The sequence below is a fragment of the Cupriavidus sp. 05T313 genome (assembly GCF_056396665.1).
This window is the reverse complement of the sequence record NZ_JBFTLX010000025.1, coordinates 1-44,414: the sequence shown is the minus strand read 5'-3', so window position 1 is coordinate 44,414 and position 44,414 is coordinate 1. Positions and strand designations below refer to the sequence as shown.

General features: G+C 66.0%; 37 protein-coding genes and 1 pseudogene. 16 read left to right on the top strand and 22 right to left on the bottom strand.

All coding sequences use genetic code 11. The annotated features are described in order from the left end of the window. Positions 1 to 353: 353 nt before the first annotated feature. Both AC1DKD_RS08805 and AC1DKD_RS08800 read right to left on the bottom strand, forming a co-directional pair. Positions 354 to 608: a hypothetical protein gene (locus AC1DKD_RS08805; RefSeq protein ID WP_477111415.1), complete on the bottom strand. Its 255-nt coding sequence runs from the start codon at positions 606 to 608 to the stop codon at positions 354 to 356. After that, complete coding sequence (locus AC1DKD_RS08800; RefSeq protein WP_441626244.1) at positions 605 to 1,456, bottom strand: inositol monophosphatase family protein; 852 nt, start codon at positions 1,454 to 1,456, stop codon at positions 605 to 607. The genes AC1DKD_RS08805 and AC1DKD_RS08800 overlap by 4 nt, the downstream gene beginning before the upstream one ends. Before the next feature lie 101 nt (positions 1,457 to 1,557). Between AC1DKD_RS08800 and AC1DKD_RS08795 the strand changes: the two genes are divergently transcribed. From AC1DKD_RS08795 to AC1DKD_RS08780, 4 genes are all read left to right on the top strand, one after another. Continuing rightward, complete coding sequence (locus AC1DKD_RS08795) at positions 1,558 to 2,295, top strand: helix-turn-helix domain-containing protein (protein ID WP_477143185.1); 738 nt, start codon at positions 1,558 to 1,560, stop codon at positions 2,293 to 2,295. A gap of 100 nt (positions 2,296 to 2,395) precedes the next feature. Continuing rightward, positions 2,396 to 2,674 (top strand): hypothetical protein, encoded by a 279-nt coding sequence (locus AC1DKD_RS08790; RefSeq protein ID WP_035875236.1) that lies wholly within the window; start codon positions 2,396 to 2,398, stop codon positions 2,672 to 2,674. 159 nt (positions 2,675 to 2,833) lie between these two features. After that, on the top strand, positions 2,834 to 3,538 hold the full coding sequence (locus AC1DKD_RS08785; RefSeq protein ID WP_477102880.1) for a glutathione binding-like protein: 705 nt from the start codon (positions 2,834 to 2,836) through the stop codon (positions 3,536 to 3,538). Positions 3,539 to 3,562: 24 nt separating this feature from the next. Continuing rightward, entirely contained in the window at positions 3,563 to 3,859 is a 297-nt protein-coding gene (locus AC1DKD_RS08780; protein WP_276291498.1) for a cupin domain-containing protein, read from the top strand. 105 nt (positions 3,860 to 3,964) lie between these two features. On the opposite strand, the gene AC1DKD_RS08775 is transcribed toward AC1DKD_RS08780, so the two are convergent. Then, the gene (locus tag AC1DKD_RS08775; RefSeq protein ID WP_441626238.1) at positions 3,965 to 5,104 is read right to left on the bottom strand and encodes an acyl-CoA dehydrogenase family protein; all 1,140 of its coding nucleotides are present in this window, start codon (positions 5,102 to 5,104) and stop codon (positions 3,965 to 3,967) included. Next, positions 5,097 to 6,374, bottom strand: a complete 1,278-nt coding sequence (locus tag AC1DKD_RS08770) for a CaiB/BaiF CoA transferase family protein (RefSeq protein ID WP_441626236.1) — start codon at positions 6,372 to 6,374, stop codon at positions 5,097 to 5,099. Before AC1DKD_RS08770 ends, AC1DKD_RS08775 begins: the two co-directional genes overlap by 8 nt. A gap of 154 nt (positions 6,375 to 6,528) precedes the next feature. On the opposite strand from AC1DKD_RS08770, the gene AC1DKD_RS08765 reads away from it, so the two are divergent. Further along, on the top strand, positions 6,529 to 7,455 hold the full coding sequence (locus tag AC1DKD_RS08765; RefSeq protein ID WP_441626234.1) for a LysR family transcriptional regulator: 927 nt from the start codon (positions 6,529 to 6,531) through the stop codon (positions 7,453 to 7,455). Between the two features lie 50 nt (positions 7,456 to 7,505). Here the strand turns inward: AC1DKD_RS08765 and AC1DKD_RS08760 are convergent, their stop codons facing one another. From AC1DKD_RS08760 to AC1DKD_RS08745, 4 genes are all read right to left on the bottom strand, one after another. After that, a complete protein-coding gene (locus tag AC1DKD_RS08760; RefSeq protein ID WP_441626232.1) occupies positions 7,506 to 9,056 on the bottom strand; it encodes a UxaA family hydrolase in 1,551 nt (516 codons plus the stop codon). Positions 9,057 to 9,100: 44 nt separating this feature from the next. After that, positions 9,101 to 10,297, bottom strand: coding sequence for a fumarylacetoacetate hydrolase family protein (locus AC1DKD_RS08755; RefSeq protein ID WP_477143184.1), 1,197 nt, complete (start codon positions 10,295 to 10,297; stop codon positions 9,101 to 9,103). Between the two features lie 29 nt (positions 10,298 to 10,326). Then, entirely contained in the window at positions 10,327 to 11,631 is a 1,305-nt protein-coding gene (locus AC1DKD_RS08750) for an MFS transporter (protein WP_441626228.1), read from the bottom strand. A gap of 66 nt (positions 11,632 to 11,697) precedes the next feature. Then, positions 11,698 to 13,014, bottom strand: a complete 1,317-nt coding sequence (locus tag AC1DKD_RS08745; RefSeq protein ID WP_441626226.1) for an L-fuconate dehydratase — start codon at positions 13,012 to 13,014, stop codon at positions 11,698 to 11,700. 153 nt (positions 13,015 to 13,167) lie between these two features. On the opposite strand from AC1DKD_RS08745, the gene AC1DKD_RS08740 reads away from it, so the two are divergent. Continuing rightward, positions 13,168 to 14,163 carry a LysR family transcriptional regulator gene (locus AC1DKD_RS08740; protein ID WP_441626224.1) on the top strand — a complete coding sequence of 332 codons (996 nt, stop codon included), beginning with the start codon at positions 13,168 to 13,170 and terminating at the stop codon, positions 14,161 to 14,163. 48 nt (positions 14,164 to 14,211) lie between these two features. Here the strand turns inward: AC1DKD_RS08740 and fusA are convergent, their stop codons facing one another. Continuing rightward, a complete protein-coding gene (gene fusA, locus AC1DKD_RS08735) occupies positions 14,212 to 16,269 on the bottom strand; it encodes an elongation factor G (RefSeq protein WP_441626222.1) in 2,058 nt (685 codons plus the stop codon). A 617-nt stretch (positions 16,270 to 16,886) separates the two neighbouring features. Between fusA and edd the strand changes: the two genes are divergently transcribed. Next, complete coding sequence (gene edd / locus AC1DKD_RS08730) at positions 16,887 to 18,713, top strand: phosphogluconate dehydratase (protein ID WP_477143183.1); 1,827 nt, start codon at positions 16,887 to 16,889, stop codon at positions 18,711 to 18,713. 10 nt (positions 18,714 to 18,723) lie between these two features. Here edd and AC1DKD_RS08725 read toward each other — a convergent pair whose 3' ends face one another. The 7 genes from AC1DKD_RS08725 to AC1DKD_RS08695 all read right to left on the bottom strand — a co-directional run bounded on the left by AC1DKD_RS08725 (position 18,724) and on the right by AC1DKD_RS08695 (position 29,177). Further along, positions 18,724 to 19,914 (bottom strand): porin, encoded by a 1,191-nt coding sequence (locus tag AC1DKD_RS08725; RefSeq protein ID WP_477143182.1) that lies wholly within the window; start codon positions 19,912 to 19,914, stop codon positions 18,724 to 18,726. Positions 19,915 to 20,068: 154 nt separating this feature from the next. Then, a complete protein-coding gene (locus AC1DKD_RS08720) occupies positions 20,069 to 20,953 on the bottom strand; it encodes a mechanosensitive ion channel family protein (RefSeq protein ID WP_441626216.1) in 885 nt (294 codons plus the stop codon). Between the two features lie 35 nt (positions 20,954 to 20,988). Continuing rightward, positions 20,989 to 22,197, bottom strand: coding sequence for an osmoprotectant NAGGN system M42 family peptidase (locus AC1DKD_RS08715; protein WP_441626214.1), 1,209 nt, complete (start codon positions 22,195 to 22,197; stop codon positions 20,989 to 20,991). A 69-nt stretch (positions 22,198 to 22,266) separates the two neighbouring features. Continuing rightward, a complete protein-coding gene (gene ngg / locus AC1DKD_RS08710; RefSeq protein WP_441626212.1) occupies positions 22,267 to 24,066 on the bottom strand; it encodes an N-acetylglutaminylglutamine synthetase in 1,800 nt (599 codons plus the stop codon). A gap of 75 nt (positions 24,067 to 24,141) precedes the next feature. Beyond that, positions 24,142 to 25,923, bottom strand: coding sequence for an N-acetylglutaminylglutamine amidotransferase (locus tag AC1DKD_RS08705; protein WP_441626210.1), 1,782 nt, complete (start codon positions 25,921 to 25,923; stop codon positions 24,142 to 24,144). 500 nt (positions 25,924 to 26,423) lie between these two features. Next, positions 26,424 to 27,677, bottom strand: a complete 1,254-nt coding sequence (locus tag AC1DKD_RS08700) for an MFS transporter (RefSeq protein WP_441626208.1) — start codon at positions 27,675 to 27,677, stop codon at positions 26,424 to 26,426. Between the two features lie 600 nt (positions 27,678 to 28,277). Next, a complete protein-coding gene (locus tag AC1DKD_RS08695; RefSeq protein ID WP_477143181.1) occupies positions 28,278 to 29,177 on the bottom strand; it encodes a LysR substrate-binding domain-containing protein in 900 nt (299 codons plus the stop codon). A gap of 250 nt (positions 29,178 to 29,427) precedes the next feature. Here AC1DKD_RS08695 and AC1DKD_RS08690 point away from each other — a divergent pair, with 250 nt between their 5' ends. Further along, positions 29,428 to 30,201 (top strand): TSUP family transporter, encoded by a 774-nt coding sequence (locus tag AC1DKD_RS08690; RefSeq protein WP_441626204.1) that lies wholly within the window; start codon positions 29,428 to 29,430, stop codon positions 30,199 to 30,201. A gap of 45 nt (positions 30,202 to 30,246) precedes the next feature. Here AC1DKD_RS08690 and AC1DKD_RS08685 read toward each other — a convergent pair whose 3' ends face one another. From AC1DKD_RS08685 to AC1DKD_RS08675, 3 genes are all read right to left on the bottom strand, one after another. Continuing rightward, on the bottom strand, positions 30,247 to 31,821 hold the full coding sequence (locus tag AC1DKD_RS08685; protein ID WP_441626202.1) for a peptide chain release factor 3: 1,575 nt from the start codon (positions 31,819 to 31,821) through the stop codon (positions 30,247 to 30,249). A gap of 136 nt (positions 31,822 to 31,957) precedes the next feature. Beyond that, a complete protein-coding gene (locus tag AC1DKD_RS08680) occupies positions 31,958 to 32,923 on the bottom strand; it encodes a YihY/virulence factor BrkB family protein (protein WP_477102884.1) in 966 nt (321 codons plus the stop codon). Positions 32,924 to 33,032: 109 nt separating this feature from the next. Next, a complete protein-coding gene (locus AC1DKD_RS08675; protein WP_045236439.1) occupies positions 33,033 to 33,200 on the bottom strand; it encodes a DUF1328 domain-containing protein in 168 nt (55 codons plus the stop codon). 253 nt (positions 33,201 to 33,453) lie between these two features. Between AC1DKD_RS08675 and AC1DKD_RS08670 the strand changes: the two genes are divergently transcribed. The 7 genes from AC1DKD_RS08670 to AC1DKD_RS08640 all read left to right on the top strand — a co-directional run bounded on the left by AC1DKD_RS08670 (position 33,454) and on the right by AC1DKD_RS08640 (position 39,011). Further along, on the top strand, positions 33,454 to 33,621 hold the full coding sequence (locus AC1DKD_RS08670; RefSeq protein WP_441626200.1) for a hypothetical protein: 168 nt from the start codon (positions 33,454 to 33,456) through the stop codon (positions 33,619 to 33,621). 482 nt (positions 33,622 to 34,103) lie between these two features. Further along, positions 34,104 to 34,652, top strand: a complete 549-nt coding sequence (locus AC1DKD_RS08665; RefSeq protein WP_441626198.1) for a hypothetical protein — start codon at positions 34,104 to 34,106, stop codon at positions 34,650 to 34,652. Further along, entirely contained in the window at positions 34,649 to 35,239 is a 591-nt protein-coding gene (locus AC1DKD_RS08660) for a hypothetical protein (protein ID WP_441626196.1), read from the top strand. Before AC1DKD_RS08665 ends, AC1DKD_RS08660 begins: the two co-directional genes overlap by 4 nt. Before the next feature lie 18 nt (positions 35,240 to 35,257). Further along, a complete protein-coding gene (locus AC1DKD_RS08655; RefSeq protein ID WP_441626194.1) occupies positions 35,258 to 36,064 on the top strand; it encodes a hypothetical protein in 807 nt (268 codons plus the stop codon). Between the two features lie 73 nt (positions 36,065 to 36,137). After that, a complete protein-coding gene (locus AC1DKD_RS08650) occupies positions 36,138 to 36,830 on the top strand; it encodes a C39 family peptidase (RefSeq protein ID WP_441626192.1) in 693 nt (230 codons plus the stop codon). Between the two features lies 1 nt (position 36,831). Further along, entirely contained in the window at positions 36,832 to 37,611 is a 780-nt protein-coding gene (locus AC1DKD_RS08645) for a hypothetical protein (RefSeq protein WP_441626190.1), read from the top strand. 59 nt (positions 37,612 to 37,670) lie between these two features. Continuing rightward, positions 37,671 to 39,011 carry a transporter gene (locus tag AC1DKD_RS08640; protein WP_441626188.1) on the top strand — a complete coding sequence of 447 codons (1,341 nt, stop codon included), beginning with the start codon at positions 37,671 to 37,673 and terminating at the stop codon, positions 39,009 to 39,011. Between the two features lie 91 nt (positions 39,012 to 39,102). Here the strand turns inward: AC1DKD_RS08640 and AC1DKD_RS08635 are convergent, their stop codons facing one another. From AC1DKD_RS08635 to AC1DKD_RS08625, 3 genes and pseudogenes are all read right to left on the bottom strand, one after another. Beyond that, a complete protein-coding gene (locus AC1DKD_RS08635) occupies positions 39,103 to 40,473 on the bottom strand; it encodes a sigma-54-dependent transcriptional regulator (protein WP_035875198.1) in 1,371 nt (456 codons plus the stop codon). Between the two features lie 125 nt (positions 40,474 to 40,598). Continuing rightward, positions 40,599 to 41,069, bottom strand: coding sequence for a hypothetical protein (locus AC1DKD_RS08630; RefSeq protein ID WP_441626184.1), 471 nt, complete (start codon positions 41,067 to 41,069; stop codon positions 40,599 to 40,601). A 579-nt stretch (positions 41,070 to 41,648) separates the two neighbouring features. Then, positions 41,649 to 42,403 (bottom strand): annotated as a pseudogene (locus tag AC1DKD_RS08625) (solute carrier family 23 protein); the annotation flags it as partial. A 482-nt stretch (positions 42,404 to 42,885) separates the two neighbouring features. Between AC1DKD_RS08625 and AC1DKD_RS08620 the strand changes: the two are divergent. Next, positions 42,886 to 43,089: a cold-shock protein gene (locus tag AC1DKD_RS08620; RefSeq protein ID WP_035875195.1), complete on the top strand. Its 204-nt coding sequence runs from the start codon at positions 42,886 to 42,888 to the stop codon at positions 43,087 to 43,089. Positions 43,090 to 44,414: the final 1,325 nt, after the last annotated feature.

Here is a 44,414-nt window from a genome sequence, read left to right as displayed (position 1 = left end):
GGGGCGATGGTGTTACGGCAAAACGCCCATGCGCACCTTCCTCGACTCGCTGGAACTCGCCAAGGAGAAACTGATCCCGCATTGAGTCGCGCTTCTCGATTCAACAGCCCGACTATCTGTCAGATCGAGTCCCAGCTAATACACCTTAAGGCGATGTGAGTTTGGCCCCCGGCCGCTCTTTTTGCCTGCCGACGAGGAGGGGGTCGMCCCATCCGGCGCGCCTTCTTTGCCTACTTTCTTGGCAAGACAAGAAAGTAGGTCGCCCCCCGCAGGGGGGTGAAACCGCCTTTGACTTTAAGCCTTTGAAGTTGAAGTTAAGCAATTGAAGTTAAGCAGCCACAGTTAGCCAACCGTTAACCAACCCCATCAATCAACGCCGCCAACCCAGGATCCCGCGCAGCAAAAGCATCAAACACCCCCATCGCCCTCAACCCCGGCAACAACCCCACCAAATCCTCCCGCGCCGCCGCCAGCCGACCCGCATCCTCCCCCGGATCATTCATCACCCGCCAGCTAATCAAAAACGCCCCCACGCTACCTTTGCGCACAGTCACGCCATTCACCTCCACCACATCCACCCCATCGGGCAGCAACGCATCCGGCCTCATGCGCCCTCTCCCGACAGCACCGCGTTCAGCACGCCATGCATGGCCGCCCCGGCCGCCACAATCCCCTGGCAACCCCAGGTCAGTGGATTGCCATCGAGCGCCGTCACCGAGCCGCCCGCCTCCTTCACCAGCAGGACACCGGGCAACCAGTCGTAATAGTCCTGCCCGCACTCCCAGTAGCCATCGAGCGCGCCGCGCGCCACCAGTGCCAGCAACAAGGACGTAGGCCCGTACACACGCTGGCCGAACACCTGCGGCAACATCCGGCCAAAACGGTCAAGGAAATCCGCGGTATCGCTGCGCACCTGCCCCGGCCAGTTCGGATGCGCCGTGGCAATCAGCGCCGTCGTCAGCGCCGAGCGCGCATTGGCCCGCAACGGCTGGCCATCGCAATCGGCGCCCTGCCCTGCCACCGCGCGATAAGTGCGGCCAGTGGCCGGATCGTGCACCAGCGAGAGGACCGGATCGCCCCGCACCACCAGGCACAGTGCGATGGTCCAGCCCGGCATGCCGCTCAGGTAGTGCAAGGCCCCGTCGATGGGATCGCAAACCCAGTAGGCGTCGGCAAATTCCGGCGCCTGTTGCTCGCCGCTCTCCAGCTCCTTGTCGGAAAACGGGATCTCTGGCCAGCGCTCCAGGAGAGTCTTTTTCAGCACCGAACCCACGGTGCCGCTGTGGTGATCGAACGCCACGCGCAACGCGTCGAAATCAGCCGGCGCGCTCAGCGGTTGCCCGGTACGCAGCCACCGGCCCTGCCCCGCGAGCAGGGCGGTCAGCATGTCGAGCACGTCGGGCACCGGCTGGCCAAGGCGTTCGGAGAGGGTTGGCGTTTTTACGTTGGCATTCACGATGGATCGCTCCTGGGGTGGTTGGTGCAGCCAGTCTAGGCACTTGCCGCACTGCCAACTAACGATAGAATGCCAACTTATGTTCGAAACGGGCCAAACCGATGCCGCTACGAGAAATCCGCCCGCTCGCGCACGGCGCCTCGCGCGAGCAAGTGCCGCATCAGCATGCGCAGGGGCAGTTGTTTACGGTGAAATCCGGCGTGGTCGTGATCGAAGCCGGCGGCGGCCGCTGGCTGATGCCAACCGGCTGTATCGGCTGGGTGCCGCCGTACGAATCGCACGGCGCGAGCATTCAGGGGGCAATGACCGGCATGAGCCTGTACTTCGACGAGGCCTGGAGCCGTGCCGCGATGCCTGCGGCGCTCAAGGTGGTGCGGTTGTCGCCGCTTCTGGCGGCCTTGCTCGACACGCTGGTGCAGGCCGGCCCGCCAGCCGGGCCGGTGCGCGAGCATTACCTCGCGGTGTTTGCCGATGACTTCACCCGCCAGCCGGCGCAAACCCTGTTCCTGCCCATGCCGCAGGAGCCGCGCCTGCTGCGCATGGCCACCGCCTTGCTGGCAAACCCCGACGACAACACCGGGCTGGATGGCTGGGCGGCGCGCATCGGCATGGCCCGGCGCACGCTGACGCGCCACTTCCAGGCCGACACCGGCTGGAGCCTGGCGCAATGGCGCCAGCAATTGCGCATGCTCGCGGCCATGCAGCGGCTGGTTGCCGGTRAAAGCGTCACCGCCGTGGCGCTCGGGCTGGGCTACACGAGCGTCAGCAGCTTCATCGCCTTGTTCCGGCGCTACACGGGCACCACGCCGCGCGCCTACCTGGCGATGGGCAAGGATTGAATGGCGCCGCGCGCAAACCTTGCGCAACGCACATGCAAGCAGCAACGCACCCTCTCTTGTATGCTACGGCTATTGCCGCCGACGATGCCTGACCCGCGCCATGAGCCACAAATCACGCAGCCTCCTGCAGTCCATCTTCAGCCACCCGCTGAGCAACAATATTCATTGGCGCGAAGTCGAGTCCCTGCTGCAGCAACTGGGGGCGAGCGTGGAGCCGATCCAGGGCGCGCGCTTCCGGGTTGTGCTCAACGAGTATGAGTTTTACCTGCACCACCCGCATCACGGCAATGTGTGCGCCAAGCAGGAAATCAAGCACCTGCGCGATTGCCTCGTGGCCGCCGGCATCACCTCGCCGGACAACGGCGACAAGCCGAAGTGACCCTGCGCCTGCCCGGACAGGCGTCGCGCCGGCGATCTCCCGCCCTACCCCGCGATGATGACCATCGGCATCGAGCCGTCACGGCTTGAGCCAATCGATCCTCCTCACCGCATCAGCCAAACCAGCCCACCCGGCCCAACCCGGCCAGAACGGATTTCCATGACCAATCTTTCCGCATTCCTCGTCACCAACAAATGGCCGGCCCTGCGTCCCGAGCGGATCCAGCTCTATTCGCTGCCCACGCCGAACGGCGTCAAGATCTCGATCATGCTGGAGGAGACCGGGCTGCCCTACGAGCCGCACCTGGTGCGCTTCGACGCCAATGACCAGTACACGCCGGAATTCCTGTCGATCAGCCCGAACAACAAGATTCCCGCCATCCTGGATCCCAACGGCCCTGGCGACAAGCCCCTTGCCCTGTTCGAGTCCGGCGCCATCCTGATCTACCTGGCCGACAAGAGCGGCCAGTTCATCCCGCAGGACGCCGCCGGCCGCTACGAGACCATCCAGTGGCTCATGTTCCAGATGGGCGGCATCGGCCCGATGTTCGGGCAGGTTGGGTTCTTCAACAAGTTCGCGGGCAAGGAGTACGAGGACAAGCGCCCGCGCGACCGCTATGTCGCGGAGGCGAAGCGCCTGCTTGCCGTGCTGGATGGCCGCCTCGCGGACCGGACCTGGATCATGGGCGATACCTATACCATCGCCGATATCGCCACCTTCCCCTGGGTGCGCAACCTGATCGGCTTCTACGAAGCCGGCGAACTGGTCGGCATCAAGGATTTTCCCCACGTCACGCGCGCGCTCGATGCCTTCCTTGCGCGTCCGGCCGTGGTCAGGGGGCTGGATATTCCCAAGCGCGGCTAACCCCCCGCACCTGGAGACACGCTTGTGCCGCTGATTCGGTTTGACGCCCTTGCCTCCGGTCTGCCAGCCGCCTGGAAGTCCTCCGTCGTGGGGCAGGTCGGGACCGCCCGCATCAAAATCCTCAGGATGGATGAGCAGGCGTATGAAGCCGAGACGCACGACTACAACGAAGGCCTGTTTGTCGTGAGCGGACAGCTCATTTTGCAGACGGAGGGCGAAACCGTCGTGGTCCGGCCCGGAGAGATGTATCTCGCCCTGGCTGGCATCGCGCATGCCGTGCTGCCCGGCAGCCATGGGACGCTGGTGATCGTCGACGTCTGAACCGGCGCCATCGGAGAGCGCCAGCACCGTCGACAGCCCGACCATCAGGATGGATAAAGGCAAACCGCCACCGCTCGAGATCGTGCGCTGCCCGCCGGCGATCGCTCAGCGCAGCGCGGACCGCGCAATCACGGTGCGCTGGATTTCCGAGGAACCCTCGTAGATCCGCAGGATGCGCGCGTCGCGCACCAGGCGCTCCAGCGGCATCTCGCGCGTGAATCCGTAGCCGCCATGGATCTGCAACGCGGCATCCGTCACGAAGGCCACCGTTTCCGACGCATAGAGCTTGGCCATCGAGGCGTGGTCGGTAAAGGGCTCGCCGGCCCCGCGCCTGACCGCGGCCTGCAGGGTCAGCAGCCAGGCGGCTTCCACCCGTGTCTTCATGTCCGCGAACATCCATTGCAGGCCCTGCTTGTGCGAAAGCGGCTCGCCGCCCACGTGGCGCTGTTTCGCCCATTCGATCGCGGCTTCGAGCGCGGCTTCTGCAATGCCAAGGCTGGTTGCGGCCACATCCAGGCGGCTGTTGTCCAGCACCTTCATGGCGGTGCGGAAGCCGCTGCCCTCGGCGCCGAGCCGGTTCGCGGCGGGGACGAAGCAATCGAGCGCCACTTCGTGCGCGGGGGCGCCGCGGATGCCCATCAGCTTCTCCGCCGGGGCGACTTCCACGCCCGGCGTCTTCCGGTCGACGACGAAGGCGCTGATGCCGCGGGTCCCGGCCTCGGGATCGGTCTTCGCGTAGACCACGATGAAGTCCGCCGCGTTGGCGTTGGAGATGAAGTGCTTCACCCCGCGCAGGCGGTAGCCTTCGCCCTCCGGGATGGCGCGTGTCGCCATGTCCGCGGGATTCGAGCCGGCGCGCGGCTCGGTCAGCGCAAATGCGCCGAGCTTGATGCCGGCCGCCGCGTCCGGCAGGTAGCGCTCGCGCAGGCTGTCGTCGCCGCCGATCAGGATGGAGTCGGTCGCGAGATAGTGGGCCCCGATCATCGACGAGGTGGAAGCGCAGGCCTTGGCGATCTCGACCAGAGACAGGATCAGCGCGACGGGCGATGTGTCGGTGCCGCCCCAGCGCTCCGGCAGGTTCATGCCCATCACGCCGAGTTCGGCGAGCAGCGGCACATAGCGCGTGGCCGGGATTTCATCGCGGTCGACCTCGGCGGCCTTCGGCGCGAGTTCGCTCTGGGCGAACCGCCCGATGGCGTCGGCGATCTCGAGGTCGCCCGGCTGCACGCCCAATCGTTTATGCATGTTGATTCTCCATGTTGGTATCTTCCGGTGTGGCGCCAGCCGCCGGGCGATGGTGCGGGGCGGGACGGAGCGGCTGCGGTCCCAGCGCGCCGCTGGCACGCACTGCCGGCAAAGCGTCGCCAGCGATGCCGAGCGTTTCCAGGATGACGTCCGTGTGCTCCCCCAGCGCGGGCGCGCCGGTCACGCGATTGGCGCCGTAGCCGGAGAATTTCACGGGCTGCGACGGCAGGCGGACCTTGCCGCCGCGCGCGTCGGCAACCTCGGTGAGCAAGCCGCGATAAGCGGCGTGGTCGCTCTCCATTGCCTGCTTCACATTGCGGATGGGGGCGACCGGAATGCCCGCGGCGCTGAGCAACTGGTTCACTTCCTCCACCGTGCGCATGGCGGACCATCCCTCGATGCATGCCCGCAGGGCGCCCTCCGCGTTGCAGCGCGAGTGGTCGTCGGCGAAACGCGGATCGGCCGCCAGCTCCGGCTGGCCGATCGTGCCGGCAAGCGTCTGGAACAGCTTGTTGTTCAGCACCGCCACCACGTAGAAACCGTCTGCGGCGCGATACGCGCCGAACGGCGCGGAAGAAGGGTGGCGGTTGCCCACGCGGCGCGGGGCCAGGCCGGTCGCGGCGTAGCGGGCGACCAGCGTGGCGCTCAGGCTCAGGGTGGCATCGAACATCGACACATCCACGTGCGTGCCCTTGCCGGTCTTCTCCCGCGAGAGCAGTGCCGCCAGCACGCCCCACGACGCGAAGAGGCCGCTCACCACATCCGATACGGCTTCGCCAAGCAGCGTCGGCGTGCCGTCCGGCGAGCCGGTGGCGTCCATCAGGCCGCACATCGCCTGCAGGATGATGTCGTAAGCAGGCCGGTGCGATTCGGGTCCGGTCTGCCCGAAACCCGATACGCTGGCGTAGACAAGCGAAGGATTCTGCGCGCGAAGGGATTGATAGCCGATGCCCAGCTTGTCGGCTACCCCGGGGCGGAAATTCTCCACCACCACGTCGGCCCGCGCGCAGAGCGAGCGCGCGAGCTCCAGGCCCGACTCAGCCTTCAGGTCGATGACGATGCTCTGCTTGTTGCGGTTCATGGCGGCGAACAGCCCGCTCTCGCCGTCGACGAAAGGGCCGACCGCGCGGTAGTCGTCGCCGCCCGGCGGCTCGATCTTGATCACCTCGGCACCGAGATCGCCGAGCAGGGCCGTACAGTAAGGCCCGGCAAGCACGCGCGAAAAGTCGATCACGCGGATGCCGGCAAGCGGCAGGTCAGGATGGTTCACTTCACACTCCTCCAGATAGCCAGGGCGGCTTCGCCAGCGCGATCGCCGCCAGAGGGGGCGATGCGGCGTGGCTTGCGCGCCGATGACAGGATTCTGGGCAGCCGGAGCTATCAAGTAAAATATTGATATCAACTAGTACCTATACGATTTCCTGATGAGACTCTCCTTGCGCCTGTTGCGCTACTTCGCGGAGGCGGCGGAAGCCGGGAGCACCACGGCGGCGGCACGCTCGCTGAACGTGTCGCAGCCGTCGATCTCCGTTGCCATCCGCGAACTGGAGGCGCTGTTCGGAGAAGCGCTGTTTGCGCGTGACGCGGGGTCGAGGATGACGCTGACCCGCTTCGGCGTGCGCAAGCTGGCCGAGGCGCGACAGATCCTCGCCGCGGCGGCTGCGTTCGAGGCGGACCAGAGCGGCGATGCCGCCTCGGGTGAAGTGCACATCGGCGTGTTCAGCACGCTGGCGCCGGTGTACCTGCCGGTGCTGCTGCGGATCGCGCGCGAGCGCTTTCCCAGGCTCTCGGTGCGTTTCGTCGAGGGCGACCTGGCGCAGATCGAAGACTGGCTGCACGGCGGCCATATCGAATTCGCGCTGACCTACGACGTGGGGCTGCCCAGCGAGATCGAGCGCGAACGCATCGCCGAACTGCATCCCTACGGACTGGTCCCGGCCGGCTCGAAACTGGCCAGGGGAAGAGGGGCGATCTCGCTGCGGGAGCTGGCCGGCGAACCGCTGATCCTGATCGACCTGCCGCACAGCCGCGATTTCCTGATGGCGCCGTTCTGGCAGTATGGCTTGCAGCCGGAAGTGCGCTATCGCGCCACCTCGCTGGAACTCGCGCGGAGCATGGTTGCGAACGGGCTTGGCGTGTGCCTGCTGATCACCCAGGCGCCGTCGGCCGCGCAGACAGCCGGCGTGGTGGAAAGGCCGATCCGCGAGGAGACCATCCGGCAGCCCCTGGTGATTGCCCGCTCGGCTCGCATGTCACGCACGCCGGCGTCGGAACTGCTGGCCGGGTGCGTGCGCGAGGCGGTGCATGAGGCGATGGCGGCGCGCGCCGTCCGGGGCAGGCGCGGCAGGTAGCCCGGCGGATCCGGGCAGCGGGCGCGGGAGACACTGGAACCAGCCGGGCTTCAGGTCACCGCCCCGATCTGCCAGGGCACGAACTCATTCTGCCCGTAGCCATGGATCTCGCTCCTGGTGCGCTCGCCGGAAGCCACCCGCAGTATCAAGGCGAGAATGCGTTCGCCGACCTCGTCAACGGTCTCCTCGCCATCCGCGATCGTCCCGCAGTTCAGGTCGAGATCGTCCTGCTGCTTGCGCCAGACGGCGCTGTTGGTGGCGAGCTTCAGCGATGGCGTGGGCGCGCACCCATAGGCCGAGCCCCGCCCCGTGGTGAAGCAGATCAGGTTCGCGCCGCCGGCAACCTGGCCGGTTGCCGATACCGGGTCGTAGCCCGGCGTATCCATGAAGACAAGCCCCTTGCTCCGGACGGTCTGCGCGTACTCCAGCACATCCATGAGCGGGCTATTGCCGCCCTTGGCGACCGCACCGAGTGACTTCTCCAGGATGGTCGTCAGCCCGCCTGCCTTGTTGCCGGCCGAGGGATTGTTGTTGAGGTTCGCATCGAGCCTGGCRCAATAGGCTTCCCACCAGCGGATGCGCGCGAGCAGCTTCTCGCCCACCGCGCGCGACACGGCCCGCTGGGTGAGCAGGTGCTCGGCGCCGTAGATCTCCGGGGTTTCCGACAGGATGGCCGTGCCGCCCTGGCCGACGAGGCGGTCCACGGCATTGCCAAGCGCGGGGTTGGCGGTGATGCCGGAGTAGCCGTCGGAGCCGCCGCATTGCAAGCCGACCACCAGGTGCGCGGCGCTGACGGGCTCCCGCGCCACGCGATTGGCCTCGGCCAGCATGGCCCTGACCTGTTCGACGCCGAGCGCGACGGTGCGTGCCGTTCCGCCCGCTTCCTGGATCACCGCCGTGCGCAGGCCGGGCTTGCCGGCCAGTCCTTCGGCGGCGAGCAGGTCGCCGATCTGGTTGGTCTCGCAGCCGAGCCCGACAAACAGCACCGCCGCGAAATTCACGTGCCTGGCGTAGCCGGCCAAGGTGCGCCGCAGGATCGCCAGGCCCTCGCCCTGCGAATCGATGGCRCAGCCGCCGCCATGCGTGAGCGCCACCACGCCGTCCACCATCGGGTAGTCCGACAGGGCTTCGGGGTGGATATCCCGGCGGAAGTGGTCGGCGATGGCCCGTGCCACGGTCGCCGAGCAATTGACCGAAGTCAGGATGCCGATGTAGTTGCGCGTGGCAATGCGCCCGTCGGCCCTTCGGATGCCGAGGAAGGTGGCCGGGCCCGCGCTCGCGGCCGGCACGGGGGCGGCGTCGCCAAAGCGATAGTCGCGGGCAAACTCGACCATGCCCAGGTTGTGCGTGTGCACATGTTGTCCCGGCTCGATCCGCTGCGACGCGATGCCGATGATCTGGCCATAGCGGCGCACCGGCTGGCCGCTCTCGATGCGGCGCAGCGCGATCTTGTGCCCTGGCGGGATCATGCCGGCGACGGTCACGCCCTCGTCTCTCAGGAGCGTCCCGGGAATCAGCTGCTGGCGTGCGATCACCACGTCGTCCGCCGGACTCAGTTTGATGGTGGGTGAAAGCCATTCCCTCGCGGCGGGTGACTGCATGGTGGTTCCTCTTGCTCTTGAGACGGTGATACGAAGGATGTCGCTTACAGCGGATTCGACAGCAAGCCTCGCGCGGCGAGATTGCTCACCAGCGCGCGAATGCCGAAGGTCCAGGGCTCTGCCCGGTCCGCCAGGTTGACGCGGTTGCGCAGCGTGCCGAGCCTGGGGCTGCGAATGGTGACCACGTCGCCCAGCTTGTGCGTGAATCCGCAGCCGGGCRCATCGCGGTCCTCGGTCGGCGCGAACAGGGTGCCGAGGTACARCATGAAGCCGTCCGGATACTGATGGCAGCGGGAGGCGGCCTGCGCCACCAGGTCGAGCGGGTCCCGGCTGATCTTGCTCATCGAGTTGGCGCCGCGGAGCACGAAACCGTCACCGCCCTCCACGCGCAACTGGATCTCTTCCGCACGCACATCGTCCATCGAGAAGGTAGCGTCGAACAGGCGCAGGAAGGGGCCGATGGCGCAAGAGGCGTTGTTGTCCTTGGCCTTGCTCAGCAGCAAGGCGCTGCGGCCCTCGAAGTCGCGCAGGTTGACGTCGTTCCCCAACGCGGCACCCTGCACCGTGCCGGCGCTGTTGACCGCGAGCACGACCTCGGGCTCGGGGTTGTTCCAGGTGGACTCCGGATGGATGCCGATATCGGCACCGGTGCCCACCGCGGCCAGCACGGGGGCCTTGGTGAAGATCTCGGCATAGGGGCCGATGCCCACCTCGAGATACTGCGACCAGAGCCCCTGCTTGATGAGCAGTTGCTTCAGCGCATCGGCTTGCGCCGAGCCGGGGCGTACGGCCGCGAGGTTGTCGCCGATCAGGGCCTTCACCTCCTGGCGCACGGCATCGGCGCGCGACGCATCCCCGCCCGCCTGCTCCTCGATGACCCGCTCCAGCATGCTTGCCGCGAACGTGACACCCGCTGCCTTGATGACCTGGAGGTCGCACGGCGCCAGCAGATGGGGCTGGCTCGCATCCCGCGCGGGGCGGCCGGTATTGCGAAGGATCTCCGCAAGGCTGCCGAGCCGCCGGCCGGGCGCGCGCCGGACCCGCTCGGCGGGCGCATCCAGTTCGAGCAGCCCGCTGATGGTGCAGGCCAGCTCCGACAGATCGTAGACACCGTCGTCGCGAATCGCGACGACCGATGGGCCGGAGATCCGCCCGGGCACCCAGGCGCGTCCCACCAGTATGCCGGCGCAGCCGTCGTCGGGCAGTGCATCCGACAAATCGAGAGAGGTCAGTGGCTCCATATGCGATGTAGTCTCCAATGCGTACCGGATCAGGCTTGTTCGTGTCCCTGCCGCAGCCGGGTACTGATCAGCGCGGCAAGCACAAGCAGGCCGGCGATCAGCAACAGTCCGTTGTGGGTGCTGCCGGTGGCTTGCTCGATCAGGCCCATCATCGAAGGGCCGAAGAAGCCGCCGAACAGGCCGCACGTGGTGACGAACGCCAGGCCCCCTGCCAGCGCCGTGCCGCTCAGGCGGCTGGAAGGGAAGATAAAGAGAACAGATTGCACCACAAACAGCATGGACGCCGTCAGCGAGAAGCCGATCAGGCCGATAAACGAATTGGACATCGCGGCCACCACCAGGCCGGCGGACATCGTCAGGAGCCCGATGAACAGCATCCGCCGGCAACGCTGCGGCGTTGTCGCCAGGCGGGGCAGAATCGCGGCGCCGAGGGCAGCCGCCACCCAGGGCACGGAGTTGAGCGCGCCGATCTCCAGCGGTGACAGGCTGGCGTAGGTCGCGATGATGCCCGGCAGGAAGAAGATGACCGTGTAAATGGTGATCTGGTGGCAAAAGTACACGGCAATGGTCAGCCAGATCTGCGGATCGCGCAGCATCTCCGTGAAGCGGTGCTGGGATGCGCCAGAGCCCTGCTCCGCGTCCAACCGCGCCTGCAGCCGCTGGCGTTCTTCCACGGTCAGCCAGGGTGCGCTGCCCGGACCATCCGGCAGGGTCTTCCAGACAACATAGGCGAGCGCCAGGGTCGGCAGCCCTTCGATGATGAACAGCCACTGCCAGCCATGCAGGCCCATCAGGCCGTCCATCTGGAGCAGCGCGCCGCCCAGCGGGCCGCTCAGGATGTTGGCGACGCAGACGCCCAGCAGGAAGTAGCCGGTAGCCCGGGCCCGCTGCTCGCGGTCAAACCAGTACGTCAGGTAGAGCATCACGCCTGGGAACAGGCCCGCCTCGGCAACGCCGAGCAACAGCCGCATGATGTAGAAGCTGGTCTCGCCCTGCACGAATGCCATGCCTGCGGAAAGCAGGCCCCAGGTGATCATGATGCGGGTGATCCAGAACCTGGCGCCCACCTTGTGCATGATCAGGTTGCTCGGGACTTCGAACAGCGCGTAGGTCAGGAAGAACAGTCCGGCGCCCAGGCCATAGGAGGCCGCCGACAACCCCACGTCGATCCCCATGCTGGCCTTGGCCAGGGCGATATTGGTGCGATCGAGGAAACTGATCACGTAGACAATCACAAGCAAAGGCATCAGCTTGCGAATGAGTAGTTTGTTCAGGCGCTGTGCGTCGTCGGCCAAGGGCTCAACGCGCGCCGCGACAGCGTCGGCAGTTAGCATGGGGTCTCCTGATATTGGTGTTTTATTGATGTTCTGCTTGTGCTGGCACGCCAGTGCCGCCGCGGCTCAGGCCGGGCCGAGGCCGGCCCAGACCGGTCCGTCCGGAAAGCGGTAGCGCTCCAGCGTGCCGGCATGCATCTCGATGCTGTAGCCCGGGCGCTGGGGCGGCATATAGCGGCCGTTGCGAATCACTACCGGCTCGACGAAATGCTCGTGCAGATGGTCGACGTATTCGAGCACGCGGTTTTGCAGCGAACCGGATACCGCGATGTAGTCGAACAGCGAGATGTTCTGCACGTACTCGCACAAACCGACGCCGCCGCCATGCGGGCAGACCGGGATGCCGAACTTCGCCGCCAGCAACACGACGATCAGAACCTCGTTGAGGCCGCCGAGGCGCGCGGCGTCAAGCTGGCAAAAATCCAGCGCCTGCGCCTGGAACATCTGCTTGAATATCACGCGATTGTGGCAATGCTCGCCGGTGGCCACGCCGATGGGTGCAATGCGCTTGCGGATTTCGGCGTGCCCGAGAATATCGTCCGGGCTGGTCGGCTCTTCGATCCACCAGGGATCGAAGGCCGCGAGGCGGCGCATGGCGTCGACCGACTGATCCACGCTCCAGACCTGGTTGGCGTCCATCATCAGCGTCCGCTCCCAGCCGATCTCCTCACGCAGGATCGTGGCGCGGCGCATATCCTCCTCCAGATCGGCGCCGACCTTCTGCTTGAAGTGCGTCCATCCCGCCGCGACGGCATCGCGCGCCAGCTGGCGCATCTTCTCCTCCGAGTAGCCCAGCCAGCCCGCGGCGGTGGTGTAGCCCGGGTAGCCTTGCTCAAGCATCTGCGCCTCTCGCCGTGCTTTGCCCGGGGCCTGGCGGCGGAGCAGCGCGATCGCTTCCTCCGGCGTCAGCGCATCCGTCACGTAGCTGAAATCCAGGCAGCGGACCAGTTCTTCAGGCGTCATATCCGCCAGCAGCTTCCATACCGGCTTGCCGGCTGACTTTGCCCACAGATCCCAGACGGCGTTGACGATGGCCGCGGTGGCAAGGTGAATCACGCCTTTTTCCGGCCCCAGCCAGCGCAGCTGGCTGTCGCTGGTGGCAAACCGCCGCCAGAAGGCGCCCATGTCCGAGGTGATTTCCTCGAGGGTCAGGCCAACCACCAGCGGGGCCAGGGATTGCACGGCGAGCACGCAGATCTCGTTGCCACGGCCGATGGTGAAGGTCAGCCCATGGCCTTCCGTCCCTTGCGGGGCATCGGTGTGCAGCACCACATAGGTTGCCGAATAGTCCGGAGCCGCATTCATGGCATCGGAGCCGTCAAGGGTTCTGGACGTCGGGAAGCGAATGTCGTGGACGCTGAGGTGGGTAATTCGAATACGCATTTGACGCTCGGCTGATTGGTTGTTGGGGCCGTCAGGGACATCCTGGCCATCTGGGACGCGTCGACTGTACAGCCCCTATTGATACCTGCATAATCGTGCTTTCATATATATCGATATCAAAATTGGTATCTATTCAATGTGAAGCCAACCGATGTGAAACCCGAGCCCACCGAACCCTCCCCGGAATCGGCGAAAGCGTTTGCACCGCTGAAGATCTCAAGCCGGCAGATCGCCTTGATCAACGCGCTGGCGGAACACCGCAACCTTCGCCGGGCCGCGGCGGCCATGCACACCACCCAGCCGGCGGCCAGCCTGTTGYTGCAGCAGCTTGAGGAAAGACTCGGCGTGCAGTTGTTCGAGCGCCTTCCGCGAGGCATGGAACCGACGCTCTACGGCGAGGTACTGATCCGTTTCGCCCAGGGGGTCACGCACGAATTCGGCCATGCAGAAGCGGAAATCGCGGAACTGGGCCGCGGCGCCTCGGGCCTGGTGCGGATCGGCACCGTCATGGGTCCGGTGCCGACGATCCTGACGCGCGGGCTGCTGGCGTTCAAGGCCGCTAACCCGAAGGTGCGGATTGCCATTGAGGTGGGGACCAGCGACACCCTGCTTCCGTCGCTGATCCGCGGGGACTTCGATGTGGTGCTGGGCCGCTTGCCCGACCGGCTCAGTCATCCGGACCTGGACATTGAATTGTTCGAAAGGGGCGAGCAGATGCGGGTGATCGCGCGGCCGGACCATCCGTTGACCAGGCTCGATCCACTGGCGCTGCGCGACCTGGTGCCGATGACCTGGATTCTTCACCCCGTGGGCAGCCCGATGCGGCTGAGAGTCGAGAGTGCGTTGACGCAGGCGGGGATGATCGATGCCCTGGATATCGTCGAGACCGCGTCCATTCTTGCCGCCACCGCCATGATGGAAACCTCCGACATGATTTCCGTGGTGCCGAACGACGTTGCGCAGTATTACGCGCGTTATGCGATGGTCTCCGTGCTTCCCGTGGAGTTGCCGGTGTCGATGGTCAATCTCGGGTTGCTGACGCGGCGCTCGCGTCCGATGTCGGCGGCGGTGCGCGGCGTGCTCAGTTACTTGAAGGAGTACGGGAGGAACGCCGAGGTTGGCAGCCCCGATCCGGGAAGCCGGCGCTGAACAAAAAGGCGGACACCAGACTGGTGCCCGCCCGTTCAACGCCTGCCGTCAGCCGGCGATCTCCGCCACCGCCTTCGCTGGCGCCACCGCATAGTGATCGAACTGCATCGCAAAGCTTGCGCGCCCCGAGGTCAGCGCGCGCAAGCTGCCGATATAGCCGAACATGCCGGCCAATGGCACATGCGCTTCAACCACGACCGTGTTGCCGCTGCCATCGCCGCCGCGCTGCGACTGCCCCCGCACCAGGCCCCGGCGCCGGTGCATGTCGCCGATCACGTCGCCCACATGATCCGCGGGCGTCACCACCTCCACGGCCATCACCGGCTCCAGCACCATCGGCTGCGCATCGCGCGCGGCTTCGCGGAAGGCCGCCGCCGCCGCGGTCTCGAAGGCCAGCGCCGAGGAATCGCGCTCGTGGTAGCTGCCGTCCAGCAGGGTGGCCTTGAAATCGACCACCGGGTAGCCCGCGAGCAGGCCTTGCGCTGCGGCGCGGCGGATACCGGCTTCCACCGCCGGCACAAACTCGCGCGGTACCGCGCCGCCGGTGATGCGGCTCTCGAACTGCAGGCCTTCTCCGCGCGCCAGCGGCTCGAAACGCAGCAGCACTTCCGCGAACTGGCCCGGCCCGCCGCTTTGCTTGCGATGCAGATAGCGCGCATCGGCGGCGCGGGTCAGCGTTTCGCGATAAGCCACTTGCGGGCGGCCTACCGTCACCTCCACGCTGAACCGCGTGCGCAATTTTTCAAGCGTGACTTCCAGTTGCAGTTCGCCCATGCCGGACAACAGCGTCTGGCCGCTCTCCGGGTCTTGCCGCAGCCGCAGGCTCGGGTCTTCCTGCACCAGCACCTGCAAGCCGCGCGACAAGCCAGCCTGGTCCGCCTGCGATTTCGGCTCGATGGCCACGTCGATCACCGGTTCGGGCGACTCGATGCTCTCCAGCACTACGGGATGCGCCGGATCGGTCAGCGTGTCGCCGGTGATGGTCGCCTTGAGGCCGACGATCGCCACGATATCGCCCGCCACGGCAACATCGCGCTCCTGCTTCCGGTCGGCATGCATCTCGTACAGCCGGGCCACGCGTTCACGCTTGCCGCTGCCGGCGTTGAGCACGGTGTCCCCGGCGGCAAGCCTGCCGCGATACAGGCGGACGAAGGTCAGCGTGCCGTGCGCGTCGTGCACCACCTTGAAGGCGAGCGCCACCAGCGGCTGGTCCGCATCCGCGCTGACTTCATGGCGATCCACCTCGCCGGGTGCCGGCAGATAGGCCGTCACCGCGTCGAGCAGCGGCTCCACGCCCTTGTTCTTGAAGGCCGATCCCGCCAGCACCGGCACCACGGCGCCGGAGATCGTCGCACGCCGGATGGCCGCGCGCAGCGCGTCCCCGGCCGGCACGCGGCCGGCGAGATAATCTTCGAGCAAGGCATCGTCATGCTCGGCCAGGGTTTCCAGCAAACGTTCGCGCCATACGGCCGCCTGCTCCCTCTGCGCGGCCGGCACGGCCTGCGTCACGTATCCGGTCGTGCCCGCACCGCCCTGCCATAGCAAGGCCTGCATGGTGACAAGATCGATCACGCCGGTGAAATCGCCCTCGCTGCCGATGGGCAACTGCAGCACGAGCGGCACCACGCCGAGGCGGTCCTCGATCATGCCCACCACGCGCAGGAAATCCGCGCCGGTGCGATCCAGCTTGTTGACGAAGGCCAGGCGCGGCACGCGATAGCGGTCCGCCAGGCGCCAGTTGGTTTCCGTCTGCGGCTCCACGCCGGCCACACCGTCGAACACCACCACCGCGCCGTCGAGCACGCGCAGCGAGCGGTTCACTTCGATGTTGAAATCGATGTGGCCCGGCGTATCGATCAGGTTGATCTGGTGCTCGCGCCAGAACACGGTGGTGGCCGCGCTGTTGATGGTGATGCCGCGCGCCTGCTCCTGCGGATCGAAATCCATGGCGGCGGCGCCGTCGTGCACCTCGCCCAGCCGGTGGCTGGCGCCGGTGTAGAACAGGATGCGTTCCGAGGTGGTGGTCTTGCCGGCGTCGACGTGGGCGATGATGCCGATGTTCCTGAGGTTTCTGCGTTCGTTCCTGCGTTCTTTTCTGCTTTCCATGATGGGCTGCCTACAATGCAAACACCCTGGCGGGTGTGTGCCTGCCAGGGTGTCTTGGGTCCCTGGGAGGCGATCTGCGAGGCCTCCCGGACTGCATGTGCGGCCGGGAGGCTATGGGATCGCTTGCGGGGCGGCGCCGGCATGCCGCATGCGGCACGCAACCTTCTCGGTGGCTACGCCAGCCGACGCCGTTACCGCACCAAGGGACGAGCGCAAGCTCCCGTTCCCTTGGCCGGTTTGAATCGTGGCGATCAGCTTGTCGTAGGTACGCATGGCGTGTCAGATGGTGGCGAAACAAAAAAACAAAACCCCGGAGGGCCTGCGGGCCGTCCGGGGTTGGCGATATGCTGTTTCGTCACTCCCGGAACCGGCCTTGCAGCCTTCCGGGCGGACGCTCGGAAGACTAGGCGTGAATAGCCAGCAGCACGCGTTCACCGTAAGGTGCCGCGGCAAATACTGCGATGGCGGTGCGTTGCGCTGCTTGCTTCATGTTGCCTGAACTCCAGAGAATGGAGCGGAGTCTAGCACTTGCAGGAAAAACTTGCAGCGCACCATACGTGCACCCCGCCCCAAAGTGCGCTAGGCTGAAAAAAGACATCCCCACGCAGGAGATCCCCATGCCAAGTCACCCAGTCCTGGAACGGGTCACCGCCCGTATCGTGGCGCGCAGTGCTGGCACCCGCCAGCCCTACATGGACCGCACCCGCGCCATGGCGGGGCAGAAGGTGGAACGCGCCCATCTCTCTTGTACCAACCTGGCGCACGCCGTGGCGGCCATGCCAGAGCAGGCCAAGATCCGCCTGAAGGCGCAGGAGCGCCCCAACCTCGCCATCGTTTCGTCCTACAACGATATGCTGTCGGCGCACCAGCCACTGGCGGAGTATCCGCAATGGCTCAAGGAGGCCGCGCTGGAAGCGGGCGGCACCGCGCAGTTCGCTGGCGGCACACCCGCCATGTGCGATGGCGTGACGCAGGGTCAGGACGGCATGGATCTCTCGCTGTTCTCGCGCGATGTGATCGCGCTGTCCACGGCGGTGGCACTGTCGCACCAGATGTTCGACGGCGCGCTGTACCTCGGCGTGTGCGACAAGATCGTGCCGGGGCTGGTGATGGGCGCGCTGTCCTTCGGCCACCTGCCGGCCATCTTCGTGCCCGGCGGACCCATGACCACGGGCATCGGCAATGAAGAAAAGGCCCGCGTGCGCCAGCGCTATGCCGAGGGCAAGATCAGCCGCGCCGAGTTGCTGGAGGCGGAGAGCCAGTCCTACCATGGCCCCGGCACCTGTACCTTCTATGGCACYGCCAACTCCAACCAGATGCTGATGGAGATAATGGGCCTGCACCTGCCCGGCACCGCCTTCGTCAATCCGAACAYGCCGCTGCGCGAGGCGCTCACGCGCGAGTCCGCGCGGCAGGCGCTGCGCCTGGTACATGGCGGCGAGCGCTATACGCCCGTGGCCGACGTGCTCGACGAGCACGCCTTCGTCAACGGCATCGTCGGCCTGCTGGCCACCGGCGGCTCCACCAACCACACGCTGCACCTGGTGGCGATGGCGCGCACCGCCGGCATCGTGCTGAGCTGGGACGATTTCGCCGAACTATCGGAAGTGGTGCCGTTGCTGGCGCGCGTGTACCCCAACGGCAGCGCGGACGTGAACCAGTTCCAGGCCGCAGGTGGCCTGCCTGTGGTGATCCGCGGACTGCTGCAGCTCGGGCTGCTGCACGACGACGTCACTACCGTGGTGGGCAAGGGGCTGGCGGACTACACTCGCGAGCCGGTGCTGCGCGATGGCAGGCTCACCTGGATCGACGGGCCGGAAGCGCCGCTGGACGACAGCGTGGTGCGCTCTGCCAGCCAGCCGTTCGCGCCCGAGGGCGGCATCAAGCTGCTCGACGGCAATATCGGCCGCGCGGTACTCAAGATCTCGGCGGTCAAGCCCGAGCACCATGTGGTCGAGGCCCCAGCGCTGGTGTTCCATACGCAGGATGCGCTGATCGACGCCTTCAAGCGCGGCGAGCTGGAGCGCGACTTCGTCGCCGTGCTGCCATGGCAAGGGCCGGCCGCCTGCGGCATGCCGGAGCTGCACAAGCTCACGCCTACGCTGACGGTGCTGCAGGAGCGCGGTTTCCACGTGGCGCTGGTGACGGACGGGCGCATGTCCGGCGCATCGGGCAAGGTACCGGCCGCCATCCACGTCTGCCCCGAAGCACTGAGCGGCGGCGGCATCGCCCGCGTGCGCGACGGCGACCCGATGCGCGTGGATGCGAACACCGGTGTGCTGACGGTGATGGTGCCGGAAGCGGAGTGGGCCGCGCGCGACGTGACGCCGCCCGATCTCACCGCCAACCGGCACGGCGTGGGACGCGACCTGTTTGCAAACTTCCGGCGCCATGTCAGCACGGCCGAGGCGGGCGCGTGCTCGCTGTTCGCGCAGGAGGGCTGAAGCGCCCCGCTTAGAAACTATGGCTGATGCCGGCACCAAACCCGGTGCCGCCACTGGCCTGCCGGCTGTGGCGATACGACACCGCGCCATACAGCGTGGTGCGTTTCGATAGCGCGTAGTCCAGCCCGCTGGTGACGTAGCCGGTCGTGCCGGCGTGGCCGTAGCCCTGGAAATCCCGCGCACCGGAGAGCTTCAGCGTGACGGCGCCCACGCGCCAGTTCGCGGCGAGGGTGGCCGCGCTGCGTTTCGCGCTGGCATCGCCGAGAAACGCCTGGCTGGCGGCGCTCAGATGCGTCTGGCTATACGACGCCATCAGCCGCACCGCGCTGAAGGCATAGGCGAGCCCGGCAAACCAGGTGTTGTCGCGGGCTGAATTGCGCTCGGCGGTGAGCATGGCGGACCACGGTCCCGCGTCGTAGTTGAGCGAAGCGGCCAGCGGCCGGGTGCGGTCCCGGTTGCCGGCGGCATCCGGCGTCTCGTTCTTTTCCACGCCGGCGGAGACGTGGACATGCACGCCACCCCATTTCGGCGAATCGTAGAACACCCCGTTGTTCAGCCGCGAATATTCTCCCGCCGGACCGTTGTGGTACGGATCGGTGCGATAGGACGGGTGGTACACAAACCAGGCCACCGAGCCGACGCGATTGAAGTTGTCCCAGCTGTCGTACTGCCAGTCGTATTGCCACATCGGCGTCAGCGCGCGGCCAAACCGCAGGTCGCCATAGGGCGATCGGATGCCGACGGTGGATTCGCCCTGGAAGTACGGCGTGGCACCGCTGGCTTCAAGGCGTCCGTCGCCCATGTCGAAACGTGTCTGCAGGTTCATGGTGGCGGCCCAGCCGCCGCCCAGCGGCTCGCTGCCGCGCAGGCCGATGAAGCTGCGCTGCATGGTGCCGAGTTGGACCGGCTGTCCCGGCGCCGGGCGGAAGATGCCGGCATCGGCAAAGCCATACAGCGTGAGGCTGCCCTGCGCGTGCGCCATCGGTGCGGCCGGGGCCAGTACGGCGGCGCAGGCGAGCGCCGGCAGACAGCGCGCCAGTGCGCGCTTGCGGCGCAGGCCGGGGGAAAATGCGCTTTCGCRTGGCGGCGCCACGGCGCGAAAGCGCGGGGATGTATGTGATGGGTTCCGTGTGGGGTTCAGTGCGGGGTTCAGTGCGGGCGTGGAGTCAAACGTCAATGCCAGTTCCAGATTTGATGACATGCCAGGGTCCGCCGCTCGGGTAGCGGGCCCTGGACAAGCGTGAGCGACCCAAAGGGGTGAAAGTGCGGCGGCATCACGAGGGCGCGCCACAAAACAGAATCGCCGCCGGGGCGTTTGCGCGCCCCGGCGGCGGAAGACGATCAGGCCAGACGGTTCAGCTCAGCCTGCGCGCGGGATTGGCCACGGCGGGCACGGCGAGTTGCGCATCGTCGGGTACGCGCAGTTCCTGCACCGGCACGGCGATGGCGCAGCCGGCGGCTTCCAGCGCCTGCTTGATGCGGTGGTAGAACGCGAAGCGTACGGTCCAGTAATCCACGGCGGCAAGCCAGCAGCGCACATTAAGCGTCACGCCTTGCGCCGCGTAGTTGATCACCATGACCTCGGCGGCCGGGTCCGCCAGCACGCGGTCTTCCGCGGCGAGCATGGTGCGCAGCGCATCGAGCGCGGCCTGGATATCGGCGCCGAAGGTGACCGTGACCTCGATATCGAGGCGGCGCGTGGGGTTCTCGCTGTAGTTGGTGATGGCGCTGCCCCAGATCTTGCCGTTGGGCACGCGCAGGCAAACCCCGTCGAAGGTGGTCAGCTCGGTCATGAACAGCCCGGTTTCGCGCACCGTGCCCGCCACGCCCTGGGCATCGATGTACTGGCCCACGCGGAACGGCCGCAGCAGCACCAGCATGATGCCCGCGGCGATATTCTGCAGCGTACCTTGCAAAGCCAGCCCGATGGCGAGGCCGGCGGCGCCGAGCATGGCGATGATGCTGGCGGTCTGCACGCCAAATTGCGACAGCACCAGCACAATCGTGATCACGCGCACGATCCACTGCGTGACGCTGGCCAGCATGGGACGCAAGGTGGCATCGACGCGCGGGCGGTCGAATGCGCGCAGCACGGCGGCGCGGGCACGGCCCGAGATCCACCAGCCCAGTATCAGGATCAGGACGGCGGCGATGCAGTTCAGGCCCTGCTGCACCACCAGTTGCAGCAGGTAGGTCCAGGCTGCTTCCAGCTTTCTGGGCTCGATGAAGTTGAGGTCCATGGATTCGGCTCCGGCAATCAAATTGGAAAGACTGGTCATGCGCGGCTCACGCTGCCGCGCCGGCGATGCGCCAGTTCGCCTGCGTCGGGCAACGGCGTTTCGCTGCGCGCGAGCTGGCCGGGATCGAGCTGATGCGAGAAGCCAGCCACCGAGCCCATGCGGCGCTGGCGGTCCTCCGGCAAGGTTGGCCCGCTCTGAATATAGACGGTGAGCAATTCGGCAAGATGAACGAGCACGGACAACCGTGTGCGCTCATAGCCATGCGAGGCGTCGGCGCCGAAGCAAAGCAACGCCGTACGCACATCGTGCCCGGCAGTGACCGCCGCGCCCGCGTCGGAGTGGTAGAAACGGAACACGTCGCGATGGCTGGGGATGCCGTGCTCTTCGCACAGGCGCAGCAAGCGGCGCGTAAGGTGATAGTCATGCGGTCCGGCCGAATCCATCAGCGGAATGGTCACGCCATTTTCGCTCGCGCCCTGCCCCGGCGCCACCGGGCCGATGTCGATGCCGATCACTTCGCTGACGTCGTCCTCGATCACCGCGGTGGCGCCCGAACCAACTTCTTCGGTGAGCGTAAACACGGCGTGGCAGTCCATCGGCACCGGCGCGCCGCTTTCGCGCACGGCCTTGAGTGCGGCCAGTACCGCGGCGACGCCGGCCTTGTTGTCGAGATGGCGCGAGACGATAAAGCCGTTGTCGAGGATCTCGGGGTTGGCGTCGAACGCAACGAAATCGCCCACCTGTATACCGAGTTCGCGCAGTGCTTGCGGCGTGGCGGCATCTTCGTCGAGCCGCAGTTCGAGCTGGTCCCAGTTGACGGGTTGCGTGTCCACCGCCTCGTTGTATACGTGACCCGAAGCCAGCAAGGGCAGCACCGAGCCGCGATGCCGGCCGCTCTCGGTAAACAGTGTCACGCGCCCGCCTTCGGCCCAGCGGCTGGACCAGGTACCGATGGGAGCTAGCGCCAGGCGGCCGTTGGGCTTGACTTCGCGCACCATGGCGCCAAGCGTATCGAGATGGGCGACGATAGCGCAGTCGGGGCCGAGCCCGGCTTGCGCGCGATTGCCGCGCAGCGTGGCGCGGATGGTGCCGCGCCGGGTGAGCTGGTACGGAATGTCCAGGCTGTCGAGCGTGCGCGCGGTGTAGTGCACGATCTCGTCGGTCAGCCCGGCGGGACTGGGGATGGCGAGCAACTCCAGCAGCGTGGTCTTGAGGTAGTAAGCGTCGATTGTCAGTGTCTGCATGCGGGCGGGTTCATGGTTCGGTTCAGGAAGAAGTTGGTACGGAAGAGGTTGGTACGCCAGGGAACGCGGTCAGGCGGTGAACGGGAAAAGGAGGTCGACAAAGCGCTCGGCGGTCGGCTGCGGTTCGTGGTTGGCCAGGCCGGGGCGTTCATTGGCTTCGATGATCACGTACTCGGGCTGGTCATGCGCGGGTACCAGAAAGTCCAGTCCCACCACCGGGATGCGCAACGCGCGCGCGGCGGTAACGGCGGCTTCGCGCAGCACCGGATGGAGTTCCGCCGTGACGTCGTGCAGCGTGCCGCCGGTATGCAGGTTGGCGGTCTTGCGCACCGGCACGCGCTGGCCGGCCGCCGGCACCGAAGCCATCCCCAGGCCTTGCGCGCCGATGCAGCGCCCGGTTTCGCCGTCCATCGGAATGCGGCTTTCGCCACCGGTGGCAGCGGCGCGGCGCGCGCTGTGGCGCTCAATCAGCGTCTTGAGATCCGACTTGCCGTCTCCCACCACTTCGGCCGGCTTGCGAATCGCGGCAGCCACCACCGCGTAGCCGATCACGACGATGCGCAAGTCCTGCCCGGGACAGAACGACTCCAGCAACACGTTGCCGCCTTCGCGCTGCGCGGCTTCGATAGCGCTGGGCAGTTGCGCGGTGTCGCGCACGTCCACGCTGATGCCGCGCCCCTGCTCGCCGCAGGCGGGCTTGACCACCACCGAGCCGCAGGCACCAAGGAAGGCTGCGTTGTCTGCCTCGCTGCCCGCGGGCCGCTGGCGCGGCACCGCGAGGCCCGCCGCATCCAGCCGGGCACGCGTGAGCGCCTTGTCCTGGCACCACGTCATGGCCACCGCGCCGGTCAGCTCCGAAAGCGATTCGCGGCACAGCACCTCGCGTCCGCCGAAGCGCAGGCCGAAGATGCCGCTGGCGGCATCGACGATGTCCACGCCGATACCGCGCCGGCGTGCTTCCTTGACGATCAGCGCGGCGTAGGGATTGAGCTGGTCGCACTCGCTGCTGCCGGCAAACAGCGGCTCGTTGATGGCGTTCTTGTGCTTGATGACAAAGCCATCGAGCTGGCTGAAGCCGAGCTTGTGATACAGGCCGATGGCGTGCTCGTTGTCGTGCAGCACCGAGAGGTCGAGCGACCGCCTGCCGCGTTCGGCAAAGCGCGCGAGCAGGTGCGTGACCAGCGAGCGCCCCACGCCGGCGAGGTGGGTCTGCGGATCCACCACCAGGCACCACAGGCTGCTGCCGCCTTGCTCGTCGCCGAAGGCCAGCGCATGGTCCACGCCCATGGCCGAGCCGACGATCTCGCCGCTCTGCTCATCCTCGGCGAGCAGGTAGACCACCGCTTCCTGCTCGCGTTGACGCCACACGGTGGCAGCGTCTAGCGGCACCATCTTGCGCATGGCGTAGAGGCGATTGATTGCAGCGATGTCGGCGCGGGTCGCGAGGCGGCGAATGGTGACGCCAGGAGATGGCGCGATATCGTCCAGCGGCACATCGAGGCGGCGGCGGAACAGCAGCGAAGGATCGAGGAACAGCGTCTGCGGCGCTTGCGCGAGCACGAGTTGCGGCGCGTCCACGTAGAACGCGATATCGCGCCGGCCCGGCGCTTCTTGCTGCAGTTCGGCAGCCAGCAGCGCCGGCGAACCGAAGGCCGGTGCGAACATCAGCCGGCCCCAGCCGCAATCGATCATCGCATTGGGGCGGGTCGACACCGGCGCCGGCGGCTCGCCGGCGCTGCGCGGGGTGGCAACGCCAGTGCGATCCTCGCCGGCGGGGTCATGCATCGCGCCGGCGGGATGCGGCGAGGGCGCGATYCGGCCGGTAGCCCTGGTGCGCGCGGAAAGGCTGACAAGGTTGGTGGATGGCATGTGGGTCTTCCTCCTGTTGGTGTCTCGTGCAGCGTCCCGTCAGGCTGGCGTGTTGTCGGTGCATCGCTGCGCCGGTCAGATGCCGCGCGTCTGCAACCACGCTTCGAGCAGCGCGATCTGCCAGACCATGGAGCCCTTGAGCGGGGTGATATGGCTATCGGGCGCGTCGAGCATGGCGTCGGCCACGCCGTCGCGGTAGAGGCCGCGGCTGCGCGCGCGATCGCTGCTGATGTAGCCGCGCACGTAATCCAGGAACGGGCCGCGCAGGTACTTCAGCGCCGGCACCGGGAAATAGCCCTTGGGGCGATCGATCACCGCGACCGGGATCACCTGGCGCGCCGCTTCCTTGAGCACATGCTTGCCGCCCGCGGCGACCTTGTGGCGTGCCGGCATGCGCGCGGCCAGTTCCACCAGCTCGTGGTCGAGGAAGGGCACCCGCGCCTCCAGGCCGTGCGCCATGGTCATGTTGTCGACGCGCTTGACCGGGTCCTCCACCAGCATCACGGTGGTGTCCACGCGCAGCGCGCGGTCGATAGCGCTGTCGGCGCCGGCCTGGGCGAAGTGCGCGGCAAGGAAGCGGCCGCTGGGATCGTCGGCCAGCCATTGCGGCGCGAGCAGYTCCGCCATCTCGTCGTGGCTGCGGTCGAAGAAGCCGTGCCGGTAGGCGGCGACTCCGCCGTCCGCGTCCGTGTTGCCGGCCAGCGGCGGGTACCAGTGGTAGCCGCCGAAAACTTCGTCGGCGCCCTGCCCGCTCTGCACCACGCGGCTGTGTTTCGCCACGGCGGCGGACAGCAGGTAGAAGGCCACGCAGTCGTGGCTGACCATCGGCTCGCTCATGGCGCCGATGGCGTCGGGCAGCGCGGTCAGCAGGCCGGCCGCCGGAATCATCATCTTCTCGTGGCGGGTGCCGAAGTGCCTGGCCACCAGGTCGGAGTACCGAAACTCGTCGCCAGCCTCGCCGCCCACGGTCTCGAAGCCGATGGCGTAGGTGCGCAGGTCGGGCGTACCCGTTTCTGCGAGCAAACCGGTGATCAGGCTGGAGTCGACCCCGCCGGACAACAGCACGCCCACCGGCACATCGGCCACGGTGCGGCGGTGCACGGCGTCGCGCAGCGTGGCGAGCGTGAGATCGCGCCAGGCCTCGAACGGCCTTTCCAGATCGTCTGCGTTCTGGCGGAAATCCAGCCGCCACCAGGTGCGGCTGTCGGTGCGGCCGTCGGGCTGCACCGTCATATGCGTGGCCGGCGGCAGCTTGCGCACCGCTTGCAGGATGGTGTGGGGCGCGGGGACCACGGCGTGCAGGCTCAGGTAGTGATGCAGCGCTACGGGGTCAAGCGTGGTGTCGATATCGCCGCCGGCCAGCAAGGCTGGCAGCGTGGAAGCAAAGCGCAGGCGCTGCGGCGTGGCCGAGTAGTACAACGGCTTGATGCCCAGGCGGTCGCGCACCAGGTGGGTCACGCCGGAATCGCGCTCCCACAGGGCGAAGGCGAACATGCCGGCGAAGCGGTGGAGCGCGGCCGGCCCCCATGCATGCCACGCCTTGATGATGACTTCGGTATCGCCGGTCGAGGCAAAGCGGTAGCCCTGGGCGGCCAGTTCCTTGCGCAACGCATCGTGGTTGTAGATCGCGCCGTTGAACACGACGCCCAGGCCCAGTTCGTTGTCGATGAAGGGCTGGTGCGCGCGCTGCGACAAATCCATGATGCGCAGCCGGCGATGGCCGAACGCACGGCTGCCCAGGCTAAACAGGCCTTCTCCGTCGGGGCCGCGCGGCGCCTGGTCGCGCGTCATGACGGCGACGGCGTGCAGGTCGGCCATGACCTGATCGAAACGTAATTCTCCAGCAATGCCACACATATCCGGACGCTCTCCTGTCACTGGCGGTATCGGGACGTCCAATGGGACTGCCAAAGCCCAAATACCGCGCCGTGTATTGTTTTCTCATGGCGCGGTGTTCTGGTCTGCCCGCGACCGTCTGACCGGATGTCTGACGATCACCTACAGTTGATTGAAATTGGGGATACTTTCAGGACAGATGAATGGGGCTTTGGTTTCCCCGAAATTCGCGGAGGCAGGCGGCCGAACCGGCGCGAGCCCTTGGTGGACAAGGGCTCGCACCGGTTCAAAAAAATTCGCCTGAATGCCATTTCAGATACTTTTATGCGTGCATGGCATCGCGCGACAAAGCGGTGCAAGCACCATATTTCCGGCGCATGCGGCGTGGTGCGGGATCGGAGAGTGGCGCATTCCGGCGCCCGGACGGCACCGTCGAGGCACGCAGAATTGGGTACGCTTTTGGTGCGGGAGGGGCAAATCAACCGGTGCGACCGGACCGCAGGGCGCTGTCCGGCCGGCGTTCAGGCCGTCAAAGGGTGATCGTGCAAGCGGTCGCGCGAGGCCAGCGAGGGGAACAGGCGCATCCACACCGCCACGACCACCAGTGTGCCGATGCCGCCCAGCAACACCGCGCCGACCGGTCCGAGCAGTGCGGCCGTGACGCCCGACTCGAACTCGCCAAGCTGGTTGGATGCCCCAATGAACACGGAGTTGACGGCCCCCACGCGCCCGCGCATATCGTCGGGCGTATCGAGCTGGACCAGGGTGGACCGCACCACTACGCTGATCATGTCGGAAGCGCCGAGCATGACCAGCGCGGCCATCGACAGCGGCAACCAGTGCGAGATGCCGAACACCATGGTGGCCACGCCGAACACGGCCACCGCGCCGAACATCACGCGTCCCACGCGGCGGTTCATCGGGTGATGTGCCAGCCACAGCGCGGTTACCAACGCGCCGACGGCGGGCGACGAGCGCAGCAGGCCAAGGCCCCAGGGCCCGGTGTGGAGGATGTCGCGCGCATAGATGGGCAGCAGCGCGGTGGCGCCGCCCAGCAGCACGGCAAACAGATCCAGCGAGATCGCGCCGAGCAGCACCGGACGGCTGCGGATATAGGAGAAACCGGCAAACAGCGTGGCGATGCTGACCGGCGTGGTCAGCCGCTGCGCGGCCTGGCGCAGCTTGAGCACGCTCACCAGGCAGGCGGCCACGGCGAACAGCGTGGCGCTGATGGCGTAGACCACGCCGGGGCCGGCCACATAGGCAAAGCCGCCCAGCGCGGGGCCGATGATGATGGCCGTCTGCGTGGCGGAACTGGACAAGGCCACTGCGCGCGGAAGCTGGCGCGGCGTGACCACACTGGGCAGCAGCGCTTGCAGCGTCGGCGTCTCGAATGCGCGGGTGGCGCCGATCAGGGCCACGAAGACAAAGATGTGATCGCGCGTGATCCAGCCCTTCAGGCTCGCCACCGCCATCGACACCGCAATCAGCGCTTCCAGCGTCTGGCAGGTCCGTACGATCAGGCGCCGGTCGAAACGGTCCGCCACATGGCCTGACACCAGCAGGAGCATCACCGAGGGCAGGAACTGCACCAGGCCCACCATGCCGAGCATGAAGGGATCGCGGGTGAGGTCATACATCTGCCAGCCCACGGCCACCGTGAAGATCTGATAGCCGATGGTGGTGCACAGGCGGGCAAACCAGAACAGCCGAAATGAAGGGTCGCGAAAAACAGAGTCCGGCGCGGTGGCCGGAGCAGTAGCAGGGGTCGGCATGGATGGCGGTGATGACGGGGCGGGCGGCGAGGCAAAGCGCTGGCTTGTCTCACTCGGCGGGAAACGCTGAAAAGCGCCTGAAACGACTCGCATGGCAGCCAAAACCACGCACCGGCTACCGGGCCATTTCCCAGGCAATTTCCCAGACCAGTTCCCGCAAGTTTCGGATTCTATCCGAGCCCCGCGATGCATGCAGGCGCATGCATTGTGTCCGTACGCCGCCGCCATGTATCAACAATGATGCAATATCGCTACAGAGCGAAAAAATGCGATTCGTTTCGAGAATCATTCGTATTCATAATGCACCACTCGATGTGGCGGCACCCTGACTTTCCCGCCCCATTCCCGGGAATTCCATTTTGCAGCCCACCGTCTCGCTCACGTGCGCCGCTATCGGCACCGTCCTGCTTTGCCTGACCATGTCCCGCGCATGCGGCCGACACCCACCCTGGCGCCGTGCCCGCACCCGATGCCGCAACCGCACCGCAGGCCACTGGCGCTTTCAGCGCCGAAAGCGCGCTCAATACCGTTACCGTGGTAGGCAACTGGCTCGATAGCCCCAATGACTCCAAGGTGCAGGACCAGCCAGGCCTCGCTGGCTTATTGAGCAGGCAGCGCCATGCGCAGGCTGCTGGCCAGCGCCGCGGCCGCTGGCGCGGCATCGCGCCGCGACAGCAGCACCACGCGCGTGTCGCAGCCGGCATCGGCCAGCGGCACGAAGCGCACCCCCGGCGGCGCCATGCGCCCGAGCGAAGCCGGCACCAGGGCCACGCCAAACCCGGCCTCCACCAGCGCCAGTTGCGACAGCTTGCGCGAGATCGCCGCGGCGGCGCGCGGGTAGAAGCCGCTCGCCAGGCAGCACTGCGCCACGCGCTGGCTCAGGCCGCCGCGATCCGCATGCGGCAGCGACACGAAAGGTTGCTCCCGCAAGGCCTCCAGCGCGATTTGGTCCTCCCGCGCCAGCGGGTGCGCGCTGCTTACCGCCAGTTCGAGACGTTCGCTGTAGAGCGGATCGACGTTGACGCGGGGCAGCCGGCGCAGCAGCGRCTCGCGCGCCAGGCCAAGATCGGCGCGGCCTTCCTCGATCTCAAGCGCCTGCTGTTCGCTGGACGCCTGCGAGATTTCAAGACGAATCCCCGGATGTCCGGACTGGTACGCGCGCAATACCGCCGTGCAGGCTGGCGTCAGCGGCACCGAACTCGAATGCAGCAAGCGCACAGTGCCTTGTTCTCCGCGCTCGACCTGGCGCGCCTGCGCCGATGCCTCGGTCAGCTCGGCCAGGATGCGGCGGGCGGCTTCATGGAAAGCGCGGCCGGCCGGCGTGGTTTCCACATGGCGCGCCTTGCGCACCAGCAGCGCCACCTGCAACATGCCCTCCAGTTCCTTGATCTGCCGGCTCAGCGCCGACTGGGCAATAAAGAGCCGCTCGGCGGCCAGGCTGAAGCTGCCGGCATCGACGATTTCCACGAAATAGCGCAACTGCTTGAGGGACGGGCTCATTCAGGGACAGGCTCATTGAAGGACGGGCTCATGCCGGGCCGGGTCGTGCGCGGGGCCGCGAGCCGGGATTGCGGACTGCGATGGCTGGATTGGCGCCGGCGCGGCGCACGCGCGCAGTGTGCCATGGCGCGGGCGCCGCGCCCAGCACCCTGCCATGCCGCTTTGCGATGGATCGCGGGGCGCTTTGATATTGGTCCGCCGGCGGGCGCGTCCCTATGCTGTGGGTCACGCAACCCCGACTCAGCCTATCGTGGAACTCCCCTCCCTTTCCTTCCTGCTCCCTGGCTTTTCCCTGCCGGCCTACCTCGCCATGTGCCTGGCAATCGCCGGCGCTTATGTGATCTTCGGCATGGCGGGCTTTGGCACCGCGCTGGTGGCGGGACCGCTGCTGGCCTACCTGATGCCGGTCAGCCAGATCGTGCCTCTGCTGGCGCTGATGGACTGCAGCGCCGCCGCCTTTGCCTTGCTGCGCGATGGCCGCGCCGCGGACCGCGCCGAGCTTGGCCGGTTGCTGCCCTGCATGCTGGCCGGCAGCCTGGCGGGCGCCGCGTTGCTGCTCAAGCTGCAATCGGATCTGCTGCCGCTGCTGCTGGGCATGTTCGCCATGGCCTACGCGGTCTGGTCGCTTGCCGGCAGGCGCCCGGCGGGCTTCACGCCGCGCGCGGCGCTCCCTTTCGGGCTGGGTGGCGGCATCTGCTCGGCCATGTTCGGCAGCGGCGGTTTCCTGTATGCGATCTACCTGTCGGGACGGCTGGGCAAGGACGCGATGCGCATGACGCAATCGACGCTGATCGGCGTAAGCACGCTGACGCGGCTGGTGCTGTTCGCGCTGGCGGGAGTGTATGCAGGCGCGGCCATCCTCAAGCTGGCGCTGATGCTGGCGCCGGCGATGGCGCTGGGCCTGTGGGCCGGGCGCAGGATCACGCTGCGCTTGTCGCGCGAGCAGTTTCTGCGCATGGTCAATGTGGTGGTGCTGTGTTCGGGCGGCGCGCTGGTGCTGCACTTCCTGCTGCGCGTGAACTGACGAACGCCGCCCGGCGAGGGCGGCGTTCGTCCATGACACCCGGCCTCAGACGATCTCGCGCGTTTCCATGAACTGCAGATTGGGAAAGCGCTCCTGCGTCAGGCGCAGGTTGACCATGCTGGGCGCCAGGTAGACGTGGTCGCCCGCGCCGTCGAGCGCCACGTTATGGCCGGCCTTTTCGATCAGCTTGTCGATCTCCGCGGGATCGCCCTTGAGCCAGCGCGCCGTGGCGCAATCGTGCGACTCGAAAATCGCGTCGACGCCGTACTCATGCTCCAGGCGGTGCGCCACCACGTCGAACTGCAGGATACCCACGGCGCCCAGCACCAGGTCGTTGGAAGCGATCGGGCGGAACATCTGCGTGGCGCCTTCCTCGGCCAGCTGCTGCAAACCCTTTTGCAGTTGCTTGACCTTCAGCGGGTTGTTCAGTCGCGCGCGGCGGAAGAACTCGGGCGCGAACGAAGGAATACCAGTGAACTTGAGCGCTTCACCCTCGCTGAACACGTCGCCCAGGCGGATGGTGCCGTGGTTGGGCACGCCGATGATGTCGCCGGCATAGGCCTCTTCGGTCGTATTGCGGTCCTGCGACATGAAGGTGATGGCGTTATTGATCGCCATGGTCTTGCCGGTGGACACGTGCAGCAGCTTCATGCCGCGCTCGAAACGGCCCGAACAGACACGCACGAAGGCGATGCGGTCGCGGTGGCGCGGGTCCATATTGGCCTGGATCTTGAACACGAAGCCGGTGAACTTGGGCTCCTGCGGCTCCACCACGCGCGACTCGGCATGGCGCGCCTGCGGCGGCGGCGCCAGCGCGCACAGTGCGTCGAGCAGCGATTGCACGCCGAAGTTGTTGACGGCCGAGCCGAAGTACACCGGCGTCTGCTTGCCGCTGAGAAAGGCGTCCTTGTCGAAGGCATGCGAAGCGCCGCGCACGAGTTCGATCTCGATGCGCAGTTCCTCCGCCTGGCTGCCCAGCACGCGGTCCAGCTCCGGGTTGTCCAGCCCCTGGACGATGGCCGAGGTGCCCTTGTCGCCGTGCGGATCGAACAACTGCACGCGGTCGTCGATCAGGTGGTACACACCGCGGAAAGACTTGCCCATGCCGATCGGCCAGGTCATCGGCGCGCACTGCATCTTCAGCACGTCCTCGATTTCGTCGAGCAGTTCGATCGGCGAGCGGCCTTCACGGTCGAGCTTGTTGATGAAGGTGATGATGGGCGTGTCGCGCAGGCGGCAGACGTTGAGCAGCTTGATGGTCTGGGCTTCGACGCCGTTGACCGAGTCGATCACCATCACCGCGGAGTCCACCGCGGTCAGCGTGCGGTAGGTGTCTTCCGAAAAGTCCTCGTGGCCCGGCGTGTCGAGCAGGTTGATGATGTTCTCCTGGTAGGGGAACTGCATCACCGAGGAGGTCACCGAAATGCCGCGCTGCTTTTCCAGCTCCATCCAGTCGGAGGTGGCATGGCGGTCGGCCTTGCGCGCGCGCACTTCGCCCGCGACCTGGATGGCGCCGCCGAACCACAGCAGTTTTTCGGTCAGGGTCGTCTTACCCGCGTCAGGGTGCGAAATGATGGCAAAGGTGCGACGACGCGCAATTTCGGATACGAGCGAGCTCACGGCAGTGGATTCGGCAAACAGAAGATGAAATAAGGGCCCGGGGCGCAGCGGACCGGCGCCAGGGGCCGGCGCGACCATCAGCTTGCGGTCGGGGGCCGGGCACTGCGGGCATGCACGAAGGGAATCGGGCCGTATTTTACCGGTTCGCGGGACCAGCGGCGCGGGGATCGGGCGGCACGCTGCCGCTTTGCCCTCTCAGGCTGCCGAATTGCAGCGCGTACTGGCGAGTGAGTTCGGCACCGAAGAAGAAAATTTGCGCCGAATAATACACCCACAACATCAGCGCCACCACCGAGCCGGCCGCCCCGTAAGACGTAGCCACGGCACTATTGCCCAAGTAGAGGCCAATCAGCCGCTTGCCCACCGCGAACAACAGGGCGGTGATGACCGCCCCCATGATCACATCGCGCCAGGCGATGCGCGCGTTGGGCAGCATCTTGAAGATCACGGCGAACAGCAAAGTGACCACGCAAAAGGAAAATGCCGTTGAGATCGCTTCGGCGACCGGCGCAAACCACGATTGCGTCCACAACTGCCCCCAGAACCGGTCGATCACGGCCAGCGCGGCATTGACGATCAGCGACACCAGCAGCATGAAGCCCAGCACCAGCACCAGGCTGAACGACAACAACCGCGCGCGCAGCAATTGCTGCCAGCCCGCGCCTTGCGGCACGGGCGCTTGCCAGATCTCGTCCAGGCTGCCCTTTAGCTCGGCAAAGGCGCTGGTGGCGCCGACGAACAGGATGCCGGTGGCGATGGCGGCGGCCACCCCGCTACCGCCGGCGCGATGCGTGGCGGCAAGGATTTGCTGAACGGCCGCCGCGCCCTGGGCGCCGACCAGGCCCTCGATCTGGGCGAATATCTCGCCGCGTGCCGCCTCCGCGCCGAAGAAGAGGCCGGCAATGGAAATCACCAGCACCAGGATTGGCGCCATCGAGAAAAGCATATAGAAGGACAGCGCCGCGCCCTTGCTGGCGGCACGGTGCGCCAGCCACGAGCGTATCGCGGCCAGCACCACGCTGACCGTGCGCGCGGCGGTATGGCGATTGGGCAACCAGTTGCCATTGCCGCCCGGGCGTTGCCTGGGCGGCTTGTGGTCCAGGGACCGGTCGGGGAAATCGGCTGGATTCACGCGTGGATCCCGTTATTGATCGGCGCCGGCGAGCGGCCCCGCAGGGGCGGGGCCATGAGCGCCGTTGTCATAGGCGGCGCTAGCGCCGGTCCTTGCTCAGGCCCCATATCAGCGACACCATGAACAGCACGATGAAGATGAGGAAGACAATTTTGGCGAACGCGGCCGCCCAGGCGGAAATGCCGCCAAAGCCGAACAAGGCGGCAATCACGGCGATGACGAAGAAAACCACGGCGTAGCGCAACATGATGCGACTCCAATGCAGCCATCTCCCGTCTTGTTATCCGCTCCAAGGTTCATGATACCGCCCATCGCACGCTTTGCCCAAGCCGCCCGCGGCTCGGTTTTGGCCCGATCCCGGCACCAGCAGCTAGACTGAAAGACGGGCAAGGCGCCATTTCGCCGCGCGCGCACGGCGTCACCGGACCGTTGAGCGCCATCCCCAACGTGCAAGCACCGTCCTCCAGCACGCAACCCTTTGACAGTCGGAAGGAGGCACCATGAACAGAAGGACTATCCACCGCCTCGGGACCGCCGTCTTCCTGGCGCTCGGCCTGCTCGCCGCCGCTGGTTGCGAACGCAGCCAGCCGGGCCCCAAGCCGATCTCCAGCGGACCCGCGCAACACGCCGGCGGCACAGCGCAGGGTCTGCCAGGCGCGCCAGCCTGAGCGCATCGCCAGCTTCGCAACCGCGCAGGGCAGGCCAGCGTGGCCGGTGCGGCCTGCGTGGCACCCATGCTCCTGCAAGCTCAGGGCGTACCCGTTTCTGCGTAGGGACCATCGCACCCCGCGGACGGCGTTGCGCGTGGCAAACGGGGGTTGCGGGGCACAAAAGCGGCCGGCAGCAAAGGCAGGCGGGCGCGCCAGCCACCGCCGGCCTTGTTTCAGCAATGTAACCGGCGCCCGCCCGCCCGTCGGGGCACACATGGCGCGGCGTCTGGCCTGATCCATCATGGCTGGGCGGTAGATCGGCAATAGCTTACAACCGGCTTCACTGCCAACAGCGTGTTTCAGTGCTGCAACCAAAATGTCCCCCCTTTTGCGGGGAACTTACACACGATCTGGCAACCCACCCGCAAACCCTTGCCAGCGCTGGATCCCAGGGTATTGGCACGCTTGTCGCTCTACTCCGCAGAGGGAGATATAAAAAAATGACGCGACGAGTCCTACAACGCGGGAGTGAGTTCTGCCATGCGTCAGCCGCCTGCGCGAATGACGGCACGAAGGCGCTCGTATCGACTGGCGCGGCCTGCGCCCTCGGTCTTGCAGCTTTTGTCGCCGCCTTTGCTTCCTTCTCCGCGAGTGCAGATCCAGGCGATATCGTCGTTCTGCGCAGCGTCGAGCCGCACATTGCCTATCGCGGCATTCCGCAGGGGGACATGCCGGTAGCAGCCGCTGTCGAGCCGTTTCCGTCCGCCCGTTTCCAGCAATCCACAGCCGCCGTGGTGAGCGACCTGACCGACAGCGATCTCGCTGCCGCGGTGGGCCGCAGCACCGGCGGCACCGCCGTGTCCGGCACCAGCCAGTCTGCCACCGGGCGGCTGGTCGTGGTATCCAGCCAGATCGAGGGCCTGGCCAACGGCAGTGGCGCTGGAGGCGTCTCGGGCGGCATCGCCGGCCAGATCGCGCAAGCTACCGGCAACATGAGCGGCGCCCTGATGCGCGGGCTGGCGCCGCTCGCGGTGGGAGGCCGGCCATGACCCTTACCCACGCTGCCGTTCTGGCCAGCCTTTTACTGGCCAGCCTCCCATCCCACGCCCAGGGCACCGACACCGACAGCGCGCGCATCGATACGGGCGCGCTCGCCGGCGTTGCCGGGCGTGCCGCCGTTAACCTGGCCGCCGGCAGCGGCAATGCGCAAAGCAACCAGGCTGCCATCGCGGACATTGGCAGCGCTACGGTGCAGTCGCGCCAGCACGCTGGCGCGTCCGTGCCCGCGGGCGGCGCCGTGAGCCAGATCGGCAACGGCGCATTCGCCAATGGCAGCGGACTGCTGAGCGCCAACGTGGCCAGCGGCAACGGCAACCTGCAAAGCAACGCGGCAGTGCTGGCGCCGGCCGCCAGCGTAAGGATCGAAGCCATCTCCGACGGCCTGCTCGCCGCGGAATCGGCCGGAGGGAGTCGCCCGGGTTCAGCGGGCCACGCAGCGGGACCCCGCGAGGCAGTCATCCAGCCGGATGCCTACCGCAACGCGACGGGCCTGGTGCAGCTGAACCAGACGGCAGGATCGGGGAATGTCTCGTCCAACGTTTTTGTGCTCCGTCCCCCGGCGGGCACTTTTTTCTAAGCAGGGAAGGAGAAAATCATGAAAACGAAAATCCTCGCCATCGCAGCGATAACCGCGCTTTCCACCAGCGCGTTTGCGGGCGGCTTCAGCTATTTCGATCGGCCGGACGATGCCGATATCTTCAACCAGACCGCCATCAGCAACGACATCTACGTCCGTGGCTTCGGCTTTGCCTGGGGCGACATCCGCTTCAAGTCCGAGTCGGGCGCGGTGGTCAACAGCCAGCAGAGCGCGCGCGACAATAACGTGCGTATCGGCCCGTCCAGCAATAGCGCATCCGGCGGCGGCAACGCGCTGTTCAATGCGCAGGGCAATATCGGCGTGAACATTTCCGCAGGCGCGGGTAATGGCCAATCCAACCAGGCCGCGCTGGCCAGCATCGATGCGTCGGACGTGTTCGCCTCGGCGCAGGTTTTCTCCAGCCAGAAGACCGGGGATAACGGCGTGCATATGGTCGGCGCGGCGAACAGCGCCAGCATGGGCGACAACATGCTGGCCGGGGCCAAGGGCAATGTCGGTGTGAACATCGCTGCCGGCGCCGGCAACCTGCAGAGCAATTCGCTGGCCGCCTCGGTCAATACGGGCAGCGGCAACAGCGGTGGCCGCAACGGTGCGCCAGTCGGCGTGCTGGCCAAGGCGACCGCCTCAAACGACCAGACGACTTACGGCAACGATCTGTCCATGTGCGGCTGCCGGCCGAGCAACGCTGCCACGCTCAGTGGCAGCGCCCTGGTCAACGCAGTCGGCAATATCGGCGTCAACATCGCCGCCGGCGCCGGCAACGTGCAGAGCAACGGGCTCGCGATTTCCACCGCGGCCCATTGAAGCAGGATAAACGCGGCAGGAGAGCCGGGTACCGGGGGGTACCGGCTCATCCCGCCCAACGGGGGGATGTGTCATGCGCGCGCTATTCCGCATGGCCGGGGCATGCGTACTGCTAGCAGCGGCACTCGGCGCTCACGGTCAGAGCACGATGACAATCGACATCGACGGCCAGCCGATGCTCAGGAAGCCTGTCAAGAGCATGCTCGAGATGCGCTACCAGAACATGATGCGCCAGCAACTTGACTTCAGTTGTGGTGCGGCCGCGGTGGGTACGCTGCTTCGCTACGGCTATGGCTTTGACCTGGCGGAGCCCAGGATCGTCGAGGACATGCTGCGCATCGCCGACGCCGACACCGTGGTCAAGAACGGCTTCTCCATGCTCGACATGCGCAACTACGTGGAGACGCTCGGCCTGCGCGGACGAGGTTTCCGGGTCGACTACAGCGCCCTGCGGCAACTCAAGATCCCGGTCATCACCCTGCTCGACGTCAACGGTTACCTGCATTTCGTGGTGGTGCGCAAGGCAATAGACGGGCGCGTGTTTGTCGCCGACCCTGCGCTGGGGAACCGCATCATCAAGGAGGAGGACTTCGCGGCCAACTGGAACGGCCTGGTGTTCGCCATCGTCGGCCGGCCGTTCGACCCGAACTCGCCGCTGCTCAACATCACCGCGCCTGCCTTGCGCGAGCGGACCAACGCCGCGCTGGCCGGCGGCATGGTGCCCGCAGCGCTGGACTTTGGCCTGATCCGGATGGATTACTTCTGACATGGACGCCGCGCTTCGCCTCCTCTGCCTGAGCTGCTCGGCCAGCGTGGCGCTGACCGCATCGGCCGCCGCCCGCGCCTCTGCCGTGACGGACGACTTGAGCGAGGTGGTTGCCTCGCCGGTCATGGCAGAGCTCGTCGGTGACGACGAACTGGCGGCCGTGCGCGGCAAATACATGGGTGCGAGCCTGGTCAGCGGCTTCGTGGTGGAGATGGTCTCGCGCTGGCAGAACGACACGGCGATCGCGACGGCGAGCGCGCGCGTGGCGGCCGCCAACCTGGCCGCCGCCAGGGCGGTTTCCCAGGCCACCGCCAGCCTGTCGGCGCAGGTGCAGAGCCTGGCGCCTGGCAACGTGCAGGGCAATGGCGGCGTGGCCAGCTCCGCAGTGCAGGTGGCGGGCGTGGGCCAGGTCACGCAGATCGCGGGCGACGCCAACTCAGCCAGCAACGTCAGTACCATCACGACGCAGACCGCGCCCATCCAGGCGGCGACGGGCAACAGCAACCCGGCACCGCAAGTAGCTCAGGGCAACGGCATCACTGCCAGCGCCACGATCGCTGCTGGCGGTGGCGTCTCGGTGGCCATTCAATCGGCCGCGGGCAGCGCCACGCAGAATGCGCAGACCGGCAGCCTGATGCAGACCGCGCGCATCACCGGCGACGCGCAGCAAGTGCTCAACCTCACCAACATCACGCTGCAGGTGCAGCAACTGTCAAGCCGGCAACTGACCCAAACCAGCATGCGGGACGCACTAGCGGCGATGGCGACGATGCGACGATAATCCACCATGCAAGGGCTGGCGCACCCGCATCGCGCCCATTCAGATTTCCGGGGGGAAAGATGAAGAACGAATTCGCTCTGTTGGGTACCCTGGCGGGTACCCTGATCTCCACTGGCGCGTGGGCCCAGGTCAGCGTCCAGCCCAGCACAGACGAGCGGATCGAACGGCTGACGAATCTGGTCGAGCAACAGCAAAAGACCATCAAGGCTCTCGAGCAGCGCCTGAACGACCTGGAAATGGTCGGGGCGCGCGGACGAGGGGTGGCAGGGGGAACGGGGAGCAGTGCCGAGGGGAACGCTGGTGGTGCCATGACCGCCGCCGGTGTTCCCTCATTGGCACAAGAGGCCAGCCCTGCCACACCTGGCGCGACAGCCGCAGCCACCGCGACTTCCGGCAGCGATACCCCTGTAGTGGGTTCGGATGCGCGCGAAACCCAGCAGCAGGCACGCGTGCAGAGCAAGGATCTGGTCTACCAGAGCGAGCACGCGCCGCTATTCGAGCGGCGCCTGACCATCGACAGCGGTTTCATCTATAGCTACTACGACCGGCGCGCGCTGTCGCTGTCCGGCTTCCTGGCACTGGATGCCATCTTCCTCGGCACCATCAATCTCAACCAGACCAAGTCGTACACGCTCACCTACGACACCATCGCGCGCTATGGTCTCTCCGACCGCTTTTCGATGGATTTCGACCTGCCGCTCATCTACCGCAATACCAATTTCCTCTCCGGCGGTGCGGGCGGCTCCGCCTCGAACCTGTCCGACGCGACGCTCAGCACGGCAGCGCCGGGCGACATCAGCATGGGGTTGTATTATCAGTTCCTGCGTGAGAGCGGCGCGGCACCCGACGTCGTCGGCAGCATCCGCGTACGCGCACCCACCGGGCGCTCGCCGTTCGGCATCAAGCTGGTTCCGGCGGACCCCAACAACAACAATCTCAATATCGCCGACCAGTTGCCCACGGGCAACGGCGTATGGGCCGTTACCGCCGGCCTGTCGCTGCTCAAGACCTACGACCCGGTGGTGCTGTTCGTGAATGCCAGCTACACCTACAACATCAAGCGCTCGGTGAGCGATATTTCCTCGGTGCAGGGACAGGTCACGCCGGCCGACGTCAAGCTGGGCGACACGTTCGGCTTTGGCGGCGGCCTCGCGCTCGCGCTAAACGACCGCACGTCGATGTCGCTGGCCTTCAATGCCTCCATTTCGGGCAGCACGCAGGTCACCACCGCCGGCGTTACGCAGACCGTGATCGGCAGCCGATCCAATGTGGCCACCATGACCTTCGGCTTGAATCACGTGATTACCAAAGGCTGGTCGGTGAGCGCCGCGATCGGCCTCGGGCTGACACCCGACGCGGCGAACTACACAGTGACGCTGCGCTTCCCTTATACGTTCTGAATCGGGTAGGTCGCTCCCGTCCCCTCCCCCAAAAAAAAGGCGGGCCGCAGCCCGCTTCCGTCCTGTATGCCGCTTCTGCGGCGATGTGTTGTTAGTCGCCGGCGCCGGGGCGCGCTTCGATACGGATATTGTGCTTGTGCATCAGCCGGTATAGCGTGACCCGCGAGACGTTGAGTTCGCGCGCGGCCGGCACCACATGGAAGCCGTGACTTGCCATCACGGTACGGATCGCCTCACGCTCAGCCTCTTCGCGGATCGCATCCAGGGTCTTGCGCGGTGAGTCGCTGCCACCGTGCAGCTGCAGGTCCTCCGCGGTGATCTTGCGGTTATCGGTCATCACGATGGCGCGCCGTACCCGGTTGATCAGTTCGCGTACATTGCCGGGCCACTCATATTGCATCATGGCCTGGGTGGAGCACGGCGAAAATCCGCGAATGCGCCGGTGCGCCTCGTGGCCATGTTCGGCGAGTACCGAGTTGGCCAGTAGCAGGATGTCCTCGCCGCGTTCGCGCAATGGCGGGATCGACAGGGTCAGCACACATAGCCGGTGGAACAGGTCGGCGCGGAAGCGACCGTCCGACTGGGCCGCCACCAGGTCCACGTGTGTCGCCGAGATGATGCGCAAATCCAGCGGGATCGACTGGTGCCCGCCTAGCCGGGTGATAGTGCCTTGCTGCAAGAAGCGCAGCAGGGCTACCTGGCTTTCCAGGGGCAGGTCGCCAATCTCGTCGAGGAACAGGGTACCGCCCTGCGCCTGCTCGATCCAGCCTATCTTGCGCTGGTTGGCGCCGGTGAACGCGCCCTTCTCGTAGCCGAACAATTCGGACTGCACCAGGTGCGGCGGGATTGCGCCGCAATTGATCGCCACGAACGGACCTTTGCGGCGGCTCGAGGCTTCATGGATGGCTTGCGCCGCCAGCTCCTTGCCGGTGCCGGACTCGCCGGAGATAAATACGGGCGCCTCGTTGTGCGCCACCTTGGCTAGCGAGCGGAACATGGAACGCATGGCCGCGCACTCGCCGATCATCGGTCCGTGGCCGATCAGTTCGTGGCTGCGGGCGCCATGCAGGCAGGCCATGCCGTGCGCGTGCTTGAGCGTGTAGAGCAGTTCGCTGAACGAGAACGGCGTGCGCACGTAGTCCACGCAGTAGTCGCGTATCAAGCGCCGCACGCGTTCGTCTTCCAGCATGCGCGACGACGTGATCGCCACCCACATCACGTGCAGGTATTGCAGGCTTTGTTCGAGCTGCATCAGGTCGGCATCGCTGTATTCGCTCTCGAGATCGAGCACGCCAGCCATCGGCGCGCTGCCCCGTACGACCCGGCTCAGATCCCGGATCTGCTGAATATGGCGAATCTCCCAGCCGGAGCCGAACTGGGCCGGGTCAAATCCATAGGGTTCGTGGCGCGATACGACCAGCACCTGTGCGGTGCGTGTCGCCGCCTTGCACAGTCGGTCCATAACGTTCTCCCTGACATTGAGCACTTTGACTATTCCAGCTTCCGCCACGGCCGCGCTCTGATGCGGGCTCTGTTTGCGGCCAAGCTGAGTCGGTTGGGGAGGCTCCCCCACGCGCAACGTCGGCATTACGATTTGGACTGGCTGCGGGACTGCTCGCCGAGAATGGCGGTGTGGTCGCCCCCGGCCTGGAGCTGCTCGCGAATACGCCGGCGCACCTCGTCTTTCTCGCGCGTCAGCTCGCTGCGCGGTGCCTCCAGCGACTGGCCCGAGTAACGGCAATAGAGCGCCTTGTAGGTCAGTTGGCTAAGGATCCATTCCTGCAGCAACTCACGCTGGCGGGACAGTTCGCTTTCGAGCGAGCGTTGCCGCTGCAGCAATTGCTCGATCGCTGCCCGCACATGGGGCGGGAGCGTCTCGTCCTGGCTCAGGAATGCGTCGACGGTACTGGCGGCAGGATCGCCCCGCTCGCTGATGCGGCTTCGGCGCGGTGCCTCGGCTGCGGCTTCTCCCAAAGCCAACCAGGCACGGTGAATGGACAGGCTGGCGGACTCGCTGATGGGCCCCATGGCGGGTCGCCGGATTTCTCCTGCGGTCATGATGTGATCCCCGTTGAACAACACCCCCGGCACTACACGTTCGCGATTACCACTTATGTTTGATCTTATTGTTTGCTTTTCTAATCGGGCGGGCGTGTATCCGCGCGCTCCTTTCGTGGTGGCGAAGCCATCTGGACGATGGTCTGATCGTTCAGTCCTTGCCGTCTGTGTGCGGTGGACTTGTTTCTGTCTAAATTTTCAGGCCTGACTACACTGCGCCAGCGGCGCGACCCCGGAGTGCCGGAGTCAAGAAGGGGCGCCCTTAAAGCGCCCCGCTATCTGCCACGCCTCTAGTTCAGTGCATTTGGGCCTGTTTGTCCAGCCCTCAGTATGGGCACTCAGCCGAATATCATCCTTTCGTATGAGCCACATGACCACGATCATCTGCCTTGCGAGGTAATTAGCCACTTACTTTTTGTGTAAAAAGAACGACAGTTCGGGAGCCTGGCAAGCCCCGGGCACGTTTCGGCGGGTGCGCAGAAACGGGTACGCCCCAGCGATCCCGGAGGCGGCAATGCGCTCCGCGGGCGACGCAGAAACGGGTACGCGCGTCGCCGCGGGCCAATCGCGGTTGCGGGCTCAATGCCCCGGCAAGTGATAGAACTTGAAGACAAAGACAGCGGCGATGATCCACACCAGGACCGGGACCGTGCGGGCCTGCCCTGTCAACAATTTGAGCCCCGCATAGGTAATGAAGCCAAAAGCCACGCCCTTTGCCACCGAATAGGTGAAAGGCATGCCAGGCGCGGTCAGCATGGCGGGTACCACCTCGGTCGCATCGCTCCAGTCCAGGTCCACCAGCTCGCGCAACATCAGGCGAGACACGTAGAACTGCGCCGGCGCCGTGGCATTGCCGGGCACGGTGCCCGCGAGCGGAGCGATGAACCGGCTGGCGAGAAAGAGCGTCGCCACCGTGACCGCGGTAAGCCCGATCCATCCACCTGCCTGCACGCCTGATGCGCTTTCGATATAGGCGGTGGTGGACGACGAGGTGCCGAGAAAATATCCCGGCATGATCGCCGTGCTATCGGCCATCAGTGCCTTGTTAAGCCGGTCCATCTTGCCCGCCTTTAGCAAGCCGGCGCGATTGGCCACGCCCATCAGGGTGCCGGTGGCGTCGAACAACTCCGCCAGGAAGAACACCAGCACCACATTGATGATGCCGATCGACAGGGCGGCGGAGATATCGAGCCTGAGCAGGGTCGGCGCAATGGAGGGCCATGGAACGTGTTGTCGCCGACTACGAAGCTAAGGATGGTGGTAAGCAGGATGCCGATCAGGATCGCGCCTTTGACCTTAAGGTGATCGCGTGCCAGGATCACGAAGAAGCCGGCGGTGTAGGCCATGGTCAGGAACGTGGTTGGCCCGGCCAGCAACTCGATGCGCGCGTCGGTCGGTGCTCGCTTAACTTGAACAAGCGCTCCACCTGCGAAACTCCGGCGGCACCTGCGGGTAGACTGGTTTGCTGGCGGGTTCCTGCCCGGGCTACTGACGCTGCGCATGTGCGGCCAAGCGTACTGTCTAGCAATTTCTTCCCCCCGGCACCGCTGCCGGCCAATAGGCATCATCTGAAAAATGTGATGATCCCACGACGATCGGCAGTGGATCCGGGCAGGCATCCAGAATCACCCTACCTTGACGCTGACGCTAATCCGCCGTATAAACCCCGCTAGATTCAAGCGACGAGGCAACAGCACATTCGTTAGCCACCGTCATGGTACTTCCGTTGTCCATGGTGTCCTTTCCTTGAGTTGCTTTGCTCGGATACGCGTGAGCTATCCGTTTCTTTTAAATTTTTCCCAGGAAAAGCAATACCATGCAAACCGGTATCGTTAAATGGTTCAACGACGCCAAGGGCTTCGGTTTCATCAAGCCGGACGCTGGCGGTGACGATCTCTTCGCGCACTTCTCTGAAATCCGCTCGGAAGGTTTCAAGTCGCTGCAGGAAAACCAACGTGTGTCGTTCGAAGTCAAGAACGGCCCGAAGGGCCTGCAAGCCGCGAACATCACGCCGCTGTAAGCAATAGACTGGCACCCCGCCCTGGGGTGCGCCCAGTCAGGAAAACCCCGCCTCTCGAGGCGGGGTTTTTTTTCGCCCGCGCGTACTGCGTGCGCGGCGGATCAGTCAGGCATGGCCCTCCACCCACTCGGCACGCTACGGCGGACCGCCAACCGTGCGGCATCCATGCCGGCAGCGCAGCGCACTGGCGGCCCCAAGCAGTGCCATTGCGCCGCCGCCTGCCGGCCCAAATCAGCCCCATTGGCGAAAACGCTCCCGGCAACGCACGCAGAAATGGGTACGCTTGCCTGCGGCGGGGCTAAAGAGAACTCCCGGACCCCCAAATCACTCCGCAGAAATGGGTACGCCCAAGGCGCATTGAGCACCCGCGGCCATTCCCGATGGCCAGAAACCACGCAGAAATGGGTACGCCTCATCATTCGGGCGCTTCGCGTCGGCAACTAAGCGGCGTTTGCCGGCTGTGACGCAGCAAGTCATCACGCAGAAACGGGTACGCCCTGCGCCAGATCTGCCCTCCACGCCCCCAAGGCTGGGCGAATACCTCTCCGCAAGCGGCGCGGTGATGCAACGCCGCAACGCAGAAACGGGTACGCCCCCTCATTTTTTGGGCCAGGCCAATCACTAGTGCAAGCGCGCCCGTCGCGCAGAAACGGGTACGGAGCGCGGCTTTCGGGCACCGTGACGCAGTTGCCCCCCTCGCGCAGAGCCCCCGCGTCACCTGGCGCCACGCCAATTCCTTGCCGCGGCGAGGAAATCCGTGCTCCCCCGCAGAAATGGGTACACCCCAGACGCGACGACGGTGTTCCTTCCGTCGCAGAAATGGGTAYGCGCCCGTCAAGTCATCGCGCGCCGCCGGGGCACGCCACCATCCCCTCACCACCAACAGCACGCAGAAACGGGTACGCCACCGGAAAGCCTTTAATTTATTTATGATCCTTGAGTGCAAGTACTCGCTTTCAGTAAGAAGCTTGTGTATAATGGAAAGGAGAACCAGCTTGCGGGAAATAGTGGCAACGGATATACGCAGAAACGGGTACGCGGTGAGCGGAAACCTGGCTTGTTGGGCCCGCAGAAACGGGTACGCCAAGCACTGTGAAGCAACGGAATCCACGATTCGCAGAATTGGGTACGCCGCAGAAATGGGTACGTTTTGAGTGCGCCAGGGCGCCGAACCTCGGATTTCAAATAGCTCCACGCAGAATTGGGTACGGAAATGGAACGGCAAGCACCCTTGTTACGCAGAATTGGGTACGGGCGCGATGAAAAAGGGCTGTGGCGGGATGGGCGGCGTACCCGTTTCTGCGGGGATAACTAGTCCGCTCCGC

Coding starts and splice junctions, on each gene's coding strand:
- AC1DKD_RS08805 (WP_477111415.1), bottom strand. CDS start 608: ATGAGGCCGGATGCGTTGCTGCCCGATGGGGTGGATGTGGTGGAGGTG.
- AC1DKD_RS08790 (WP_035875236.1), top strand. CDS start 2,396: ATGAGCCACAAATCACGCAGCCTCCTGCAGTCCATCTTCAGCCACCCG.
- AC1DKD_RS08785 (WP_477102880.1), top strand. CDS start 2,834: ATGACCAATCTTTCCGCATTCCTCGTCACCAACAAATGGCCGGCCCTG.
- AC1DKD_RS08775 (WP_441626238.1), bottom strand. CDS start 5,104: ATGCATAAACGATTGGGCGTGCAGCCGGGCGACCTCGAGATCGCCGAC.
- AC1DKD_RS08765 (WP_441626234.1), top strand. CDS start 6,529: ATGAGACTCTCCTTGCGCCTGTTGCGCTACTTCGCGGAGGCGGCGGAA.
- AC1DKD_RS08750 (WP_441626228.1), bottom strand. CDS start 11,631: ATGCTAACTGCCGACGCTGTCGCGGCGCGCGTTGAGCCCTTGGCCGAC.
- AC1DKD_RS08745 (WP_441626226.1), bottom strand. CDS start 13,014: ATGCGTATTCGAATTACCCACCTCAGCGTCCACGACATTCGCTTCCCG.
- fusA (WP_441626222.1), bottom strand. CDS start 16,269: ATGGAAAGCAGAAAAGAACGCAGGAACGAACGCAGAAACCTCAGGAAC.
- AC1DKD_RS08720 (WP_441626216.1), bottom strand. CDS start 20,953: ATGGACCTCAACTTCATCGAGCCCAGAAAGCTGGAAGCAGCCTGGACC.
- AC1DKD_RS08715 (WP_441626214.1), bottom strand. CDS start 22,197: ATGCAGACACTGACAATCGACGCTTACTACCTCAAGACCACGCTGCTG.
- AC1DKD_RS08700 (WP_441626208.1), bottom strand. CDS start 27,677: ATGCCGACCCCTGCTACTGCTCCGGCCACCGCGCCGGACTCTGTTTTT.
- AC1DKD_RS08675 (WP_045236439.1), bottom strand. CDS start 33,200: ATGTTGCGCTACGCCGTGGTTTTCTTCGTCATCGCCGTGATTGCCGCC.
- AC1DKD_RS08670 (WP_441626200.1), top strand. CDS start 33,454: ATGAACAGAAGGACTATCCACCGCCTCGGGACCGCCGTCTTCCTGGCG.
- AC1DKD_RS08665 (WP_441626198.1), top strand. CDS start 34,104: ATGACGCGACGAGTCCTACAACGCGGGAGTGAGTTCTGCCATGCGTCA.
- AC1DKD_RS08660 (WP_441626196.1), top strand. CDS start 34,649: ATGACCCTTACCCACGCTGCCGTTCTGGCCAGCCTTTTACTGGCCAGC.
- AC1DKD_RS08655 (WP_441626194.1), top strand. CDS start 35,258: ATGAAAACGAAAATCCTCGCCATCGCAGCGATAACCGCGCTTTCCACC.
- AC1DKD_RS08650 (WP_441626192.1), top strand. CDS start 36,138: ATGCGCGCGCTATTCCGCATGGCCGGGGCATGCGTACTGCTAGCAGCG.
- AC1DKD_RS08645 (WP_441626190.1), top strand. CDS start 36,832: ATGGACGCCGCGCTTCGCCTCCTCTGCCTGAGCTGCTCGGCCAGCGTG.
- AC1DKD_RS08640 (WP_441626188.1), top strand. CDS start 37,671: ATGAAGAACGAATTCGCTCTGTTGGGTACCCTGGCGGGTACCCTGATC.
- AC1DKD_RS08635 (WP_035875198.1), bottom strand. CDS start 40,473: ATGGACCGACTGTGCAAGGCGGCGACACGCACCGCACAGGTGCTGGTC.
- AC1DKD_RS08630 (WP_441626184.1), bottom strand. CDS start 41,069: ATGACCGCAGGAGAAATCCGGCGACCCGCCATGGGGCCCATCAGCGAG.
- AC1DKD_RS08620 (WP_035875195.1), top strand. CDS start 42,886: ATGCAAACCGGTATCGTTAAATGGTTCAACGACGCCAAGGGCTTCGGT.